The sequence below is a fragment of the uncultured Luteimonas sp. genome, from assembly GCF_947492465.1.
In the GTDB taxonomy this organism is placed as follows: Bacteria; Pseudomonadota; Gammaproteobacteria; order Xanthomonadales; family Xanthomonadaceae; genus Luteimonas.
Map to the genome: position 1 here is coordinate 112,252 of NZ_CANLNF010000007.1, position 50,707 is coordinate 162,958.

Below are 50,707 nucleotides of genomic sequence, written 5' to 3' on the forward strand. Positions count from 1 at the left end.
CCAAGCAGGCCGGCACCCACCAGGTTCCAGAACGCGACCGCGATGAAGAACATGATCGGCCACCGGTACCTGGCCATCCACGGCGTCGCCTTGCCCAGCTTGTAGCTGTGGTAGGCCTCGAAGCCCACGTAGGCCAGCGGCACCACTTCCAGCGCCGAGAAGCTCGCGCCGATCGCGATCACCGCGGTCGGAGTGCCGGTGAAGTACAGGTGGTGCAGCGTGCCCAGCACGCCGCCGGCCATGAACACGATGGTAGCGAACAGCACCGCGATCGTCGCCGTCTTCACCTGCAGCAGGCCCAGGCGGGTGAACAGGAAGGCGATCACCGCCACCGCGAACACCTCGAAGAAGCCCTCCACCCACAGGTGCACCACCCACCAGCGCCAGTACTCGACCATCGACAGGTGGGTGTGCTCGCCCCACATCAGGCCGGCCGCGTAGAAGATGCCGATGGCCACCACGGACAGGAACAGCAGGCTCACGATGGAACGCGACTCGCCGCCGTGACGGATCGCCGGCCACAGCGCGCGGCCGACCAGGGTCAGCCACAGCATCAGGCCCACGAACAGGAACCACTGCCAGAAGCGGCCGATGTCGACGTATTCCCAGCCCTGGTGGCCGAACCAGAAGTTCTTCGCCAGGCCCAGCTTCTGCATCACCGCGAACCACTGGCCGGCGAAGGAACCGACCACGATCACGATCAGGCAGATCCAGAGGAAATTGACGCCCAGGCGCTGGAACTTCGGCTCATGCCCGGAGATCGCCGGGCCGATGTACAGGCCCATGCCCAGCCATGCGGTCGCGATCCACAGCACCGCCAGCTGCGTGTGCCAGGTGCGGGTGAGCGAGTACGGCAGGATTTCCGACAGCGCGAAGCCGTAGGCCTCCTGCCCCTCGACCTGGTAGTGCGCGGTGGTTGCGCCCAGCAGGATCTGCACCAGGAACAGCGCCATCACCACCCAGAAGTACTTGGCGGTGGCGCGCATCGATGGCGTGATCCTGATGCTCGCCAGCGGATCGGACTTCGGCAGCACCGGCGCCATCTCGTCGCCGTGGTTGACCGCGTAGTGCCAGCCCAGCAGGGCCACGCCGGCGATCAGGAACAGTACGCTGAACACCGTCCACAGGAAGGCGCTGGGCGGCGGCGTGTTGCCGACCATCTGGTCGGCCGGCCAGTTGGCGGTGTAGCTGATCTCCTGGCCAGGGCGCTGGGTCACCTGCGACCAGGACACCCACCAGAAGAACGCCGTCATCGATTCGCGGTGCGCGGCCTCACCGACCGTATCGTTGCGCATCGCATAGGCTTCGCGCAGGCCGGCTGTCTCCGCTTCGTTGCCGAACAGGCTGATGTAGTGCGCGGCCACCTGCTCGATCGCCGCGACGCGGTCGGCATCCAGGGTGATGGTGGCAGACGATTCGTCCCAGGTGTTGGGCCGCAGCAGCGCCTGCAGGCGTGCCGTGTAGGACGCTTGCGTTGGCGCGTCGAGCGACTTGTAGCTGTCGACGCCATGTTCGCGCGCCGCCCAGATGTCGAGGATCGCCTCAGCCTCGCGGTGCATCCAGTCCGCGCCCCAGTCGGGGGCCACGTAGGCGCCATGGCCCCAGATGGAGCCCAGCTGCTGGCCGCCGATCGACTGCCAGACCTGGCGGCCCTGTTCGATGTCGGCGCGGGTGTAGACCACGCTGCCATCGGTGGACACCACCCGGTCCGGCATCGGTGGCGCCTGTCGGTGGACCTCGCTACCCACCCACAGCAATACGGCGAAGGAACTGATCAACAGGATCGCCAATCCTGTCCAGAGTTTGCGTGTCGAATCCATGGTGCGGGAGTCTCTCTTCGGAGTCCGCGGCATCGTCTTGCGACAGGCGCCGCGCCACCTTGACCTGCGTCAAGCCGCACTGAGGCGTGATCGCGCGGAAGCCGGGCAGGTGGTCGTTCGCTTCGCCCACCTGTAGGCGGGACTGGCGGGGAACGCGTATCGACAGGCCATTGCGCGACGGGTGGAGAGCGCTGATTCCACGCTCCTGCTCCTTCCCCGCGAGGCGGGGGAAGGTCGGGATGGGGGCGCGCACCGCAGGTGCGCGGTCAGGCATCGATGCGACCGTTGGCCCCCACCCCAGCCCTCCCCCGCCTTGCGGGGGAGGGAGCAGATGCGGCCGCCTGGCGGGGTCAGGTGGGGAGGTTGCGACACCGGTGGTTGATCCACGTCAGCGCGGCAGCGAAGGCGCGGGCGCAAGCTCCCACGATGGCCCCCTACTCCATCCTGCTGGTGCTGCACCTGCTGGCCGCCCTGCTGTTCGTGGGCACGGTCTTCTTCGAGGTGCTGATCCTGGAGCGGGTGCGCCGGCACGTGCCGAAGAACGCGATGCATCTGGTCGAAGCCGGCATCGGCCAGGTGGCGCGGCGGATCATGCCCTGGGTGCTGCTGGTGCTCTACGGCAGCGGTGCCGGCATGGCCTGGCACTACCGGGATGTCCTGGCGCAGCCGCTGTCGAGCGCGTTCGCGCTGATGCTCACGGTCAAGATCGCGCTGGCGCTGGGCGTGGCCGGGCATTTCGCCTACGCCATGCTGCAGCTCCGGCGCGGCCGCCTGCGCGGCAGCCTGTCGCGCCGCCTGCACCTGAGCCTGTTCTGGCACATGGTCGGCATCGTGGTGCTGGCCAAGGCGATGTTCCACTTCGGCTGGTGATGTCGGCTGGTGATGCAGGCGCGGCCACCAGGCCACTGCCCTTCGCCATCCCGGCCGCCGCCCAACCGTCGCGTGCTCCACGCGACGCGCAGTGCGCCCGACTTCAGTCGCGCAGCACGTGGTGCGCCAGATCGTCCAGCACCTGCGGCTCGAGGATCTCCATGTCGCGCCGGTCGACCTTGAGCACGCCCTCGTCCTGCAGGCGGCGCAGCACCCGGCTGACGGTTTCCGGCGCCAGCCGCAGGTAGTTGGCGATGTCGGTGCGGGCCATGGTCAGCCGCATCCGGTAGGGCGAGAAGCCGCGTTCGGCGAAGCGCCGCGACAGCATCACCAGGAACGCCGCCAGGCGCTCGTCGGCGGTGAAGTTGCCTGCCAGAACCGAGGCCTTGCCGATGTCCTGGCTGAGCAGGTTGAACAGGTGCCGCTGCAGCCCGGGCATGCGCCCGGCCAGGGTGGCCATCATCGGGAACGAGAACCGGCACAGCATCACCGTGTCCAGCGCCACCGCATTGCAGGGATAGCGCGCGGCATGGATCGCGTTGAGGCCGATCACCTCGCCGGGCAGGAAGAAGCCCAGCACCTGCTCGCGGCCGCTGGCGTCGTTGACGTAGGTCTTGACCGTGCCCGCACGCACCGCGGCGATGGCGTTGAAGGGATCGCCCTCGCGGAAGATGTGATCGCCTTCACGGAACGGGCCGACGTGCTCGACCAGCACGTGCAGGTCGCGCAGCACGCTCTTGTCGTAGCCCTCGGCCAGGCACGCGGCCGAGAAGGCGCAGGTACTGCAGAAGGTGTATTCGTCGCCATCGTCGGCGATCGGGGTTCCGGTCAGCACCTTCAGTGGTTGTTCTTGCACGCGCTCGCCCTGTCTGCCCGCTGGATGGTCTCAGATGGCCTTGGAATAGCGCACTCCCTCAGGCTGCGTACCCAGGTACCGGTCGAAACACATGGCAATGATACGCAACAGGGCGCGTCCGCGGGGCGTTGCCCGGATCCAGCCCGGCGGGCACTGCACCAGCCCGTCGTCCTGCAGCGGCCGCAGGGCGGCCAGGGAATCGCGGAAGTACTCGCCGAACGAGATCCCGTAGGTCTTCTCGAACCTGCGCACGTCGATCTCACCCTGGCACATCAGCTGCTGGATCAGGTCGGCGCGCAGCACGTCGTCGTTGCCCAGCATCAGGCCGCGCCAGATCGGGAGCCGGCCTTCGTCCACCGCCGCCTCCCAGCTGGGCAGGTCGCGGTGGTTCTGGGTGAAGCTGTCGCCGACGTGGCTGATCGCGCTGACCCCGAAGCCCACCAGGTCGGTCTCGGCATGGGTGGTGTAGCCCATGAAGTTGCGGTGCAGCCCGCCCTCGCGCTGGGCGCGGGCCAGTTCGTCGCCGGGCAGCGCGAAGTGGTCCATGCCGATGTATTCGTAGCCGGCATCGCCCAGCCGCTGCACCGCCAGTTCCAGCAGGGCCAGCTTGCCCTCGGGGCTGGGCAGGTCGGCGTCCTCGATCTGGCGCTGCGCCTTGAACAGTCGCGGCATGTGCGCGTAACCGTAGATCGCCAGCCGGTCCGGGCGTGCATCGATCACGGTATCGAGGGTGCGGCCGAAGCCTTCCAGCGTCTGCTTCGGCAAGCCGTAGATCAGGTCGACGTTGACCGAGCGCATGCCGAAGCGCCGGCAGGCGTCGATGATGGCCAGGGTCTCGTCGATCCCCTGCACGCGGTTGATCGCCTTCTGCACGTCCGGATCGAAGTCCTGGACGCCCAGGCTGGTACGGTTGAAGCCGATCGCCGACAGCACCTCGATGTCCTCGGGGGTGACGAAGCGCGGATCGAGCTCGATCGAGAAGTCGCGGTCGGCCGCGCGGCTGAAGCTGAAGTGGCGGCCGAGGCTGCCCACCAGCTCGCCCAGCAGTTCCGGGGCCAGGAAATTGGGGGTGCCGCCGCCCAGGTGCAGCTGCACCACCTCGCGGTCGCGGTCGAACAGCGGCGCGATCAGCGCGATTTCGCGCTCCAGGCGATCGAGGTAGATGCGGCCGCGGGCCACGTCGCGGGTGATGATCCGGTTGCAGCCGCAATAGAAGCACGGGCTCTGGCAGTACGGGATATGCACGTACAGCGAGATCTGCCGCGGGATCGGGTCCTGGTTGCTGCGTCGCGCGATGTCGCGGAAGTCGGTCTCGCCGAAGCCCTCGGCGAAGTGCGGCGCGGTCGGATAGGACGTGTAGCGCGGTCCGGGCCGGTCGTAGCGGCGCAGCAGTTCCGCGTCGAAACGCCAGGTTCGTGCCGGATTCACGGGGGAGATGGTCTGCATGGGGCCCAGTATCTGGACTTTTCGTCCCATCGCCTTGACCCGGATCAAGCCGGGCCCTCCAGTCCGGGTGCCGCTCGCCAGGTGGGCGAGGAGCACTTTGTCCAAGCCGCGGCCCCGGGCCGGCCGGGTGGGGGATAATGGATGGTGCGAAGCCATTCCCGCCGCCATGGGCCCCAGCCGGCCCGGGGCCGCGGCCGCCTCGTGTCCAGTACCGTTCCACAGCCGTCCGGGCAGCGCGTTGATTGTGATCAAGGACGCCGTTCCACGCCCGGGCTAACTTTCGCCACGTTCAATGTCAGGACGCGCCATGCAACAGGCCGCTACAGAAACTTACAACGACAAGGTGGTCCGCCAGTTCGCGGTGATGACCGTGGTCTGGGGCATCGTCGGCATGGCCGTGGGCGTGTTGATCGCCGCGCAGCTGTACTGGCCGGACCTCACCAAGGGCATCTCCTGGCTGAGCTACGGGCGCCTGCGCCCGCTGCACACCAACGCGGTGATCTTCGCCTTCGGCGGCAGCGCGCTGTTCGCCACCAGCCTGCACGTGGTGCAGCGCACCTGCCACGTGCGCCTGCTGTCGGACAAACTGGCCGCGTTCGTGTTCTGGGGCTGGCAGGCGGTGATCGTCGCCGCGGCCGTCACCCTGCCGCTGGGCATGACCCAGGGCAAGGAATACGCCGAGCTCGAATGGCCGGTCGACCTGCTGATCACGGTGGTGTGGGTGGCGTACGCGGTGCTGTTCTTCGGCACCATCGCCAAGCGCCGGGTCAAGCACATCTACGTGGCGAACTGGTTCTACGGCGCCTACATCATCGCCATCGCCCTGCTGCACATCGTCAACAACATCGCGATCCCGGTCGGCCTGGGCAAGTCGTACAGCATCTACACCGGCGCGGTCGACGCGATGGTGCAGTGGTGGTACGGCCACAACGCGGTGGGCTTCCTGCTGACGGCCGGCTTCCTGGGCATGATGTACTACTTCGTGCCCAAGCAGGCCGAGCGCCCGATCTACTCCTACCGCCTGTCGATCGTGCACTTCTGGGCGCTGATCGCGGTGTACATGTGGGCCGGCCCGCACCACCTGCACTACACCGCCCTGCCCGACTGGGCGCAGAACCTGGGCATGGTGTTCTCGCTGATCCTGCTCGCGCCCAGCTGGGGCGGCGCGATCAACGGCATCATGACCCTGTCGGGCGTGTGGCATAAGCTGCGCACCGACCCGATCCTGAAGTTCCTCATCGTCGCGCTCAGCTTCTACATGATCGCCACCTTCGAGGGGCCGATGATGTCGATCAAGACGGTCAACTCGCTGTCCCACTACACCGACTGGACCGTGGGCCATGTCCACGCCGGCGCGCTGGGCTGGGTGGCGATGATCTCGATCGGCTCGATCTACGCGCTGCTGCCGCGCCTGCTGGGCCTGCGCGAGATGTACTCGACCAAGTGGATCGACCTGCACTTCTGGCTGCACACCATCGGCGTGGTGCTGTACATCGCCTCGATGTGGATCGCCGGCGTGATGCAGGGCCTGATGTGGCGCGCCACCAACGACGACGGCACCCTGACCTACAGCTTCGTCGAGGCGCTCAACGCCACCTATCCCTACTTCCTGGTGCGCCTGCTCGGCGGCCTGGTGGTGCTGGCCGGCATGTTCCTGATGGCGCTGAACGTCTGGAAGACCTATCGCCAGGGCCAGGCCGTCGCCGCCGACCAGCCGGTGCTGGCGCCCGATCCCTCCCAATCCATTGCGGCGGTGGGCCACGCCCGCGCCGGAGGCCAGGCATGAGCGAGAACAACAACGCCCACGAGAAGGTCGAGAAGAACGTCGGCCTGCTGGCGGTGCTGATCGCGGTGGCCGTCTCCTTCGGGGGACTGGCCGAGATCGTCCCGCTGATGTACCAGGCAGAGGCGATCGAGCCGCTGCCCGGTGTCGAGCCCTACCCCGCCCTGGAGCTGGCCGGCCGCGACGTGTACGTGCGCGAGGGCTGCTACAACTGCCACTCGCAGATGGTGCGTACGCTGCGCTTCGAGACCGAACGCTACGGCCACTACTCGCTGGCCGGCGAATCGGTCTACGACCGCCCGTTCCAGTGGGGTTCCAAGCGCACCGGGCCGGACCTGGCACGCGTCGGCGGCCGCTACTCGGACGACTGGCACCGCGTGCACCTCAACAATCCGCGCGACGTGGTGCCCGAATCCAACATGCCCGCCTATCCCTGGCTGGCCGCGAGCAACGTCGACCGCGACCAGACCGTGCGCCGCATGCGCGCGCTGCAGCGCATCGGCGATCCCTACAGCGACGAGGACATCGCCCAGGCGCCCGACGCGCTGGCCGGCAAGACCGAACTCGACGCCGTGGTCGCCTACCTGCAGGGCCTGGGCCGGCACGCGCCGCGCGGCGGCGAAGCGCAGGGGGGCGCCCAATGATTTCCGGCATCGTCACTGCCGTCCTGCTGGTGTGCTTCGTCGGCGGATGGATCTGGGCCTGGAGCCCCAAGCGCAAGCGTGAATTCGACGAGGCGGCGATGCTGCCGCTGTCCGAGGACCAGGAGTCTTCCCGATGAGCAACGCGTGGTCGTGGTACGTCATCGTGCTGGTGGCGATCAACATCGGCGGCTGTGCCTGGCTGCTGTGGTGGACGGCGCGCCGCCGCCCGGGCGATCCCAAGCCCGAGGACACCAGCCATGTCTGGGACGGCAACATCACCGAGTACAACAAGCCGCTGCCGCGCTGGTGGATCAACGGCTTCTACCTGACCATCCTGTTCGGCATCGGCTACCTGGTCTGGTATCCGGGACTGGGCAACTTCGCCGGCACCTCGGGCTGGACCTCGGCCGCGGAACACGACGCGGACAAGGCGCGCCAGGACCAGGTGCTCGAGGAGACCTTCGGGGCCTATGCCGACCAGCCGTTCGCGACGCTGGCCGCCGACCCGACGGCGATGGAACTGGGCCGCTCGATCTTCGCCAACACCTGCGCGGCCTGCCACGGATCGTCCGCCCAGGGCGCCGCGGGCTACCCCAACCTCACCGACGCCACCTGGAACTGGGGCGGCGAACCGGAGCAGATCCTGCAGTCGGTGCTGGACGGACGGCAAGGCATCATGCCGTCGCTGGGCGGCGTGCTCGAGGGAATCGGCGGCGATGTCGCCATCACCCAGGCCGCCACCTACGTGCGCGCGCTGCGGTCGGACGACATCGAAGCCACCCTGCGCAACGACTACATGGCCGCGCGCGGCAAGAAGTACTACGACAGCCTGTGCGTGGCCTGCCACGGCCCCGAGGGCAAGGGCAATCCCGACCTGGGCGCCCCCAACCTGACCGTGCGCAACACGCTCTACCCCAACACGCTCGACAGCATCCGCACCACGATCACCGAAGGCCGCCACGGCATCATGCCGGCCCACCGCGACCTGCTGGGCGAGACGCGCGGACGCCTGGTGGCGGCCTACGTGTGGTCTTTGTCAAACTCCAGGGGAACCGAACCTCCTTCAGGACGGCAATGACCGACTTCACCCAGCCGCGCTTCGACCATCCGCCGCGCCCCATGGCGCAGCGGATCGGCGCGATCCTGTGGCCGAGCTTCTTCGCCGCGGGCGTGTGCACGATGGTGTTCTTCGCCTTCATCGACCCGATCGAGCTGCGCGACATGACGTTTCCCGGGCTGCCGCTGACCCGGGGGCTGGGTTACACGATCGGATTCTTCATGTTCTGGGTGGCCACGGCCGCCTCCAGCCTGTTCACCTGGATCCTGCTGCGGCCCGCGAGCCGCTTCAACCGGGCGCTTCCGCCCGACTGAGGCCGGCGCTGCCCGCCGCTTTCCCCGGTCCGTGCCGGCCCCTGGGACATTCTGTCGCTATGACCGGTCCGGACGATCCCCATACTGGCGATGGCCGGTTTCGCCCGGCGTCGCCACAGCCACGCCGTGACCGCGATCCGGTGGAGCACAGCCCATGATGTCCCGCACCCACAAGCCACCTTCCGCACCCCGCACGGCCCGCCGTTCCGGACAGTCGCGATGAGCCGCAACATCCCCATCGACGTTGTCGACGATGGCGCCTCGCTGTACGTCAAGGAGCGCAAGGTCTATCCGCGCGACGTGTCCGGCCCGCTCAACCGCCTGCGGGTGGCCGCGGTGGTGTGGCTGCTGGGCATGTTCTACGTGTTCCCCTGGCTGCGCTGGGACGGCCGCCAGGCGGTGCTGTTCGACCTGCCGGCGCGCAAGTTCCACGTCTTCGGCCTGACCTTCTGGCCGCAGGACTTCCTGTTCCTGGCGCTGCTGCTGATCATCGCGGCGCTGGCGCTGTTCTTCTTCACCGCGCTGGCCGGGCGCCTGTTCTGCGGCTACGCCTGCCCGCAGACGGTGTGGACCGAGGTGTTCCTGTGGATGGAACGCTGGACCGAGGGCGACCGCCCGAAGCGGATGAAGCTCGACGCCGGCCCATGGACCCGCGAGAAGATCCTGCGCAAGGGCGCCAAGCACGCGCTGTGGGCGGTATTCGCGCTGTGGACCGGCTTCACCTTCGTCGGCTTCTTCACCCCGATCACCGACCTGGGCGCGCGCCTGGCCACCCTGTCCTGGGGCGGCTGGGAAACGTTCTGGGTGCTGTTCTACGGCTTCGCCACGTGGGGCAACGCCGGCTTCCTGCGCGAGCAGGTGTGCAAGTACATGTGCCCCTACGCGCGCTTCCAGAGCGCGATGTTCGACCGCAATACCCTGATCATCGCCTACGACCCGATGCGCGGCGAACCGCGCGGTCCGCGCAAGCGCGGCCTGCCCAGCGTGTTCGAGCGGGCGCGCGGGCTGCTCGATCCGCGCACCGCCTACGACTACGTGTTCCGCGCCGGCAAGCATCCTTCCGCCGCCACCCAGGCCGCGCACGCCAAGGGCACGATCACCTGGGACGGCGACCTGGACGAGATCCAGCCGCTGCCGAAGTTCAAGTTCGAGGAGCTGGGCGACTGCATCGACTGCACCATCTGCGTGCAGGTCTGTCCGACCGGCATCGATATCCGCAACGGCCTGCAGTACGAGTGCATCGCCTGCGGCGCCTGCATCGACGCCTGCGACGACGTGATGGACAAGATGGGCTACCCCAAGGGCCTGATCCGCTACTCGACGCAGAACGCGATCGACGGCAAGGGCACGCGCGTGCTGCGCCCGCGCATCCTGGTGTACGGCGCGCTGCTGGCGGGCCTGATCGCGGCCTGGGCGGTCGGCGTGGGCACGCGCAGCGACCTCATCGTCGAGGCCCTGCGCGACCGCAACGCGCTCTACCGGGAAACCGCCGGCGGCGCGATCGAGAACGACTACACGCTCAAGCTGGTCAACAAGACCGACCGCGACCGCAGTTTCCGGATCACGCTCGAATCGGCCGTGCCGGGCATCGAACTGCGCGACAATGCGGCCAGCGTGCAGGCCCGCGCAGAGGCGGTGGTGTCGGTGCCGGTGGTGCTGGTGGCGCGCGACGGCGCCAGTGGACGCACTGACGTGCGCTTCATCGTCGAAAGCGATGATGGCGAAAGCCGCGAGACCGTCGACAGCAGCTTCTTCGGACCCATGTGATGGACAAGCACAAGCAGCCGTTCTGGAAGACGCCGATCATGTGGCTGGTGATCGGCCTGCCGCTGGCCTCGGTGGTCGCGGGCGTGGCCCTGGTGATCATCGCCTCGCGCAGCGGCGGCAGCGACGTGGTCAGTGAGGAGGTGCGCAGGGTCTCGCAGATCCAGACCGCCGATCTCGGTCCGGACGCGCAGGCGCGCCAGCTTGGCCTGAGCGCGGTGCTGCGCGCCGACGAGGGCGTGCTCGAGGTGATCCCGGCGACCGGCGAGTTCGAGCGCGACGCGCCGCTGCGCGTGGTGCTGCAGCATCCCAGCCGCGGCAGCGAGGACCTGGCCCTGGAACTCGCCCCGAGCGAGACCGGCTGGCGCCTGCAGCGCGAACTCGACGACGGCCACGACTGGATCGTCGAGCTGGCCCCGGCCGACGGCAGCTGGCGCCTGCACGGGCGCCTGCCCCGCCAGCAGCACGCGACGCGCCTGGCCCCGTCGCTGGCCCAGTAGCCACCGCCGTGGCGGGGCCTGCCTGCCACCACTGTGGCGAGCCGCTGCCGGCCGACGCCGCGCAGCGCGCCGGCGACGCGGACGGACACGCCTACTGCTGCGACGGATGCGCGGCCGCCGCGCGCTGGATCCGCGACGCAGACCTGGGCGACTACTACCGCCTGCGCACCGCCAGCGGCGGCCGCGTCGGCACCGACCACGTCGACCTTTCCGCCTGGGACCGCGAGGACCTGCTGCGCGAGCATGCCCACGCCGTGCCGGGCGGGCGCCGCATCACCCTGCTCACCGACGGCATGCGCTGCGCCGCCTGCGCCTGGCTGATCCAGAACGCGCTGCAGCGCGAACCCGGCGTGGCCGAGGTGACCGCCAACGCCGTGACCGGCCGCATCCGCATCGACTGGGACCCGGCGCGCACGCCGCTGTCGCGCGTGCTCGACCGGCTGCTGTCGCTGGGCTACCGCCCGTGGCTGGCCGGCGGCGATGCGCGCGAGCGCGCCCGCACCGCCGAGCGCAACCGCTGGCTGCTGCGCCTGGGCATCGCCGGCATCGGCATGCTGCAGGCGATGATGATGGCCGAGGCGCTGTACCTGGATTTCGACAGCACCATGGCGCCGGCCACGCGCGACTTCTTCCGCTGGCTGACCTTCCTGCTGGCAACGCCGGTGGTGTTCTACTCGGGCTGGCCGTTCCTGGCGGGCATGTGGCGCGAGCTGCGCGCGCGCCATGTCGGCATGGACACGCTGATCGCCACCTCCACCCTGCTGGCCTACTTCGCCAGCCTGCTCGAGACGATCCGCGGCGGTCCGCACGTGTGGTACGACGCGGCGGTGATGTTCGTGTTCCTGCTGCTGGCCGCGCGCATGCTCGAGCAGCGCGCGCGCAACGTCGCCAGCGCCCAGGTCGACGCCCTGGCGCGTGCGCGCCCGGCCTTCGCTACCCGCGAAGCTGCGGACGGCAGCCGCGAATCGGTGCCGCTGGGTGATCTGCGCAGCGGCGACGTGGCCTGCATCGCGGTGGGCGACTCGGTGCCGGCCGACGGGGTGCTGCTCGACGCCGAGGCCTGGTTCGAAGAGTCGCTGCTGACCGGCGAATCGGGCGCGGTGCGCAAGGCGCCCGGCGCGCTGGTGTACGCCGGCACGGTCAGCCGCGAGGCGCCGGCGCGCATCCGCATCACCTGCACCGGGCCGGAGACGCGCCTGTCCCAGCTCACCCGCCTGGTCGAGGAGGCGCAGTCGCACCGGCCGCGGCTGGCACGCCTGGCCGACGACGTCGGCAGCCGCTTCGTGGTCTCGCTGCTGTTCGTGGCCGTGCTGGTGTATGCCGGCTGGCGCCTGTACGACCCGTCCAGGGCCTTCGAGGTCACCCTGGCGCTGCTGGTGATCAGCTGCCCCTGCGCGCTGTCGCTCGCCGTGCCGACCGCGCTTGCCGCCGCGCACGGCAGCCTCGCGCGCGCCGGCGTGCTGGCCACGCGCCCGGACGCGATGGAGACGCTGGCCACCGCCACCGACATCGTCTTCGACAAGACCGGCACCCTCAGCGACGACCGGCCGGCGCTGGCGACCGTGGAGGCCTTCGACCGACTCGACCCGGCCGCCGCGCTGGCGATCGCCGCCGCGCTGGAGCGCGACGCCGGCCATCCGCTCGCCGCGGCTTTCGCCACGGCCGGAGACGGGCTGGACGCGACCGATGTGCGCGCGGTCCCCGGACACGGCATGCAAGGCAGGGTCCGGGGGCGCGACTGGAAACTCGGCCACGCCGGCTTCGCCGTCGGCGGCGAGGACGACGGCGCGATCTGGCTCGGCGACGGCACGCGCGCGGCAGCACGCTTCGAGCTGCGCGAACACATCCGCGCCGACGCGGCCGCCGCGCTGCAGGGGCTGCGCGACCTGGGCCTGCGCGTGCATCTGTCCAGCGGCGACGCGGCAACGCGCGTCGAGGCGCTGGCGCAGGCGCTGGACATCGATGCCGCCCACGCCCGCCAGCGGCCCGAGGACAAGCTGGCGCTGGTGCGCCGCCTGCAGGACGAGGGCAGGATCGTAACGATGGTCGGCGACGGGCTCAACGATGCGCCGGTGCTGGCCGGCGCCGACGTGTCGCTGGCGATGGACAAGGGCGCGGCGCTGGCCCAGCGCGCGGCCGACCTGGTGATGACCGGCCCCACCCTGCTGCGCATCCCCGTGGCGGTGCGGGTGGCGCGCGCCACGCGCCGCGTCATCCGCCAGAACCTGGGCTGGGCGCTGGGCTACAACCTGCTGGCGATCCCGCTGGCGGCCAGCGGCGTGGTGACGCCCTGGATCGCCGCGCTCGGCATGGCCGGCTCCTCGCTGGTGGTCACGCTGAACGCGCTGCGGCTGGCGAAGGCGGCATGATGGCCGGACGACTCAAGCGGCGTCCGCGCCGCCGCCATCGCCTGGCGGTCGCTGCCGGCCTGCGCGTGCATCGGTCGCGCGCGCGCCTTGCTCCACCCACGCCGGAGGTCCATCGATGAGGATCCTGCTGCTGCTCGTGCCGATCAGCCTGGTGCTGCTGGGCCTGGCGGTCTGGGCCTTCGTCTGGGCGGTGCGCCGCGGCCAGTTCGACGACCTGGACACCCCGGCACTCGACATCCTGCGCGAGGACGGGCCCGGCCCACGCGCGCCGGACCGCTCCAGCGCCGCTGCGCGCGCCCCGGAACCACCCGATGCCGATTGACTGGCTGGTGCTGCTGGCGGCGCTGACCAGCGGGCTGCTCGGCGGCCTGCACTGCGCGGCGATGTGCGGCGGGATCGCCACCGGGCTCTCGTCCACGGCCCCGGGCGGCGGCTGGCCGGCCGCGCTGCAGCTCAACCTGGGGCGGATCGGCGGCTACGTGCTGGCCGGGGCGATCGTCGGCGCGTTCGGCCACGGACTGCTGGCGGTGCTGCGTGAACCGTGGATCGGGATCGCCCTGCGCGCACTGGTGGGCGCGGGCCTGGTAGTGGTGGCGCTGCGCCTGCTGGGCGTGCGCGCCCTGCCCGGCTTCCTGACGCGTCCCGGCACCCGCGCCTGGAGCTGGCTGCAGCCGCTGCAGCGGCGCCTGCTGCCGGCCGACACTGCCGCGCGCCGCCTGGGCATCGGCGCGCTGTGGGGCTGGATGCCCTGCGGATTGAGTTTCAGCCTGCTCAGCGTGGCCTGGCTGCAGGCGCATCCGCGCAACAGCGCGCTGACCATGCTCGCGTTCGGCCTGGGCACCCTGCCGGTGATGCTGCCGCTGACCTGGTCGGGGCAACGCGTGGGCCGATGGCTGCAGCGGCCGGCGCTGCGCCGCACGGCCGCGGCCCTGGTGCTGGGCATGGGCGTGCTGACCATCGCCGCTCCGTGGCTGATGCGCATCCCCGCCCTGCACGGCGTGCTGGCCGCGCTGGGCTGCGCGCCAGCGCACTGATCCGGCCAACCGGCGGCCGGCGCGCGACGCGCCCAGCCCGCCTTGGGAACACCGGTTCGCAAGGGCCTGCCGGAGCGCCGGAGATGTCGGCCGTGGCGACAGCTTTCCGGCCCCCGGCGCTGCACGTCCGGCTGATCCAGATCAAGGCGAGGGGGCATGTGCGCGCGCACCATGGCCGCAAGTCGAAAAGCACACGATCCCCACGGAGAAACACGCAATGAACGTCCGCAAGACCCTCCTCGCCCTCGCCCTCCTCGGCGTCGCCGGCATGGTCCAGGCCGCACCCAACTGCACCGTCAAGCTCAAGGGCGGCGACAACATGCAGTTCGACCAGAAGAGCGTCACGGTCTCGGCCGCCTGCAAGAGCATCAATTTCGAGCTCGAGCACACCGGCAAGCTCCCGGTCGCCGCGATGGGCCACAACATCGTGGTCGCCACCACCGCCGACACGGCAGCCCTCGCCAAGGATGCGATCAAGGCCGGCGCCGCCGCCAACTACGTCCCGGCCGGCGATGCGCGCGTGCTGGCCGCCACCAAGCTCATCGGCGGCGGGCAGACCACCAGCGTCGCGATCCCGGGCAGCAAGCTCAAGGCCGGTGGCGACTACACCTTCTTCTGCTCGTTCCCCGGCCACTCGGCGCTGATGCGCGGCAAGGTCGTCGTCACCCCGTAAGCCAGCGTCCTCCCCGCGTCACGGAGAAAGGCCCGCGCATCGTCGCGGGCCTTGTCGTTTTGGCATGTGCGGGCGCGACATGCGAAAATCCGCGCACCTGCTGCCCCCGTAGCTCAGCTGGATAGAGCGTCCCCCTCCTAAGGGGAAGGTCGTGCGTTCGAATCGCGCCGGGGGCGCCATCCCTATCCGCATTACGCGTCCGACCTGCCGCCCCGCGGCCACGCGGCGCACAGGAGTCCCGCAGCATGACCCACCCCGTCCTTTCCGCGCTCGGCCTCGGCGCCAGCGAATCCGGCACCTGGCTCGGCAACGGCGAATGGTCCAGGACCAGTGACGCCGGCGTGCTGGAGCCGGTCAATCCGACCACGGGCGAGGTGCTCGGCCGCGTGCAGTCGTCGTCGCAGGCCGACTACGAACTGATCGTCGAGCGCGCCCAGGCCGCCTTCAAGGTCTGGCGCACCACGCCGGCGCCGCGCCGCGGCGAGGCGATCCGCCTGTGCGCCGAAGCGCTGCGCACGCACAAGGACGCGCTGGGTTCGCTGGTGGCGCTTGAGATGGGCAAGTCCAAGCCGGAGGGTGACGGCGAGGTGCAGGAGATGATCGACATCGGCGAGTTCGCCGTCGGCCTCTCGCGCCAGCTCTACGGCCTGACCATGCACTCCGAGCGCCCCGGCCACCGCATGTACGAGCAGTGGCACCCGATCGGCCTGGTCGGCATCATCAGCGCGTTCAACTTCCCGGTCGCGGTGTGGGCCTGGAACGCGTTCGTGGCCGCGGTATGCGGCGACATCTCGATCTGGAAGCCGTCGGGCAAGACCCCGCTGTCGGCGATCGCCTCGATGAAGATCTGCAACGAGGCGCTGCGCAAGGGCGGCTTCCCCGACATCTTCTTCCTGTTCAACGACACCGACAACGCGCTCGCGCAGCGCATGGTCGACGACAGGCGCGTCGCGCTGGTCAGCTTCACCGGTTCGACCCGGGTCGGCCGCACGGTCGGCGAGCGCGTCGCGCGCCGCATGGGCCGCTCGCTGCTCGAACTGGGCGGCAACAACGCGATCATCGTCGACCCGACCGCCGACCTGAAGCTGGCGATCCCGGCCATCGTGTTCGGCGCCGTCGGCACCGCCGGCCAGCGCTGCACCAGCACCCGCCGCCTGTTCGTGCACGAGTCGATCTACGACGACGTGCTCGCCAAGCTCGTCACCGCCTATGGCCAGGTGGAGAAGAAGATCGGCGATCCCACCGATCCCGCCAACCTGATGGGCCCGCTCAACAGCCAGGCTGCGGTGGACGCCTACCTCGACGCCATCGAGCGCGCGAAGGCCGCCGGCGGCACGGTCGAAAGCGGCGGTGCCGCGCTGACCGACCGCAAGGGTTTCTTCGTGCTGCCGACCCTGGTGACCGGCCTGTCCAACGATGCCGAGGTGGTCCAGACCGAGACCTTCGCCCCGATCCTGTACGTGATGAAGTACTCGAGCCTGGACGAGGCGATCGACATGCAGAACGCGGTCCCGCAGGGCCTGTCGTCGGCGATCTTCACCACCAACCTCAAGGCCGCCGAGCAGTTCCTGTCGGCCTGGGGTTCGGACTGTGGCATCGCCAACGTCAACATCGGCACCTCCGGCGCGGAGATCGGCGGCGCGTTCGGCGGCGAGAAGGAGACCGGCGGCGGCCGCGAGTCCGGATCGGACGCATGGAAGGCCTACATGCGCCGTCAGACCAACACCATCAACTACTCCGACGCGCTGCCGCTGGCGCAGGGCATCAAGTTCGACCTCTGACCCGGCACGGCAGTGCGCGTGGCGGTGATCTCCGATGTCCACGGCAACCTGCCTGCGCTGCAGGCGGTGCTGGGGGACATCGCCGCGCGCGGCTGCGATGCGATGGTCAATCTCGGCGACCTGGTCTCCGGCCCGCTGTGGCCGGCCGAGACCCTGTCGCTGTTGATGGAGACCCCGGCGCTGACGATCCGCGGCAACCATGAGCGGCAGTTGCTGGACCCGGTCGAGCGGATGGGCGAGTCGGACCGCGTGGCGCACGCCGCGCTGGGGCCGGACCAGCTCGCCTGGATCGCCGCCCTGCCCGCGCAGGCGCGGCTCGACGGCGAGGTCCTGCTGCTGCATGGCACCCCCGGCAGCGACGTCGGCTATCTCGTCGAACGCGTGGATCCCGCGGGTGCCCGTGCCGCACGACCCGACGAGGTGGCGGCCGACCTCGACGGCATAAACGCCAGCGTGGTGTTGTGCGGCCATACCCATGTGCCGCGCGCGCTGCGCCTGGACGACGGACGCCTGTGCGTGAATCCCGGCAGCGTGGGCCTGCCCGCGTTCCGCGGCCGCCATCCCCATCCGCACGTGATGCAGAGCGGGACTCCCGCCGCGCGATATGCCATGCTGCGCCGCGACAGGGGCGTCTGGCAGGCGCAGCTGCTCGAGGTCGACTACGATCCGGCGCCGGCGGTGGACCGGGCCCGCCGCCGCGGTTTCGACCCCTGGGCGGACGCGCTGCGCGACGGCATGCTGCCGGCCTGACTGTCCGCCCCCCATCCCTGGAGCCAGCACATGAGTACGCCCGCCCGCCAGACCAGCTCGCTCGCCGTCGTCAGCCTCGTGTCGGGGATCCTCGGCTGGACCCTGCTGCCGCTGATCGGCAGCATCGTCGCGATCATCACCGGCCACATGGCGCGGGGCGAGATCCGGCGTGCGCCCGAGCGCATGGACGGCGACGGCCTGGCCGTGGGCGGCCTGATCCTCGGCTATACGATGCTGGTCCTCGGCACCATCGGCATCGTCGTGGCACTGGTGTTTTTCGGCGGCCTGATCTGGCTGGGGCTGTCCAGCTGACATGTACGGACTGCTGCGCCCGCTGCTGTTCGGCCTCGATGCCGAGCGCGCGCACCGGCTCGGCCTGCGCGGGTTGGACACGCTGCAGCAGCTGCACATGGGCGCGCTGCTGGGCGCGCGGCCGCGGCCGTTTCCCACCCGCCTGCTGGGACTGACCTTCCCCAATCCGGTCGGCCTGGCTGCCGGGCTGGACAAGAACGGCGCGCACATCGACGGGCTGTTCGGCCTGGGCTTCGGCTTCGTCGAGATCGGCACGGTCACCCCGCGCCCGCAGCCGGGCAATCCGCTCCCGCGCATGTTCCGGCTGCCCCGCCACCGCGCGCTGATCAACCGCCTGGGGTTCAACAACGATGGCGTCGACGCGCTGGTGCGCAACGTCGAACGCGCGCGCCGGCGCAGCGGGCCGCTGGGCATCAACATCGGCAAGAACAAGGACACGCCCAACGAGGAGGCCGAGCGCGACTACCTGCACTGCATGGAGCGGGTGTATCCGCTGGCCGACTACATCACCGTCAACATCTCCTCGCCCAATACCGCCGGCCTGCGCGAGCTGCAGGAGGAACAGGCGCTGCGGCGCCTGGTGGCCACCCTGCGCGAAGCGCAGGAACGCCTGGGCGCGCAGCACGGCAGGCGCGTGCCGATGCTGGTCAAGATCGCGCCCGACCTGTCCGACGAGGACGTGCACGCCTGCGCGCGGGTGCTGGGCGACCTGCAGGTGGACGGCGTGATCGCCACCAACACCACCGTCTCGCGCATCAGCGTGCAGGACGACCCGCGCTCGCGCGAGACCGGCGGGCTGTCCGGCGAGCCGTTGATGAACAAGTCCACGGCGGTGCTGCGGATGCTGCGCACGCGCCTGCCCGAGGCGATCCCGCTGGTGGGCGTGGGCGGGATCCTGTCCGGTGCCGACGCGGTGAAGAAGATGGCCGCCGGCGCTTCGCTGGTGCAGGTCTATACCGGCCTGATCTATCGCGGGCCTGGCCTGATCGGCGAGTGCGTGGAAGCGATCCGCCGGCGCAAGGAAGCCCCCAGCCGCGGCAACCTGCCCAACCTGTGAGCCGGCGATGAGTGTCGGCTACCGCATTGTCGAAGGCGCCGACCTGCGCGCGCGCAACAGCTTCGGCGTCGCCGCGCGCGCGCCGCTGCTGGTCGAGATCGACGATGCGGCCGCCCTGCCCGAGGTGTTCGCTCGGCTTCCGCCCGGCAGCGCGCCGCTGGTGCTGGGCGGTGGCAGCAACCTGCTGTTCGCCGGCGATGCGGAGGTCCCGGTGCTGGCCCTGCGCGACGACGCCGTCACCGTGCTCGACGACGATGGCGCCGAGGCCACCGTGCGCGCCGGGGCCGGCGCGTCCTGGCACGGCTTCGTGCGCTGGACGCTCGACCATGGCCTGTGCGGGCTGGAAAACCTAGCGCTGATCCCCGGCACCGTCGGCGCCGCGCCGATCCAGAACATCGGCGCCTACGGCGTGGAAGTCGGCGAGCGCGTGCAGGCGGTCGAAGCCTGGGAACCGGCACGCGGGCGCTTCGTGCGCCTGTCGCCCCGCGAGTGCGCCTTCGGCTATCGCGACAGCCTGTTCAAGCGCGAAGGCGGCCGCTACGTGGTGACGGCGGTGGAGTTCCGGCTGCCGCGCGATGCGTCCGTGCGCATCGGCTACGCGGGCATCGGCGAGGAACTGGCCGCCTCCGGCATCGACGTGCCGACCCCGCGCCAGGTGTTCGAGGCGGTCTGCGCGATCCGCGCCCGCAAGCTGCCCGACCCGGCCGTGATCGGCAACGCCGGCAGCTTCTTCAAGAATCCGATCGTCCCGCAGGCCCAGGCCGAGGCGCTGGCGGCGGCGCATCCCGGGCTGCCGGTGTTCCCCGGCGCCGATGCCGGCAGCCGCAAGCTGCCCGCGGCCTGGTTGATCGAGGCCAGCGGATGGAAGGGGCGGCGCGAGGGCGATGCCGGGGTGTCGCCGGGCCACGCCCTGGTGCTGGTCAACCACGGCGCGGCGACCGGCGCGCAGCTGCTGGCGCTGGCCCGGCGCATCGCCGGTTCGGTGCAGGCGGACTTCGGCGTGGCGCTGGAGCCGGAGCCGCGCATCGTCGGGGCACGCTGGTGAGCCGGCCGCGCCCGCGCTGGTGGCCCGAATCGGTGTACGCGCGCGCCGCGGTGCTGATGCTGGGCAGCACCCTGTCGTTCGCGATGATGGCGCTGACCATCCGCTACGCCACGCGCACCATCCCGACCACCGAAATCGCGTTCTTCCGCAACCTCTTCGGCCTGGCCACCCTGCTGCCGCTGATCCTGCGCCCCGGCGCCGGACTGCCGCGCACGCGCCACCCGGGGCGCTATCTGGCGCGCACCACGGTCGGCCTGGCCGCGATGCTGTGCGGGTTCTGGGCGGTGGGCCACCTGCCGCTGGCGCAGGCGATCTCGCTGTCCTACGCCACGCCGCTGTTCGTCACCATCGGCGCGGCGCTGTGGCTGGGCGAGCGGGTGCGCGTCCGCCGCTGGGCGGCGGTGGCGGCCGGCTTCGTCGGCGTGCTGGTGATCCTGCGGCCGGGCACCGGCTTCACGCCCGGCATGATCGTGGCGCTGCTGGGCGCACTGTTCGCCGGCATCGTCGCGATCCAGATCAAGCAGCTCTCGCGCTTCGATTCGCCCGACACGGTGGTGTTCTACACCTATGCGTTCTGGGTGCCGATGTCGCTGGTGCCGGCGCTGCTGCAGTGGGTCTGGCCGACGCCGATGGCCTGGGTCTGGCTGGTGGCGACCGGCGTGATGGGCACCTTCGGGCAGCTGCTGTGGACCCGCGCGATCGCGCTGGGCGAAGTTTCGGCGGTGCAGCCGATCAGCTTCCTGCAGCTGCCGGTGCTGGTGGTGTTCGGCTGGTGGCTGTTCGGCGAGACCATCGACGGCTGGACCCTGGCCGGCGCGGCGATCGTGCTGGGCGCCAACGGCTATATCGCCCATCGCGAGGCGATGCTGCTGCGGCGCGCGGCGACCCAGGCCCCGGTGGAGGCGGCGAAGCCCGGCGAGTGACGGTCACAGCCTCAGCCGCGCCGCGCGAGCAGGCCGGCATCCGCGGCGAGCGCCTCCTCGATCGCTTCGCGCAGCCTGCGCTGGCGCGGATCCAGCGTGTCGGCATCGGCCGCGAGCAACGGCGCCACCAGGCGCGCGTGCAGCGCGTCCGCCTCCGCATTGCCGGACCCGCCCATCTCGCGCAGCACGCCGATCAGCGACCACGCCGTGTCCACGACCTGGTGCGAGCCGGCGGGCTGGAACTGTTCGCGCAGCGCGAGCGCCGCGCGCAGCTGGACGGCGGCGCCGGGCAGGTCGCCGGCATCGTGCAGGGCATGGCCCCAGGCCACCATGGCCAGCTGGTACTGCGGATGCTTGGTGCCCAGCACGTCCAGCGCGCGCGGCATCGTTTCGGCGAACTGCGCCTGCGCGCGCGGCAGCTGGTCGGCCCGGGTCAGGGTCATGGCGTGGTTGAGGGCCACGAACAGGGTGTCGGGATGGTCGGGACCGAGCAGCCGGGTGCGCGCCTCGAGCACCTGTCGCTCCAGCGGCAGCGCGCCGGCGAAATCGTCGAGCCGCGCGCGCAGGCTGGCCAGGTTGAGCAGCCCGCGCAGTGTCATCGGGTGCTCCTCGCCAAGTACGCGACGGCGCGCATCGGCCACCGCCGCCGCCTCGCCGACGGCCTCCCCGGTATCGCCGCGGTCGCTGAGCATGTTGGCCAGATTGCCGCGCGCACCCAGCGTGTCCGGGTGCTCGCTGCCGAGCCGCCGCCCCTGCACCGCCACCACCGTGCGCTGCAGCGCCACCGCCGGCACCAGGTCTCCCTGCATCGCCATGGCGGTCGCCAGCGCGCTCATGCTCGCCACGGTGTCGGCATGCTCGTCGCCCAGCACGCGGCGCCGGACCGCCAGCACGTCCTCGAGCAGCGCCCGGGCCTCCGGCAGGTCGCCCATGCGCGCCATCTGCATCGCCAGCCCGGACTTGACCTGCAGCACCAGCCGCTCCTCCGCCCCGAGCGAGGACTGCAGTCGCTCCAGCAGCGCCCGCCTTGCGGTCGCCGCGCCGGGCAGGTCGCCCTGCAGGCCCTGCACTTCCGCCAGGTCGTACTCGATCAGCGCCCTCGTCCCGTCGTCGGCGGGCAGGCCGGCCGCGTCGGCGAGCGCGGATTCCAGCATCGCCCGCGATTCGTCGTAGCGCGAGAGCTGGCGCAGCGCCTCGGCGTGGGCGCGACGCGCACGCAGCGTGGCCGGATCGCGCGGGCCCAGCGCCGACACCCGCCACGCCGCCACGGCGGCCTGGGCACGTTCGGCGCCGGCGTACAGCCCGAGCGCCTCGTGCACGCGTCCCGAGGCCTCGCGCAGATCCGCGGCCAGCCCCGGCTGGTCGGCGAAGTCGCGATCGATCGCCTGCTCGGCGCGCGCCAGCACGCTGGTTTCCATCAGCGAACGCGCCAGGTCCGCCGTGCTCACCCTGGCCAGCACCTGTTCCGCCGCGCCGGCCATCTGCGGCGCGCTGCGCGCCACCTGCTGGCGCAGGTCCTGGCCCAGGCGCAGCCCCATGCCTTCGACGTCGATCTCCTCGAGCAGCGACTGCTGGAACGCGGCCACGCGTTCGAGCTGCCCGCTGCGCTGCTCGGCCAGCGCCCGCTGCGCGCGCGCCTGCATCAGCCCGTGCAGCGACAGCGCCAGCCCGCCCAGCAGCGCGCACAGCGCTACCGCAGCGGCCGCCATGCCGGCCCTGTGGCGCCGCGCGAACTTGCGCCAGACGTAGCCGCGCGCCGCCGGCACCGCCAGCAGCGGCCGCCCTTCGAGGTAGCGGCGCAGGTCCTCGGCCAGCGCGGCGGCGGAGGGATAGCGCCGGTTGCGGTCGTGCTGCATCGCCCGCGCCACCACCCAGTCCAGCTCGCTGCGCAGCGCCCGGCGCAATGCCGGCAGGCGCTGGCCACGGGCCTGGGCGATCCGTTCGGCCTCGCCCGGCGCCAGCGTCTGCAGCTGCGCCGACGGCAGGCGCAGGGTCTGGCCATCGGCGGTATGCGTCTCGCCCCGGTTCAGCGGGCGCTGCCCGGTCAGCAGTTCGCTCAGCACCACGCCCAGCGAGTAGACGTCGCTGCGGGTGTCGAGCAGCGCCTGGTCGCCGCCGGCCTGTTCCGGACTCATGTAGTCGGGCGTGCCGGCAATCTCGCGCGTGCCGGCGCGTTCGGCGGCGGTCGCGATGCCGAAGTCGATGATCTTCGGGTGGGGACGGCCGTCGCCGTCGTCGACCAGCAGGTTGCCCGGCTTGAGGTCGCGATGGATCACGCCCTTCTGGTGCGCGTGCTGCACGCCTTCGCAGGTCTCGATGAACAGCGCCAGCCGCTGCGCCAGCGGCAGCGCGCGCGCCTCGCAGAACGTGGTGATCGGCTGCCCGTCGACGAATTCCATCGCGAAGAACGGATGGCCCTCGGGTGTGGTGTCGGCGTCGTAGATCTGGGCGATCGCGGCATGCCGCATCTGCGCCAGCACCTGGCGCTCGATCTCGAAATGCGCCTTGCGGCGGGGGTCGAGCGCGTGCCCGCGCAGCAGTTTCAGCGCCACGGTCCGCCGCACCGGCTCGAGCTGCTCGGCGCGGTAGACCTCGCCCATGCCGCCGCGCCCCAGCAGCGCCTCGATGCGGTAGCGTCCCAGGCGCGTACCGCGCGGCAGGTCGCCGTCGCGCGCGGGCGTCTGGCCAGGCGCGCGCTTGGCCAGCAGCTCGGTGCGATCGGGATCGTGGTCGGCCGGATTCGTCATGGCGCCCCCTGTGGCCCATCGCGACGGCCATGGTAGCGGAACGCCGCGCGCGGCGCGGGCGGGTACACTGGACGGCCACCTGCCCGCGCCGCCATGTCCAGCTCCGACGACCCGGCCCACACCACCCAGCGCACCCTGCTCAGCGCGGGACCCGACCGCCCGTTGCCGCGACCGGCCTGCCTGGTGGTGATCCTCGGCGAGGGACTCGGCGCGCGGGTCGATGTCGGCACCACGCCGGTGCTGGTCGGCCGCTCCCATGAAGCCGACCTGGTCATCGCCCACAAGAGCGTGTCGCGCGAGCACTGCCGCATCTGGCTCGAGCACGACGCGTTCCATATACGCGATCTCGGCGCGACCAACCCGACCCAGCTCAACGACGTCCCCATCGACGAGGCGACGCTGGCCGATGGCGACCACATCCTGGTCGGCGAAAGCCTGCTCAAGTTCATCGGCCAGACCAGCGTCGAGGCGCGCTACCACGAAGAGATCTACCAGCTCGCCACGCACGACGCGCTGACCGGGCTGTACAACCGGCGCCACTTCATGGAGGTGCTGGACAAGGAGATCTCGCGCGCCCTGCGCCACGAGCGCGACCTGGCGCTGTGCATCATCGACGTCGACCTGTTCAAGCCGGTCAACGACACCTTCGGCCATATCGCCGGCGACGAGGTCCTGCGCCGGATCGCGGCGGTGCTGCGCCAGTACGTGCGCGGCGACGACATCGCCGCGCGCATCGGCGGCGAGGAGTTCGCCGTGCTGCTGCCCGAGGGCGGGAGCCCGGGCGCGGTCGCCTTCGCCGAGCGGCTGCGCGAGGCCATCGCCGCCACGATCTTCTCGCCCGGCGGCCAGCCGCGGCAGATCACGGTCAGCGTCGGCGTGGCGGCGCTGCGGCCGCCCGACACCAGCCGCTCCGCGCTGCTGGCCGCGGCCGACGCCGCGCTCTATCGCGCCAAGCACGAGGGCCGCAACCGGGTACACGCCCGGGCCTGAACCGCGCGGACCGCCTCGGCGCCGCCCGTCCGCAACCCGCGGCGCGCCGGCCCGGACAGGCGAAGGGCCGGTCGCCCGGCCCCCGCCCTTCTCCTTTCGCGCCGGTTACGGCGTGACCGTCAGCCGGATCGCGCCCGCCCGTTTGGGCGCGACCGGATCGTTGCTGCCCACGCAGTAGAACGCATCGCGCGCGCCGGCCGGCAGGCCCGCGGCATCGAGCTGGATGGTCGAGGCCTGCGACGCGCCCGCCGCCAGCGTTCCCATCGGCGGACTGACCGCGCCCATCCACGGCGCCCCGCAGGCGACCTCGCCGACGATCCGCATCGACAGGCCCGCGAACGCGGTGTTCGCCGTCCACGTGCCCGCGCCCGAGGTCGACACGTTGAGGCCGGCGAAACCACCGGTGCCGAGCGCCGATGCGTACCAGGCCCAGCGGTTGGCGAAGGTGGCGTGGGTGTGCACCAGCAGCCAGTAGCGGCCCGAGGCCAGCTCGGCCGTCGCACCGGCCGCCACCAGGTCCAGCGTGACCGCCGCGCCGGCGGTGTCCACGCCCGGCGCGTCGACCGCGGCGCTGTAGGTCCACACCGCCGCTTCGGGCGAGCGCAGCGGATCGCCCGCCGGCACCCCGCCGGCATCCGGGTAGATCGCCCAGGTCAGGGTCGGCGAGACCGCCGCGAGCGCCGAGCCGCTCACCACGAAGCCTTCAGCGCGCAGCGACACGATCCGGGTCGGCGCCGCCAGGCTGAAATCGTCGGCGCTGAACTGCGCGGCGAAACCGGCCACCGCCGGATCGGCGTAGCGCGTCGCGCGATACCCCGAGCTGGCGTTCTGGCCCAACGTGGCGGCCAGCGTCGCCAGCCCCGAGCCGCTGTTGTCGAAGCCGTAGACCAGCGGCGAGCCGCCGATATTGGCGACCGTGGTCGATGCGCGACCGCTGCGTCCGGACTGCAGCGTGGCCGCGACCAGGTCGGGCAGCTGGATCACCGGCGGCGGCACCACCACCGCGATCGGCAGGTGCAGCGTCGGCGGTGCCGCGCGCCCGGCCACCGGCGTCAGCACCAGCTGGCCGAAGTTCCAGCTGCCGTCGGCGGGCAGCGCGCGGCCGTCGACCACCACCCGCACCGCGACCGTACCGCCCGCCGGCACCTTGACGTTGGCCGGGGTGACCCGCGCCGGCAGGCCCTCCACCTGCGCGCGGTAGCCCTGCGCGACTGCGCGCGTGTTGCGGAAGGTGCGCACGAACACGCACTGCGGCACGCAGTTGCGACGGATCATGTTGGGCTGGTTGAGCGTGGCGGGATCGCCGCCGGTCGCGGGATTGGCGGCCAGGTAGTTGGCGGACGTCTCATGCAGCACCAGGCCGGCCGCGACCGCGCGGTCCACCCGGATCCGGCCCGAGCCGGCGGCGTGCGGATCGGCCGGGGTCGCGCCGTCCTCCAGCAGGACCGTGCGGTCGGCGGTCATCGCCAGCGCGGACTTGATCTCCGGCGGCGTCCAGCCAGGCCGCACCTGGCGCACCAGGCCGGCCGAACCGGCCTGGTGCGGCGAGGCCATCGAGGTGCCGTTGTACAGCGCCACGGCCTCTTCGAAGCCGGTGATGGTGGTGCCCGCCACCGCCGCCAGCACGCGCACGCCCGGCGCGGTCACGTCGGGCTTGAGCAGGTCGAAGCTGCCGGCGGGTCCGCGCGAACTGGACGCGGCCAGCACGTCGGGCTGGTTGGTCAACATGATCGCCGGATACGGAATCCCGGCGCTGACGGCCTCGTTGGCCGCGGCGAAATCGCGCAGGGCGTCGCCGTCGGCCTGGAGGATGCCGAAGGCCGGCACGGTGGTGCCCGGCACCGAGGGGATGACCCCGCCGGCAGCGTTGTTGGCGATCACCACCGCCACCGCTCCGGCGGCGGCGGCGTTGTCGACCTTGATCGTGAACGAGCAGCCGCCGCGGCGCACGACCGCGATCGCGCCGGCGAAGCTGTCCGGCGGATAGGCCGCGCAGGCATCGTCGGCCGCGTCGATGCCGGGGCTGACGCGCAGCGGCGTGCCGGCGGGAATCGCCGCCTCCTGGCTCACCCCGTTGCTGCCGGGATTCATCTCGATCGCGGCCAGCGTCTCGGGCACCGGCTGCGGGCCGGTCACCTGCAGCACCACCACGAAATCGCCACGGCCGTGCTGGGCCGAGGCGGTCGAGGACACCCACGGTTCGACGTGGCCGAGCGTGTTCGCCGCCGGCCCGCTGTTGCCGGCGGAAGCGGCGATGTAGATGCCCGCCTCCACGGCATTGAGGAAAGCCTGCGAGACCGCTTCGCTCCACGGCGAGGCGCCGCCGCCGATCGAATAGTTGATGACGTCGACCACGCCGTCGGCGATCGCCTGGTCCACCGCGGCGACCGCGGACACATTCGGGCACAGCCCCTGGCCGGTGGCGGTGTTGGTGTAGCAGATGTCGAAGGCGACGATGTTCGCGCGCGGCGCCACGCCCGAGATGCGCCGCGTGTTGCCCAGCACCTCGACGTCGCGGCGGTTGCCGGCGGCGGTCGATGCGACGTGGCTGCCGTGGCCGTTGCTGTCGCCGAAACCCGGTTCTTCGCGGATGTTGGCCGCGCCGCAGGTGTTGGCCGGCGCCGCGCAGACGAAGTCGTAGCCGCCGATCAGCTTGTCGTTGCAGCGGCCCTCGTCGATGCCGCCGGCCGCGCAGCTGCCGAGGTAGCTGCCGGCGCCCAGCGGATTGGCGTGCACGTGGCCGTCGACCGGATCGACCGCGTCAAACGAGGGGCTGCCGAAATTCACCCCCGAATCGAGGATGCCAAAGACCATGCCCTCGCCCTGCTGGCCGCTTCCACCGCCCGTGGCGGTGCCGTCCCAGACCGCCGGGGCGCCGATCAGGGCCGGCCCGGTGTCGGTATCGAGTGGATATTCGCGGTACTCGTCGACCAGCAGCACGTCGGGCAGCGCGCGCACGCGCTCGACCTCGGCCGCGCCCAGTTCGGCGACCACGCCGTTGATCGCGTGCTGGAAGCGCTGCGAGACGCGCGGCTGTCGCCCGATGGCCTGGGCGATGCCGCGTTCGGCCTGTGCCTGGCGTGCCTGCAGGTAGCGCGCATAGCCGCGCGCCTGCGCGCTGCGCATGTCCGGGCGCTTCGCGCCGCCCGACCCGGCGCGCATGGGCGCCGCCGCCAGTCCGGCGACGCCGCCGCGATAGGCCGCCACCGCCGGTTCGCGGAACATCACGATGTAGATGCCGCGGCCGTCGCGGTCCTCGACGCCGCTCGCCGCGTTCGCGCCGCTGCCCGTGGCTGCCGTTGCGCCTGTCGCCGATGCCGCGAGCTGCGGCTGCATGGCCGACAGCCATGCCCGCGCCGCGCCGCGTCCATCCTCCGTCGCGACCGCCGCCAGCGCCGCAGCGCCTGCCGCGCACAGCGCAACGACCAGCCCAACGCGCCCTGCTGTCCATGCCCACCTCCGGAATCGTCGATACCCCGCAAAAAGTCGACGATCGGTCCGCTCGACTGACCGGACCATCGCCGAAGCCGTTGCGAAGACCCAGGGGCGCGTGCGCGCCGGGAGACCGGGAAACCCCGGCGACCCCGCCACAACCGCCCCTGTCCGATTGCGCATCCCTGTGCCCAGGGCCTGCACTCTACGCCAGCCGGGGCGGCGCGCAAGCCGCGGTGGCCGGCCGCGTCAGCGGCTCAGCGCGGATCCTGGTCCCGCGCAGCGCCGCCGCGATGCAGCAGCAGCCAGGCGCCCACCGTCCACAGCGCTGCCGCAGCCCAGCCGGCGAGGATGTCGGACGGGTAATGCACGCCCAGGTACACGCGCGAGAGGCCGACCATCGGCACGAACGCCGCCATCGCCGCGACCACCCACCAGCGCAGCCGGGTGTGCCATGCCAGCAGCACCAGCACCAGCGCCAGGGTCATCGAACCCATCGCATGGCCGCTGGGGAAACTGTAGGTCGTCTCCGGCGCGATCGACTCCCACAGCGAGGGCCGGTCGCGCGAGAACAGCTGCTTGGTCGCCATGTTCAGCAGCGCCGAGCCGCCCGTCGCCACGACCGCGAACAGGCCCGAGCGCCAGCGCCGCAGCGCCAGCAGCACCAGTACCAGGCCGATGTCGACCGGGACCACGCCCCACTGGTAGCCGATCCGGGAAAAGAACAGGAAGACCCGGTCCAGGCCGTGGCTGGCGACCGACTGCGCGAACACCAGCAGCGGCTCGTCGAACGGGATCGCCTCGGCCTCGTGGACCTCGTCGGCCAGTTCCATGAACGCCCACATGGGCAGCAGCACGCCCGCGAACAGCAGGGCCCACTGCCAGCCGCGGCGACGGATCAGCCAGCCGCAGGCCTCGACCGCCTGGCGGCGCCAGGCCCGGTCAGGCATCCGTGCCCCGGCCCCAGGTGCGATCGACGTAGTCGTCGACCAGGGCCACGAACTCCTGCGCGATGTGCTCGCCGCGCAGGGTCACCGCCTTCTCGCCGTCGATGAACACCGGCGCGGTGGGCGCCTCGCCGGTGCCGGGCAGCGAGATGCCGATGTTGGCGTGGCGCGATTCGCCCGGGCCGTTGACCACGCAGCCCATCACCGCCAGCGTCATGTTCTCCGCGCCGGGACGGGTGATCTTCCACTCGGGCATCTTCGCTCGCACGTGTTCCTGCACCACCTGGGCCAGTTCCTGGAAGAACTCGGAGGTGGTGCGGCCGCAGCCCGGGCAGGCGGTGACCATCGGCGTGAACGCGCGCAGGCCCATGGTCTGCAGCAGTTCCTGCGCCACCACCACCTCGTTGGTACGCGGCGCGCCGGGTTCGGGCGTGAGCGAGATGCGGATGGTGTCGCCGATGCCCTCCTGCAGCAGCACGCCCAGCGCGGCGCTGGAGGCGACGATGCCCTTGGAGCCGATGCCGGCCTCGGTCAGGCCCAGGTGCAGGGCGAAGTCGCTGCGGCGCGCGAGGTCGCGGTACACGGCGATCAGTTCCTGCACGCCGCTGACCTTGGCGCTCAGTACGATCCGCTCGCGCGCCAGGCCCAGTTCGACTGCGCGCTGCGCCGAGTCGAGCGCCGAACGGATCAGCGCCTCACGCAGCACGCGGCCGGCGTCCCAGGGCTCGGCGCGTCGCGCGTTCTCGTCCATCAGCGTGGCCGCGAGCGACTGGTCCAGCGAACCCCAGTTGGCGCCGATGCGCACCGGCTTGTCGTAGCGGATCGCGAACTCGACCAGCTGCGCGAACTGGGTGTCGCGCTTCCTGCCGAAGCCGACGTTGCCGGGGTTGATCCGGTACTTGGCCAGCGCCTGCGCGCAGGCCGGCTCGCGCTCGAGCAACTGGTGTCCGTTGTAGTGGAAGTCGCCGATGATCGGCACCTCCATTCCCTGCATCGCCAGACGTTCGACGATGCGCGGCACCGCGGCGGCCGATTCGGGGTTGTTGACCGTGATGCGCACCAGTTCCGACCCGGCGCGCCACAGCTCGGCGATCTGTTTCGCGGTCGAGGCGACGTCGGCGGTATCGGTATTGGTCATCGACTGCACCACCACCGGCGCATCGCCGCCGACGGCCACGCCACCGATCCGTACCTGGCGGGTGGGCCGCCGCGACAGCGGACCGAACGCGGGCGGCGCCGGATCGGCGTGGCAGGGCGGGAACGGCTGGGGCTGGGCGGACATGCGCGCATTTTACCCGCGAACCCGCGGCGCCCGTGCGCGATGGGCTGAACGACCTGCCTTCCGCCGTCCTGGCGCCCCCGACGCCGGCCGGGCCGGGACCAGGCGCGCGCGCGTGATGGGCTGGCCGCGCCGCCGCGGCTATCCTGCCCGCATGACCGACACGATCACCGGCGAGATCCTCAGCCCCAGCCAGCTCAACACGCTCGCGCGCAGCCTGCTCGAGGACGCGTTCCCGCTGGTGCTGGTGGAAGGCGAGCTGGGCAACGTCTCGCGCCCCGCCTCCGGCCACCTGTACTTCACCCTCAAGGACGCGCGCGCGCAGGTGCGCTGCGCCCTGTTCAAGCCCAAGAGCCAGTGGCTGTCGTTCCAGCCGCGCGAGGGCATGAAGGTGCTCGCGCGCGGCCGACTGACGCTGTACGAGGCGCGCGGCGACTACCAGCTGATCCTCGATTCGCTGGAGGACGCCGGCGAGGGCGCGCTGCGCCGCGCCTTCGACCAGCTCAAGGCGCGGCTGCAGGCCGAAGGCCTGTTCGACGCGGCGCGCAAGCGCCCCCTGCCCGCCTACGTGCGCCGGCTGGCCGTGATCACCTCGCCGTCGGGCGCGGCGGTGCGCGACGTGCTGAGCGTGCTGGCGCGCCGCTTTCCGCTGATCGAGGTCGAGATACTCCCGGTGCCCGTGCAGGGCGAGGTGGCCGCCGCGCAGATCGCCGCGATGCTGCGCCGCGCCGGCGCGACCGGGCGCCACGACGTGATCCTGCTGGCGCGCGGCGGCGGCTCGCTGGAAGACCTGTGGGCCTTCAACGACGAGGCGCTGGCGCGTGCGATCGCGGATTCGCCGGTGCCGGTGGTCTCCGCGGTCGGCCACGAAACCGACTTCAGCCTGTCGGACTTCGCCGCCGACTTGCGCGCGCCCACGCCCTCGGCCGCGGCCGAACTGCTGGTACCCAGCCGGGTCGACCTCGGCCAGCGCGTGGCCGGGCTGCAGCGGCGTGCGGCGGCGCTGCAGGCCAACCACCTGCGCCAGCTTGCCCAGCGTGCCGACCGCGCCGCGCTGCGGCTCAACGCGCAACGGCCGCAGGCGCGCCTGCTGGCGCATGCGCGACGTAGCGACGAAGCGCTGCGCCGGCTGCATTCGGCCTGGCAGCAGCGGCTGCAGGCGCACGCGGCCGACCTGCGCCACGCCCGCGCGGTGCTGCAGGCGATGCGGCCGCAGCGCCGGCTGCAGCTGCTGCGCCAGCAACTGGCCGATACGCATCCGCGCCTGCAGGCCGCGATCGCGCGACGCGTGCAGCGCGATGCCCTGCAGCTGCGTGGCCTGGCGCGCTCGCTGGAGGCGGTGAGTCCGCTGGCCACCATCGCGCGCGGCTACAGCATCGTCCAGCGCGGCGACGGACGCGTCGTGCGCAACACGCGCGACGTGGTGGCCGGCGACGCGGTGCATGCACGCCTGGCCGACGGGCGCCTGCAGCTGCGCGTGGAAGCTGTGGAACCGCTGCCTGACACCGCCTCGGGCAAGTAGGCGCCTTCGTTTCCGCCACGCGGAACTCGCCCGCCTATCCGCGACGCGCATCTGCCGCACCCGCGCGAGCGCATCGCTGCATCCCGCCTGCAGCCCCATCGGGGGACATCGCGCTAACGCCGCCCGTGGGAGACTGTGGCCATGACCAAGGCCTCCGATCTGTTCGTCCAGGCGCTGCAAGCCGAGGGCGTCGACCATGTCTTCGGCATTCCCGGCGAAGAAACCCTGGCGCTGCTGGAATCCCTGCGCAGCTCCGGCATCCGCCTGGTGCTGACCCGCCACGAGCAGGCCGCCGGCTTCATGGCCGCCACCTGGGGCCGCCTCACCGGCCAGGCGGGCGTGTGCCTGGCCACGCTGGGCCCCGGCGCCACCAACCTCGTCACCGCCGCGGCCTATGCCCAGCTCGGCGCCATGCCGATGCTGATGCTCACCGGCCAGAAGCCAATCCGCAGCAGCAAGCAGGGCCACTTCCAGATCGTGGACGTGGTCGACATGATGCGTCCGCTGACCAAGTACACGCGCCAGCTGGTGAGCGCCGACGCCATCCCGGCCAAGGTCCGCGAGGCGGTGCGCCTGGCGCGCGAGGAGCGGCCCGGCGCCACCCATCTCGAGCTGCCCCAGGACATCGCCAGCGACGACACCGACGCGATCGTGCTGCCGCCGGTGTACAGCCGCCGGCCGCTGGCGGAGGACAAGGCGCTGGCCGCGGCCGCCGACGCGATCCGCAAGGCGCGCGATCCGCTGCTGATGATCGGCGCAGGCGCCAACCGCAAGACCACCTCGAAGATGCTGCACGCCTTCGTCGAGCGGCTCGGCATTCCGTTCTTCTCCACCCAGATGGGCAAGGGCGTGCTCGACGAGTCCGGCCCGCTGTGGCTGGGCACCGCCGCGCTGTCGGACGGCGATTTCGTGCATCGCGCGATCGATGCGGCCGACTGCATCATCAACATCGGCCACGACGTGATCGAGAAGCCGCCGTTCTCGATGCATCGCGGCCGGCGCACCGTGATCCACGTGAACTATTCGCCGGCGGTGGTGGACCAGGTGTACTTCCCGCAGATCGAGGTGGTGGGCGATATCGCCCATTCGGTCTGGGCCCTGGCCGAGCGGCTGGAGCCGCAACCGCACTGGGACTTCACCTTCTTCGACCGGGTGCGCGAGGCGCTGTGCGGGCACGTGGCCGAGCTCGCCGCCGATGCACGCTTCCCGATGGCGGTACCGCGATTGGTGGCTTCACTGGCCGACGCGCTGGCGCCGGAAGACATCACCTGCCTGGACAACGGCCTGTACAAGCTCTGGTTCGCGCGCCACGCGCGCTGCCGCCTGCCCAACACCCTGCTGCTCGACAACGCGCTGGCGACGATGGGCGCAGGCCTGCCTTCGGCGATCGCGGCCGCGCTGGCGCGGCCCGGCCGCCGGGTCGTCGCCGTCTGCGGCGACGGCGGTTTCATGATGAACTCGCAGGAGCTGGAGACCGCGGTGCGCCTGGGCATCGACCTGGTGGTGCTGGTGCTGCGCGACGATGCCTACGGCATGATCAAGTGGAAGCAGGCGCACGACGGCTACCCGCCCTACGGCATGGACTACGGCAATCCCGATTTCGTGCGCTACGCCGAAAGCTACGGCGCGCGCGGCCACCGCGCCGGATCGATCGAAGGCTTCGAAGCGCAGCTGCGGCAGGCGCTGGACACGCCCGGGGTCGACCTGATCGAGGTGCCCATCGACTACGGCCGCGACGACGCGCTGCTCAACCGGGACATCCCCGCGCTGGCCGCCGCCGTCGCCTGACCGTCCAACCGTTTCCGAACCCGCCTTCCGGAGTCCACGCATGGCCCGAAAGAACACCCGCGCAAAGCCCGGCGCCCTCGCCCGCCGCTATCCCTGCTACCTGGCCAACGCCCCGATCCAGCCCAACGCCGACCTGGACGTGCTGGACAAGTACAGCGGCGAGGTGGCCACCCGCACCGCCTTCGTCGACGCGGCCACGGTCGACCAGGCCATCGCCGCCGCCTTCGAGGCGCGCGAGGCGATGGCGGCATTCGCGCCCGACCAGCGCCGCGACGTGCTCGAACACTGCGTGCGCCGGTTCGAAGAGCGTGCCGACGAACTGGCGCTGGCGCTGTGCATCGAGGCCGGCAAGCCGATCCGCGATGCGCGCGGCGAGGTCACGCGCCTGATCGACACCTTCCGCATCGCGGCCGCGGAGGCCACCCGCATCGACGGCGAGACGATCGAACTGCAGATCTCCGAACGCACGCGCGGCTACCGCGGCATGGTCAAGCGCGTGCCGATCGGCGTGTGCAGCTTCATCACCCCGTTCAACTTCCCGCTCAACCTGGTCGCGCACAAGGTGGCGCCCGCGATCGCGGCCGGCTGTACGTTCGTGCTCAAGCCCGCGGCCAAGACGCCCGTGGGCGCGCTGATCATCGGCGAGGTCCTGGCCGAGACCGACCTGCCCCGGGGCGCGTTCTCGATCCTGGCCTGCAGCAACGACGACGCCGCCGCGCTCACCGAGGACGAGCGCATCGCCCTGCTCAGCTTCACCGGCGGCCTGGTCGGCTGGGACCTCAAGGCCCGTGCCGGACGCAAGAAGGTCACGCTCGAGCTCGGCGGCAACGCCGCCTGCATCGTCGATGCCGATCCGGGCGTGCCGCTGGACCACGTCGTCGACCGGCTGGTGTTCGGCGCGTTCTACCAGTCCGGCCAGAGCTGCATCAGCGTGCAGCACATCCTCGCCCATCGCGACGTGTACGACACGCTGCGCAGGAAATTGAAGGCGCGCGTGGGCAAGCTCGTCATGGGCGATCCACGCGACGAGGAGACCTTCATCGGGCCGGTCATCGACGAGGCGGCCGCCCGGCGTATCGAAGACTGGATCGCCGCCGCGCGCAAGGGCGGCGCGAAGCGCCTCGCCGGCGGCGAGCGCAACGGCAACATGCTGCCGGCCACGCTGATGGAACAGGTGCCGCCCGACAGCGACCTGTATCGCCAGGAGGTGTTCGGGCCGGTGACCTGCCTGCAGCCGTTCGATGATTTCGATGCGGCGCTGGACACGGTCAACGCCAGCGAGTTCGGACTGCAGGCCGGCGTGTTCACTGCCAGCCTCTCGCACGCGATGCGCGCCTGGGACCGGCTGGAAGTCGGCGGCGTGGTGGTCGGCGACGTCCCCAGCTTCCGCGTCGACAACATGCCCTACGGCGGCGTGAAGCAGTCGGGCCTGGGCCGCGAGGGCGTGAAGTACGCGATCGAGGACATGACCGAGCCGCGCCTGCTGGTGATCCGCGATGCGGACCGGTGACGGTGTCAGCCGCATGCCGCCGGGCGGGATCGTCCATGCCCGCCGCAGCGCAGGCGCGCGCGCGGATGACGATGCGGCGAACGGCGCGGCCATGAGCGCACCTGCTGTTCCATGTGCCTGATCGCCATCGCCTGGCGCAGGCATCCGCGCTGGCCGCTGGCGCTGGTCGCCAACCGCGACGAAGCGCACGCCCGGCCTTCGGCGCCGGCCGGCTTCGATCCCGACGCGCCGGCCGTGTATGGCGGACGCGACCTGGTGCAGGGCGGCGGCTGGCTGCAGGCCCGCGGCGACGGGCGCCTGGCCGCGGTGACCAACGTGCGCGCCGGACTGGCTGCCGAGGCCGCGCCACGCTCGCGCGGCTGGCTGGTGCGCGATTTCGCGCGCGGCGACGCGAAGGCCGATCGCTTTTCCGCGGCGCTGGCCGGACAGGCCGGCGATTACGGACGTTTCAACCTGCTCGTGCACGACGGCGAGCGGCTGCTGTGCGCCAGCAACCATCCCGCCTTTTCCGCGCGCGCGGTACCGCCGGGCATGCACGCCATGTCCAACGGCCCCTTCGACGCGCCGTGGCCCAAGGGCGTGTTCGCCACGCGGGCGCTGCAGGCCTGGCTGGAATCGCCGCTGGCCGATGCCGCGCAGCCCGATGCGGAATCCATCGAGCCGCTGTTCACCGCACTGCGCGACACCACCCGCGCACCCGACGACGCCCTGCCCGACACTGGCGTGGGCCTCGCGCTGGAGCGCGCGCTCTCACCGCCGTTCGTGCTCGACCCCGGGTATGGCACCCGCTGCAGCAGCGTGGTGCTGGTCGGCGCCGATGGCCTGCTCTTTGCCGAGCGCCGCTACGACGCTTCCGGCGTGGCAACCGCCACCTCGATCGCGATGCTGGATCGCCCGGCCTGAGCGACGCATTCAGTGCGTCGCGGCGGCCGCCTCCACGCAGGCCACGGGCGCATCGTTCTCCAGGCGCTGCTGCCAGCCGTTCTCGTTGCGCAATGCGATCGTGCCGTTGATGCAGGCCTCGGGCGCGCCATCGCGCCTGGCGAGCATGGCGCCGGGCAAGGTCGGCACGGAAGCGACGTGCGCAGCAGCCGATCCGGCCGCCTGGTCTGCGCCCATCGCCGCTGGCGGGCTCGCGGCGGGCACGGCTTGCCGTGGGGCCGGTTGCGGCCGCCGAACCTGCGCCGTTTCGGCCACCACCGGTTCGGGGGACGGCTGCGCTGCGTCTGGCGCGTCGGCTTTCGCGGCTGGCTGCACTTGCATTGCGTCCGTCGTCCGGCCTTCGTCACCGTCGGAGGCGCTGTCGATGGCGCGCAGGATCAGACCAGCCACCAGCGCGCCGAGAAGGACGGCCAAGGTGATCGGCAGGAAGAACGACCAGGGCGTGGGGTCGAGGGAACGGCCATCGCGCATGTTCCTGGTCTCCTGATGGATGCCGCCGGCGCGCCGCGATGTCGCAGAGCGCAAACAGGCTCGCCCAAGCGTACGCCGGCTTTGTGGCCGGGAACAGTTCCGCCGCGCCGGGCGATCCCGGCCGCAAGCGGCTTTCCGCATTCCCCTTCCGTCTGCCACGCGCCGCGTCGGCAGCGCAAAAGCAGAAGGCCCAGTCTTCCGGTTTGATCCGGTCGGCTGAGCCTTCCTTGTCGAAGTCGGTTGCTTCCAGGCTTTCGCCGTTTCCGCTTCCTTTCTTCGACGCATGCAGCTTACTGCGAGCCTTGTTATCGCCTCGTCAATTCCGCCGACCGTTCGTCGGCACGGCCGGCGCCGGCCAGGGCCACCAGCCACGGCCGGTATGCGCATAGCGGTCCGCGGCGCGTTCGAATCGGTTGCGCACGCTCACCCCACCGCACAGCAGGTACATGGGCAGGAACAGCGGGCCAAGCACCATGTACTGGAACACATGCGCGCGCTCATGGTCGCCGAGCAGCATGTCCGGGTCCACGCACAGCCCGGCACGATGCGCGTAGCTCCGGCACCGTGCGTCCAGCGACTCGCCGGTATGCACGATCACGTTGCCCAGGGTCAGTGCACCACCCGGCCCCCAGGGCCAGCGGTGGAAGACCAGCGCATATTCGCGCCGGTTGATGCGGACGCGCGCGCCGAAGGGCAGTCCGGCGGCGCCGGCAAGCAGGCCGAGCGCGCTGTTGGGCAGGGTCCATGCGATGCCGAGCAGCAGCGCCAGTACACGCCAGGTTCCGCGCGCGCGCGGCGGCGCCATGGCTTCGCTCAATCGTTGCCTTCCGGCACCAGCAGCCACAGCAGCAGGTAGACCAGGATGCCGGGGAACGCCGCCGACAGCACCGACACCACCACGAACAGGATCCGCAACAGCGTGGGGCTCCAGCCGTAGCGGTGGGCGATGCCACCGACCACGCCGGCAAGCACGCGATCGTGGATCGAACGGGTCAGGCCCGGGCGCTTTGCGGCGGTCTGTTGCATGGACGCGATCCCCTGTGGATGCGACCGGAGTCTAGCGCGGCGAACGTGAAGAATCCGCTTCACGCAGGCGCTGCAGCTGCAAGTCGAACCAGTCGGAAGCGGGCTGCTCCGGACCATCCCCGCAGCGCACCCGGTAGGCGCGCCCGGTGAGGCTGCTGCGGCTCGCGATCCGCGCGATGAAATCCTCGGCGCCGCCGTGCAGGCCACGCCGCCGCGCAGTCTCGAGCTTGCGCTGCAGGTGCGCCTGCGCGGCAGCCGGCGGATGCCAGCGTCCGTTGCGCTGGAAGCGGCATCCGGACTCACCGACGGCCTCGATCAGCGCCGCGATCTCGCGTCCTGCCGTCGCTTCCGTGTCCGGATCCGACGCATGCGCGGGCACGGCCTGGAGGATTGCTACCAGCAGCACGCCGGCGACGCAGGCCATGGCGCGCACCGCGGCCTCAGCGCGCCCGCTTCGCCAGCCAGTCGTGGATCGTGGCGGGCACTTCCCTGGCCCGGCTGGAGACGTAGATGCCGATATGACCGCCGCGGAACGACAGCTCGGTGTAATCGTCGGTGCCGACCACGTCGCGCAGCGCGCGCGAGGCATCCGGCGGCACCAGGTGGTCCTGCTCGGCGAAGATGTTGAGCACCGGCATGTCGACGAAGCCCAGGTCGATCTCGCGTCCGCCGATCTCGATGCCGCCGTTGAGGAAGCCGTTGCCCTGGTAGAACTGCTTGATGAACTGGCGGAAGGCCTCGCCGGCCTGGTCGGGCGAATCGAAGATCCACTTCTCCATTCGCAGGAAATCCTCCAGCGCGCGGGGATCGTCGAGGATGTCGACCAGGCCCACGTACTTCTGCACGAACAGCCGCCACGGTTTCAGCGTGAGGTAGCAGAAGTTCATCATGTCCGCCGGCACGTTGCCCAGCGTGTCCACGAACAGGTCCACGTCCATGTCGCGGGTCCAGTTCGAGAGCATGTTGTCCCCTGTGTGGAAGTCCACCGGGGTGACCATGGTGATCAGGTTCTTCACCTTGTCCGGGTGCAGCGACGCGTAGCACAGCGAGAACGAGCCGCCCTGGCAGATGCCGAGCAGGTTGATCGCCTCCAGCCCGCTGCGCCGCCGCAGCACGTCGACCGCACCCCCGAGGAATCGCTCGATGTAGTCCTCGAGGGTCAGGTAGCGGTCGGAACGGTCGGGGTAGCCCCAGTCGATGATGTACACGTCCTCGCCGCGCTCGAGCAGGCCGCGCACCAGCGAGCGGTCCGACTGCAGGTCGACCATGTACGGGCGGTTGACCAGGGCGTAACACACCAGCAGCGGCACCTTCGCCGTGGGCGCCTTGGCCCCGACGTAGCGGTACAGCACCACCTTGCCGTCGCGCCAGACCTCTTCCTTGGCAGTCGCGCCGTAATCGTAGTCGCCCACCTCGCGCAGGCTCTGCAGGCCGGCGGCGAGCTTGTTCTGGAAATGCATCGCCTCGCTGGCGAGGCGGTCGGGGGTGATGCCGAGGGGTCCGTGCATGTCAGCGTGCTCCACGCCTGGTCGCTGGCGCCGCATCCGGCGGCAGCGGTGCGTCAGGGATCGGGATGTGGCTGGAGAATCCGTTGGTCGGCGGGCGTCGCGCGCTCACGCTGGGACGCGGTGCAAGCTTGCGCGCGGCGCGTTTCGCGGGCGCCCTCCTGCCGGCCGGCTTGCCCGGCGCCACCCGGCTGCGCGAGGCGGCCTTGCCCGAGGACGCCTTGGCCGGTGCCGCCTTGGCAGGCGTCTTGGCGGTCGTCTTCGACTTGCCGACTGCGCGCGACGCCGTCTTGCCGGCCCGGCCTCCCGGGCGCGAGGTCCCGGTTTGCGCCTTCTTCGCCGCGCCGGAACCGCCGGACGGCGCCGCCGGCTGTGGTCCGCCGTCGGCCGCATCCCGCAGCCGGCGCACGGCACGCTCAAGTTCGACGATCTTGCGGTGCGCGGCATCGACCTCGGTGCGGGTGGGCATGCCCAGCGTGGCGCAGGCCTGCTCCACCTGGCGCTGCACGCCGCCGCGCAGGCGCATCTGCGCATCGACCAGCCGGCCGTAGGCCTCGCGGAACTCCAGCGACAGCGCGATGTCGGCGTAGGCTTCCTCGGCCGCGTCGATCCACAGGTCGAACAGCGCGCGCGGGCTTTCGATCTGGCGTCCCGGCTCCGCGTGCCCGGCCAGCTTGTCCTCGAACAGGATGAAGGCCTGCTGCGAGGCCTTGAGCATCAGCGCGTTGTAGACGCTGTTGGCTTCGTCGTACTCGGCCAGCGCCTGCGCCAGCTGCTGCAGGCGCTCCTGGTGTTCTCGGCCCACGCCAAAGGCCGGCATCCGCAGCCACGACATGCCCTCGCCGCGCACCGTCTCCAGCCACGGCCGCGCGTCCTCGACCCACTGGTCCAACCCGGCGAGCCCATGCCCGCGCATCGAGCGCAGCATTTCGGGAAATGGATTGATGCCGGTCGCGCCCAGCGCCTGTTTCCAGGCCTGGGCGATGTCGCCGGGGCTGTGGTCGCGGCCGGCGAACTGCGCCGCCACCTGCTGCATGTGCCCGTACCAGTCGCGCGCCTGGGTGTTGAAGCGCTCCAGCGCATCGTTGACGCCGCTCCTGCCGCCATGGGCGTATCGGGTCCACCAGTCGATGGCGTCCTGCCAGGCGTGCGCGCCGGCCTGGCCGCTCCCCGGCACCGTGCCGCGCAGCGCGTCGCCCCACGCCGCCCAGTACTGGCGGGCGAGCCGCTCGAATTCCTGCGCCTGCCCGCCGCCTGCGCCCATGCCGAAGCCCTGGTTCAACATGCCGTCCTCCTGTATTGCCCGATCATAGCAACGGCAGGCGACGCTCCGGCGTCGGCGCGCTCAGAACTTCGGGATGCGGATGGTCTTGCTGATCATCAGCGAGCCCGACAGCGCATACACCAGCACCAGCGGATGCAGCTGCCAGGGACCGAGCTGCCACTGCCCGAACCAGATGTCCGCGCCGATCGACCCCTGCCAGGCGGCCACCGCCAGCGCGATCACGATCGCCAGGCTGGTGGGGATCGGCGTGCCTTCGAAGAACCTCACCTTGTCGCCGCCGTCGGCCAGGGTCTCTGCGGTGACGTTGTAGCGCGCCAGGCGGCTGACCCCGCAGCCGACGAAATAGCTCAGCACCAGCCAGTCCCAGCCGCCCTGCAGCCCGCAGGCATAGCCCAGCGCCGCGGGCGCGAGGCCGAAGGAGATCACGTCGGCCAGCGAATCGAGCTCGCGCCCGAGGGTGGAGGCGACCTTGCGCCAGCGCGCGATGCGCCCGTCGAGCGCGTCGAAGATGAAGGCCAGCGGGATCAGCGCCATGCCGATCATCAGGTCGCGCACCACGCCGTCCTGCAGGAAGCGCATGGCCGCGAACACCGCGCCGGTCCCGCAGACCGCATTGGCCAGGGTGAACCAGTCGGCCAGGTGGAAGTCGCGCAGCATCGAGAAATGGCGGGGTCGGGACATGGACGGGCCTGCCTGGCAGCGGGGGTCCAGAGTGCCAAAAGCGGTGTGAGGATGACAGCGGGAGAGCGGCGCGTGAGCCACGGCCGGTGGCGCGTCGGGTGCGTGGGTCGGCTGGCCGGCGCTGGGCAGAGCTGCGCGTGGCGGTGAGAAATGACGCAGGTGCGTCATGGATCGAGCGGTGATGCGCAGTGGCTCCGCGAGGCGGGACGAGCTTCGGATATGGCGGATGTCCGCAAGGTGCGGGGGCTACGGTTGCCCCCACCCCAGCCCTCCCCCGCGCGCGGGGGAGGGAGCAACGCGACTGGCCGCGATGTGGTCCGACGCGCCGCGCACGACCATCCTCCGCACGGAGCCCTGCGCAGCGAGGAGGAGGCAGATCAGCGTTCGCGAAGCAGTGCGCCGCCCATGACCCGCTCCCTCCCCCGTCTCGCGGGGGAGGGCTGGGGTGGGGCCAGCCGCAGCGACGCCCCAGCGCCATCCACGCAATGGCCAGCGTCATCAGAGCAGCCGGATCCCCGCTCCATGCGCCTCACGGCATCGCCAGGTGCGCCGCCTCCAGCGCCCTGCCCGGCCCGCGCGGCGTCGTCTTGATGACCGCATCCGCCGGCAGCGCACCCTCGCCATCGAGGTGCGCCGACACCCGGTCCAGCGCCCGGTACACGTAGGGCAGCAGCGGCACGTAGCGCGCGGCGTAGTCGGGCAAGCCGAGGAACCCGTCGAAATGCTGGGCGTTGTGCACCTGCCAGAAGCGCACCTCGCGACCGGCCGCCTGCGCCGCGGCCACGTAGGGCGCGCTGCTGAAGGCGATCGGCACCAGGCCGTCGTCGATGCCGTGCAGCACCACCACCGGCAGGCCCTCGCGCGGCAGCGCGGCCCGCGTCGCGGCGATGCCCGCCTGCACGCGTCGGGCGTCGGCACCGTCGCCGTCGTGCAGCGCCCGCAGGCAGCGCAGGCCGGCGAATCCGAAATCCGGCGGCGCCAGCGTCGGATCGACCAGGCCGACACCACCGCCCGGGGGGATGCCGCTCGCATCGCTCCACCAGGCAGCCTGCTCGGCCGCGGTGGCGACGCGTGCGCGACCGTCGGACGACTGCGCCGCGAACGCGAAACCGCAGGGATGCTCGCCCACCCCGTAGCGCCCGTAGGCCGACGCATACGTCGCCGCCACCGCACGCCACAGGTCGAACCCCGTCGACAGCACGCCGGCACGCAGCGCGCCATCGGTCCAGCCGGCCGCCAGCATCCGCTCATGGGCCGATGCCGCCTGCGCAGCGGTATCGGCGCCATCCACCAGGCCCGCCGCCGCCAGCGCGGCGCAACGGGCGGCCCACAGCGGCGCGACCTGGGCGGTGAGCGGCGGCTGCGGCAGATCCTGCAGGTGCAGCTGGGCGCAGGGCATCAGCAGCGCTGCCTGCGTGGTGTAGTCGTAGAGGCTGCGCGCACCGGACGCGTCGCCGGCGTACACGTTGGGCTCGCCGGCCACCACGGCGTCCAGCCAGTCGCCCTCGAGCTCGGCGGCGCGCAGCACCGCGCCGCCCCCGTTGGAAATCCCCACCGCGATGATGCGCGTGTTGTCGAAGGTGAACGGCGCCGCCGACGGCAGGGCCTGGTCCAGCGCCTGCAGCGCGAACTCGGCGGCTTGGCGCACGTGCCGGCCCCAGTCGGCTTCCGGATTGTCCTTCGAATACGCGTGCCGGAAGGCGACGCCCGTGGCATCGGCCGGCGCATCGGGGACGAAGGCCAGCGGCGCCCCGCCCTCTGCGGCGCGCGTGCCATCGGGCGCGGCGCCGGTCTGCGCGTCGAGGTCGAAGTAGTCGGTGCCCGCGCCCTTGTCGGTGTAGGCCACCGCGCAGCCTTTCGGCAGTCCCCAGGCGCCAGCGACCGCGATCGAGCCGTAGATCCCGCGCGAGCCAGACGAGGCCGTGACCACCACGCAGCGCCTGCCGGTGTCGAAGGCATCGGGCAACTGCAGCATCACGCGGTGCGGATGCGTGGCGCCCGGCACGGTCGCGTAGGCATGGAATTCGCGCCCGGGCACCGCCGCAAGGCTGCCATAGAGTTCGCCATAGCCGCCGCCGGGGGCGAGGTCGGCGATGCCGCGCCAGTTGTTCCAGACCGCGCGGCGGCGCAGTTCCGCGGCCGTTGGACGGGCCGGATCGGCGAACGCCGGCGGCACCATCGCACGCAGGCCACCCAGGCCCAGGCCCGCGGTGAGCAGGTCGTCCTGGCCGCGATGCTCGCTGCTGCGCTCGGCGCTGAACACGGTCGACTCCACTGTCCCGGCGCGCGGTCCGCCCGCGCAGGCCACCAGGCCTGCCGCAAGGGCCGCCGCGCACATCTTTCTGATCGTCATTGGATGGCTCATGCCCGAACGGTAGCAGCCGGCCCGGACGGCTTCATCGTACTTTGGTACCACGCTGCCCGCGCCCGCGCCTGCTACCGTGGCCGCTGGCCCCCACTCCCCCGCAGCCATGAACGACCGTTTCCTCGAAGGCCGCACCGCACTGGTGACCGGCAGCACCTCCGGCATCGGCCTGGCGATCGCCAGGGCGCTGGCCGCGCATGGCGCCCGCGTCGCCGTCAACGGCCTGGGCGACGATGGGCAGATCGCCTCGGCCGTGCAGGCCGTGCGCGATGCCGGCGCGCCAGACGCACGCCATTTCGATGCCGACCTGCGCGATCCGGACCAGATCGACGCCATGATGTCGGCCATCGCCGCCTGGTCGCCCATCGACGTGCTGGTCAACAACGCCGGCATCCAGCACGCGGTGCCGCTGGCGCAGATGCCGGTGGGCAAGTGGAACGACATCATCGCCATCAACCTCAGCTCGGCCTTCCACACCATGCGCCTGGCCATGCCGGGCATGGCAGAACGCGGCTATGGCCGCGTGGTCAACGTGGCGTCGGTGCACGGCCTGGTCGCTTCGAAGGACAAGGCGCCGTATGTCGCCAGCAAGTTCGGCATCGTCGGCCTGAGCAAGGTCGCCGCGCTCGAATACGCCGCGGCCGGCAGCCGCGACAGCGGCGGCGTCACCGTCAACTGCATCTGCCCCGGCTGGGTGGAAACCCCGCTGATCGAACCGCAGATCGAAGCGCGTCGCAACGGCGGCAGCCGCGAGGACGGCGTGCGCTCGCTGCTCTCGGAAAAACAGCCCAGCCAGCGGCTGTCGCTGCCCGAGGACATCGGCGCCATGGCGGTATGGCTGTGCCGGCGCGAAGCCCACAACGTCACCGGGACCGCCATGCCCATCGATGGCGGCTGGACGGCACAATAGCCGCGTCCGCGGTCGCCACCGGTGCCTTTGACGGAAGGCCGGCCGGCTTCCGGCCCTGCCTACCCTTCGCCCACTACGCCAAAGATCCCGACAGCACCTGCCCCAGCCACGCGCTGCAGTCCGCATGCCCACCCTGCTCATCGCCGACGACCACCCGCTGTTCCGCGCCGCCCTGCGTGGCGCCGCTGCGGACGCCGCGCCGGACGTCGACACCTGCGAAGCCGAATCGCTCGATGGCGTCCTGGCCCTGCTCGAATCGCGCGACGAGATCGACTTGGTGCTGCTCGACCTGCACATGCCGGGCAACCATGGCCTCGCCGGGCTGGCCGCCATCCGCGCCCAGCATCCCGCCGTGGCGGTGGTGCTGGTCTCGGCCAACGAAGACCCCGCCATCATCCGCCGCGCCCTCGATCACGGCGCCGCCGGCTACATTCCAAAGAGCGCCAGCCTGGACGAACTGCGCGAGGCCATCCGTACCGTACTCGCCTGCGAACACTGGCTGCCCCCCGCCCTGCGCGGCGCCGTCACCCGCACGCAGTCGTCCCCCGCCGACGCCGACCTCGCCGCGCGCCTGGCCAGCCTCACCGCGCAGCAGTTCCGCGTGCTGACCCTCGTGGCCCAGGGCCTGCTCAACAAGCAGATCGCCGACCGGCTCGATATCCAGGAACGCACCGTCAAGGCCCACCTGTCGGTGATCTTCGAAAAGCTGGGCGCACGCAACCGCACCCAGGCCGGGGTGATCCTGCGGGAACTGGAGATCGGCGATCCGAGCCGGCAGGTGTCGGGTTAGCGCGGCCTCGACGCGCGCGCCAAGGCCGCCACCTTCGGGATGCCCGGACTGCCGAAACCCGGCAGCCCCAGCGCCGGGGGAGCCTGCTTATGCGGTCGCACGCAGGATAACGCAGACGATGCGCAAGCATCGTCGGGCAACAGGGTGACATCTGCTGCCGAACACCCCGGAACTGCCCACCAAACAGGCGACCGACCACATCGTCGTTATCACTGCGCCGACGCCGCGATAAGTCTTATGGCCGTCGCGTCGCCGTATAACCCCATGGCCCAAGGCCACGGCGACCGAAGGGAACGTTCGCCAACGTATTGGTGCGCGGGACCTTTCGCGTTGACCCGGCCGGACGTGCGCCCCCAGAATCGGTGCTATACGGACCGGATCGGTCGAACAGTAGTTAGCCCCCTTTGAGACATTGCGAATGCTCCGACTCTTGTTGCTCATAGTTCTCCTCGCAGCATCATCAAGCGCTAGTGCCATCGTCATTCGAGATGACGTGGATGACTCAAGGTATCGAATTCCAGAATCTGATTTTCCGGCCCTCGTCGACATGCTCGGCGAAGGCCACGGCGTTCTGATTGCTCCGCAGTGGGTCATTACCGCTGCCCACGTACTTCCACAGCACGCTGAAACCTGGCAGGTGGTTATTGACGGAACACCCAGGAACGTCGAGCGGGTCGTAGTACATCCCGGGTACAAGACAATGCCACGGGAGCTGATAGATCAAGCAATGGCCAGTGGAGAGGCAATGTTGGTAGCGGTGTTTCTTGCCTCAACTGACGACATCGCACTGGTCAAGTTGGCCCAATCCGTGACGGATGTTGCTCCTTTCGCAATCTACAAGGACAACGACGAGCCGAGCCAGATCGTCAAGATCGTAGGCAAAGGCGCTACGGGCACGGGAGCCATTGGGCATGACCCCAGAGGCCCCAATCGGACGGAGCTTCGCCGCGCTTTCAACAAGATCACCAGCGCTTATGACCGCTGGTTTTGCTACGTGTTCGACGAGCCACCGTCGGCCTTACCTCTCGAGGGCATATTGGGGAACGGGGATAGCGGCGGACCTGTGCTCATCCAGATTGAAGATCAATGGCTATTGGCCGGACTAGCTTCATGGAAAGTCGTCCAAGGCCACGTCATGACTGCCCGCCCCGGGCGCTACGGTCAGATCACTTGCAATGTCCGCTTGAGTCATTACGTCAAATGGATTGAAAGCGTGATATCTGGGCAGCCGCAGGCGGGGGCTAACAATTCATTCAAGCCGAACCCGCTTCGCGGGTCGGCTTAATTCAGGCGTTAGGCTGCCATGGAAGCTCCCGCATCTGACACTGCAGTTGAGTGGATAGCCGACGCTATCTTCAAAGTGCAGCCTGCTGCTGTCACAGAGGCATACTCGGCATTTGATCGCGAACTCATCGAGTTTCACTCTGCACAAGACGTCTGCGCTTACGCGCGCTCCAAGCGCGGATCGGATGGCTACGTACATCTAGCGGTCCAGTACTCAGATATGGCTGGAGCACTCACAAAGTCGCTGATTGAGCTGTACCCATCAAAGTGCGGTGGACACACCTATCGGTATCAGTCAAAGGGCTGGGGACTGATATGGGTTTATCTGAAACTCTCCCCCAACGGTGGGCGAGAGTCATTCATATCGGCAAACTCGGAAAAGCGCGCCCACGCGTGGGCGCTAACTTATCCAGACATGGAGCCGCCGACCGCTTGGCATTGGCCCGCTGTAGCTTGTCACTTGCGCAGACTACGTCGTGCGCTCAGGCTGGCAGCCTAACAATTCATTCAAGCCGATGCCGCTTCGCGGCACGGCTTAATTCTGGTGTTAGGCATCAGATCATGCGTATGGAAGCATTGACCATCTCGACTCTCCTTCTTTCGGCATTGGTTCCATCCCTGCTTCCATCATGGCGTAGCGTCCTAATAGCGTCTGGTTGCTTCCTCGCGCTACTGTTTGTCGGGTTTGCTTCTGTGCTTTGGCATTTTGGCGCAACCTCCGCGGAGGGGCCTGCATTCGTAGGGCTGGTCATTCTCGTTGGGCTGACAACCTTTATCTTAGTTTTTTCAAGTGTCGTCAGGCTCGTCGTCAACTTGGTCCTGAGCAACCTCGCGCAGACCAATGCAGTTCGCCTCCGTCGTTTTCTTATAGTTCTCGGGCTTGCGTTCGCGGGGTTGGCTGTAGTTGGCGTTCTAGAGTTCAGCGTCCATCGTGGGTTTGCCATCATGGTTGGCTCAGCTTCGGTGTGGCTCGTTGTGGTCACGTGGCTGATGCCTAACAATTCATTCAAGCCGAACCCGCTTCGCGGGTCGGCTTAATTCAGGCGTTAGCCCGCTGAGGCAGGTATGGACATCATCTCAACCATCAGCACTTCTATTGGACTGGCCCAGCGCCTTCGGGAAATCTCGAAGAACATTGCTGACGCAGAGTTCAAGAACCTTCTCGCCGATCTATCCAGTGAGTTGGCTGATGCCAAGCTGGAAGCGGCGTCTCTGAAGGAGAAGCTCGCTGCCTTGCAGGAAGAGAACACGCTGCTCAAGCAAACGGCATTGCCTGCGACCGAAAAGCCGAGTGGCAGAAAGTGGGGTTGCTATCAATTTGAGGGCGAGTCTGGTCTGTTCTGCCCAGGTTGCTGGGACTCAAAGCGTAAGAAATCCTCTACCACCCGCATAGACACGCAATTTCGCAAGTGCTCGGTTTGCCAAGCCATGCTCGGCGCGGGCTAACAATTCATTCAAGCCGAACCGGCTCCGCCGGTCGGCTTAATTCAAGCGTTAGACCGGGGAGGTCACATGCGTCGCGCCTTGTTGCTGTTGGTTGCTCTGGTGCCAGCCATCGCCATGGCCGGTTTCCCCTTCGAGGCCACGTTGGAAGAAATGGCGCAACAGGCGGACCACATTCTGGTGGGTCGCGTCGCGGGCGTGGACATGGTTGATGGACAGGGTCGCCCGGTTAAAGACCCGGAGGCTCGTACCGGACCCAGCCTCGACAACACCATCAGGCTGCTCATCCAAGTGGATCAAGTTCTTGTGTCAAACGCCGCAAAGGTTCCGGACGTCATCCCGGTTCCTCTGGCTTCGCACCTTCATTACAAGCTTGGCCAGATTCAAGAAGCACATGAAGGAGACGAGGAGGTGCGCCTCGTGCTACTCAAAGGATCCGACTTTGTCGGCATCAAGCCTGGCGTCTTCCTCAGGCCACTGACAGACAAAGACACGGCGCTACGGTTACACGCGGCTTCGCACCCGTAGCCCCGGTCTAACAATGCGTTCAAGCCGAAATTGCATCGCTACGCCAGCCACATGGCAGAAAGAGCTTGCCATGTGGCCGGCTACGCGCTGCAATTCGGCTTAACTTAGGTGTTAGGCCGCTTACCATGCATCGACGCAAGCAATCAGCCTTTCAAGCCATCTGCGTCCTGGTTGCGCTCCTACTGTCCGCGTGCGCCTCGAGCTCAACGCAACCGGATTACATCGCCGAGTGCGACATCTCGTCGCTCCAGCCGAAGGACTATCCACATGACACGTGGTGCCTTATCAAGCATGCTGCTGTGCGGTGCAGTACAAAGTCAGACAAGTGCCTCACCCAGTGTGAGCGGCGCGGCGGCGCAAGTAATATTGGTGGTGGCTGTGCGCACATCTGCTTCAATGGTCTTTACACAGAAGACCTGATCGCTGAGAACGGCGGTGAGGCATGGCCTCCGGAAGCAGTCTCTTGCGCAAATGAAGACGCGCCCTAACAGTTCATTCAAGCCGAACCCGCTTCGCGGGTCGGCTTAACTCAGGTGTTAGACCGCGGAGAAAGGAATGCTCGCAACTGCAGTAGCGGCTATCGCTGCCACATACCTTTTAGCCAGTCTCATTGCGCTCGCGCCACGCAAGGCAGGATACAGCCACATCAAGCACTCTATTAGCGAGATGGGTGAGATTGGAGCACCCCATCAGCGCTTTGTTGCCTTTGGCCTCTTCCTGCCAATCGGCTTGGCCATGCTGCTCGTTGCCTACCTTGTTCGTCCTGACTCGTCTGCGGCCTCAAATCTCGCGCTATGTATCGCCATTGGTTACATCGGTGCGGCCGCGTTTCCCTGCGACCCGGCTTCTCCTTTATTCAGTACAACCCGACAAGCTCTCCACAACATTGCCGGAGCTGTTCAGTACATCGGCGGCGGCATCGCTCTCACGACGCTTGCTGAGCGCTTCGGCGAGCCATTTGAGACCGCCGGGTTCATCGTGCTTGTAACCGCCATCGCGCTGTGCTTTTCAAGTCCTGTCCGTGGCATCATCCAACGCATCGCAGAGACCTGCCTGTTCGGCGGTCTTGCATTGGCCGTTTGGCAGATCGGCGCCGCGGTCTAACAATTCATTCAAGCCGACGCCGCTTCGCGGCGCGGCTTAATTCAGGCGTTAGCCGTTACAAGAGAGATCTCAGGTGATCAAACTTCTCTTTCTCGCAGTCCTCATGCTCTCAGCGCCGGCCGCCAGCTCAAGCATTGTTCAAATCCCTTCGACAAACATTTCGTTCACGCCACCCGATGGATTCACCTTGCTGACTGAGGCAGAGATTCATGCAAAGTTCCCCTCAAGGACTGGCCCGGCGTCTGCGGTAGGAAATGAGCGCAGGACTACTACGGTGGCCTATGACGTCAGAGATGTTGCAGTAACAGATGCCATCCTTGAGTCGCAACTACAAGAGATAAGTGCAACTACCGCGCGTGCGGTTCCGGGCTTTGCTCTGGTAGAGCAAGACATGAGGACAATCAACGGACGGCGATGGGCATACATTGAGTTCAAATCAACAGCGATCGATGCGGACATTCGCAACATCCTCATGATGTCGGCATACGAGGGCCGGATGGTTGTTCTAAACTTCAATTCAACAGCCTCAGACTTCAATGACCTTGAACTCCAGCTTCGAAAGAGCATTCTGTCGCTGAGTCAAGGAGAGTAACGGGTGAATTAACACCCCAAGTGCAACACCCCTGAGATTTCGTGTAAGCGTTCGATCGGGGTCTTGTAGCTATGTCGCTTTCTCGGTCGTGTGTTGAGTTTATGCGTGATGCGGTCGCCCGATAGCCGTGGAACTCGGTCCCGTTATCCCAGGTGATGGTCTTGAACGGCAGGCCGCAGCGCTCGATCGCTTCTACGGCAGTGCGGTTGAACGCTTTGACGGTCCGGCGCGGCAACTTGGTGACCACCGCCAGCCCTGTGCTGCGCTCGACCAGTGTCAGCAGGCAGTCTCGCTCGCCAACGGTGCCAATCACTGTGTCGCCTTCCCAGTGGCCGACTTCAACTCGATTCTCGACCTCCACAGGCCGAGTGTCGATCATGGGCTTGCCCTGGAGCTTTCCACGGCGTTCGGGGCCAGACGTGCGCTTGCGTCTGTCAAACGACACCCAGTTTCACGCATTAGCGCGACACCCGGATTCACGCACCCCGGGTCGGGTTGAGGATCAGTTGCGGGTCGTGCCGAGGGTGGCTTCCAGATCTCTGAGTCGGTAGCTTCTCCCCTTGATGTT

At 69.8% G+C, this 50,707-nt stretch carries 45 protein-coding genes and 1 tRNA gene (1 of these 46 cut by a window edge); 31 read left to right on the plus strand and 15 right to left on the minus strand.

All coding sequences use genetic code 11. From position 1 onward, the window contains the following. Nucleotides 1-1,820: the 5' portion of a nitric-oxide reductase large subunit gene (locus Q0863_RS14900; RefSeq protein ID WP_298580075.1), read on the minus strand. Its footprint begins 463 nt before the window's first position; the window shows 1,820 of its 2,283 coding nt (coding positions 1-1,820); it begins with the start codon at nt 1,818-1,820; its stop codon lies beyond the left edge, outside the window. Nucleotides 1,821-2,246: 426 nt separating this feature from the next. On the opposite strand from Q0863_RS14900, the gene Q0863_RS14905 reads away from it, so the two are divergent. Then, nucleotides 2,247-2,690: a hypothetical protein gene (locus tag Q0863_RS14905; protein ID WP_298580078.1), complete on the plus strand. Its 444-nt coding sequence runs from the start codon at nt 2,247-2,249 to the stop codon at nt 2,688-2,690. A 103-nt stretch (nt 2,691-2,793) separates the two neighbouring features. On the opposite strand, the gene Q0863_RS14910 is transcribed toward Q0863_RS14905, so the two are convergent. Both Q0863_RS14910 and hemN read right to left on the minus strand, forming a co-directional pair. After that, complete coding sequence (locus Q0863_RS14910) at nt 2,794-3,546, minus strand: helix-turn-helix domain-containing protein (protein WP_298580080.1); 753 nt, start codon at nt 3,544-3,546, stop codon at nt 2,794-2,796. A gap of 30 nt (nt 3,547-3,576) precedes the next feature. Next, on the minus strand, nt 3,577-4,992 hold the full coding sequence (gene hemN / locus Q0863_RS14915; protein ID WP_298580083.1) for an oxygen-independent coproporphyrinogen III oxidase: 1,416 nt from the start codon (nt 4,990-4,992) through the stop codon (nt 3,577-3,579). A 307-nt stretch (nt 4,993-5,299) separates the two neighbouring features. On the opposite strand from hemN, the gene ccoN reads away from it, so the two are divergent. From ccoN to Q0863_RS15005, 18 genes are all read left to right on the plus strand, one after another. Next, a complete protein-coding gene (gene ccoN, locus Q0863_RS14920; RefSeq protein WP_298580086.1) occupies nt 5,300-6,778 on the plus strand; it encodes a cytochrome-c oxidase, cbb3-type subunit I in 1,479 nt (492 codons plus the stop codon). Next, nucleotides 6,775-7,419 carry a cytochrome-c oxidase, cbb3-type subunit II gene (gene ccoO / locus Q0863_RS14925; RefSeq protein WP_298580089.1) on the plus strand — a complete coding sequence of 215 codons (645 nt, stop codon included), beginning with the start codon at nt 6,775-6,777 and terminating at the stop codon, nt 7,417-7,419. The genes ccoN and ccoO overlap by 4 nt, the downstream gene beginning before the upstream one ends. Then, nucleotides 7,416-7,556 (plus strand): CcoQ/FixQ family Cbb3-type cytochrome c oxidase assembly chaperone, encoded by a 141-nt coding sequence (locus Q0863_RS14930; RefSeq protein WP_298580092.1) that lies wholly within the window; start codon nt 7,416-7,418, stop codon nt 7,554-7,556. Before ccoO ends, Q0863_RS14930 begins: the two co-directional genes overlap by 4 nt. Continuing rightward, nucleotides 7,553-8,497 (plus strand): cytochrome-c oxidase, cbb3-type subunit III, encoded by a 945-nt coding sequence (gene ccoP / locus Q0863_RS14935; RefSeq protein WP_298580094.1) that lies wholly within the window; start codon nt 7,553-7,555, stop codon nt 8,495-8,497. The genes Q0863_RS14930 and ccoP overlap by 4 nt, the downstream gene beginning before the upstream one ends. Continuing rightward, nucleotides 8,494-8,790 (plus strand): hypothetical protein, encoded by a 297-nt coding sequence (locus Q0863_RS14940; RefSeq protein ID WP_298580096.1) that lies wholly within the window; start codon nt 8,494-8,496, stop codon nt 8,788-8,790. The genes ccoP and Q0863_RS14940 overlap by 4 nt, the downstream gene beginning before the upstream one ends. Nucleotides 8,791-9,009: 219 nt before the next feature. Continuing rightward, a complete protein-coding gene (locus Q0863_RS14945) occupies nt 9,010-10,557 on the plus strand; it encodes a 4Fe-4S dicluster domain-containing protein (RefSeq protein ID WP_298580099.1) in 1,548 nt (515 codons plus the stop codon). Next, nucleotides 10,557-11,054 (plus strand): FixH family protein, encoded by a 498-nt coding sequence (locus tag Q0863_RS14950; RefSeq protein WP_298580102.1) that lies wholly within the window; start codon nt 10,557-10,559, stop codon nt 11,052-11,054. Before Q0863_RS14945 ends, Q0863_RS14950 begins: the two co-directional genes overlap by 1 nt. An 8-nt stretch (nt 11,055-11,062) precedes the next feature. After that, nucleotides 11,063-13,423, plus strand: coding sequence for a heavy metal translocating P-type ATPase (locus tag Q0863_RS14955; protein WP_298580105.1), 2,361 nt, complete (start codon nt 11,063-11,065; stop codon nt 13,421-13,423). Nucleotides 13,424-13,538: 115 nt separating this feature from the next. Further along, nucleotides 13,539-13,745, plus strand: a complete 207-nt coding sequence (ccoS, locus tag Q0863_RS14960) for a cbb3-type cytochrome oxidase assembly protein CcoS (RefSeq protein WP_298580108.1) — start codon at nt 13,539-13,541, stop codon at nt 13,743-13,745. Next, a complete protein-coding gene (locus tag Q0863_RS14965) occupies nt 13,735-14,457 on the plus strand; it encodes a sulfite exporter TauE/SafE family protein (RefSeq protein ID WP_298580110.1) in 723 nt (240 codons plus the stop codon). Before ccoS ends, Q0863_RS14965 begins: the two co-directional genes overlap by 11 nt. 217 nt (nt 14,458-14,674) lie before the next feature. After that, on the plus strand, nt 14,675-15,130 hold the full coding sequence (gene azu / locus Q0863_RS14970) for an azurin (RefSeq protein WP_298580113.1): 456 nt from the start codon (nt 14,675-14,677) through the stop codon (nt 15,128-15,130). Nucleotides 15,131-15,232: 102 nt separating this feature from the next. Continuing rightward, nucleotides 15,233-15,309 (plus strand) — tRNA-Arg (locus Q0863_RS14975). Between the two features lie 66 nt (nt 15,310-15,375). Continuing rightward, a complete protein-coding gene (locus Q0863_RS14980; protein WP_298580116.1) occupies nt 15,376-16,911 on the plus strand; it encodes an aldehyde dehydrogenase family protein in 1,536 nt (511 codons plus the stop codon). A gap of 18 nt (nt 16,912-16,929) precedes the next feature. Continuing rightward, on the plus strand, nt 16,930-17,661 hold the full coding sequence (locus tag Q0863_RS14985) for a metallophosphoesterase family protein (RefSeq protein ID WP_298580119.1): 732 nt from the start codon (nt 16,930-16,932) through the stop codon (nt 17,659-17,661). Between the two features lie 30 nt (nt 17,662-17,691). Beyond that, nucleotides 17,692-17,973, plus strand: a complete 282-nt coding sequence (locus Q0863_RS14990) for a DUF4190 domain-containing protein (RefSeq protein WP_298580122.1) — start codon at nt 17,692-17,694, stop codon at nt 17,971-17,973. Nucleotide 17,974: 1 nt separating this feature from the next. Continuing rightward, nucleotides 17,975-19,030, plus strand: coding sequence for a quinone-dependent dihydroorotate dehydrogenase (locus tag Q0863_RS14995; RefSeq protein ID WP_298580125.1), 1,056 nt, complete (start codon nt 17,975-17,977; stop codon nt 19,028-19,030). Between the two features lie 7 nt (nt 19,031-19,037). After that, entirely contained in the window at nt 19,038-20,075 is a 1,038-nt protein-coding gene (gene murB, locus Q0863_RS15000) for a UDP-N-acetylmuramate dehydrogenase (RefSeq protein WP_298580127.1), read from the plus strand. 56 nt (nt 20,076-20,131) lie between these two features. Next, entirely contained in the window at nt 20,132-20,998 is an 867-nt protein-coding gene (locus tag Q0863_RS15005) for a DMT family transporter (protein ID WP_298580275.1), read from the plus strand. A gap of 11 nt (nt 20,999-21,009) precedes the next feature. Here the strand turns inward: Q0863_RS15005 and Q0863_RS15010 are convergent, their stop codons facing one another. After that, a complete protein-coding gene (locus Q0863_RS15010; RefSeq protein ID WP_298580129.1) occupies nt 21,010-23,745 on the minus strand; it encodes a serine/threonine-protein kinase in 2,736 nt (911 codons plus the stop codon). 93 nt (nt 23,746-23,838) lie between these two features. Between Q0863_RS15010 and Q0863_RS15015 the strand changes: the two genes are divergently transcribed. Further along, nucleotides 23,839-24,735, plus strand: a complete 897-nt coding sequence (locus Q0863_RS15015; protein WP_298580133.1) for a GGDEF domain-containing protein — start codon at nt 23,839-23,841, stop codon at nt 24,733-24,735. A 105-nt stretch (nt 24,736-24,840) separates the two neighbouring features. Here Q0863_RS15015 and Q0863_RS15020 read toward each other — a convergent pair whose 3' ends face one another. From Q0863_RS15020 to ispG, 3 genes are all read right to left on the minus strand, one after another. Continuing rightward, the gene (locus Q0863_RS15020) at nt 24,841-28,071 is read right to left on the minus strand and encodes a S8 family serine peptidase (RefSeq protein WP_298580137.1); all 3,231 of its coding nucleotides are present in this window, start codon (nt 28,069-28,071) and stop codon (nt 24,841-24,843) included. A 353-nt stretch (nt 28,072-28,424) separates the two neighbouring features. Then, a complete protein-coding gene (locus Q0863_RS15025) occupies nt 28,425-29,117 on the minus strand; it encodes a phosphatase PAP2 family protein (RefSeq protein ID WP_298580140.1) in 693 nt (230 codons plus the stop codon). Further along, nucleotides 29,110-30,396 (minus strand): flavodoxin-dependent (E)-4-hydroxy-3-methylbut-2-enyl-diphosphate synthase, encoded by a 1,287-nt coding sequence (gene ispG, locus Q0863_RS15030; RefSeq protein WP_298580142.1) that lies wholly within the window; start codon nt 30,394-30,396, stop codon nt 29,110-29,112. Before ispG ends, Q0863_RS15025 begins: the two co-directional genes overlap by 8 nt. 151 nt (nt 30,397-30,547) lie before the next feature. On the opposite strand from ispG, the gene xseA reads away from it, so the two are divergent. The 4 genes from xseA (at nt 30,548) to Q0863_RS15050 (ending at nt 36,116) form a co-directional block, all read left to right on the plus strand. After that, nucleotides 30,548-31,915, plus strand: a complete 1,368-nt coding sequence (xseA, locus tag Q0863_RS15035; RefSeq protein WP_298580145.1) for an exodeoxyribonuclease VII large subunit — start codon at nt 30,548-30,550, stop codon at nt 31,913-31,915. Between the two features lie 141 nt (nt 31,916-32,056). Continuing rightward, nucleotides 32,057-33,703 carry an acetolactate synthase large subunit gene (locus Q0863_RS15040; protein WP_298580148.1) on the plus strand — a complete coding sequence of 549 codons (1,647 nt, stop codon included), beginning with the start codon at nt 32,057-32,059 and terminating at the stop codon, nt 33,701-33,703. Between the two features lie 40 nt (nt 33,704-33,743). Beyond that, on the plus strand, nt 33,744-35,213 hold the full coding sequence (locus Q0863_RS15045; protein WP_298580151.1) for an aldehyde dehydrogenase family protein: 1,470 nt from the start codon (nt 33,744-33,746) through the stop codon (nt 35,211-35,213). 111 nt (nt 35,214-35,324) lie between these two features. Next, the gene (locus tag Q0863_RS15050; RefSeq protein ID WP_298580154.1) at nt 35,325-36,116 is read left to right on the plus strand and encodes an NRDE family protein; all 792 of its coding nucleotides are present in this window, start codon (nt 35,325-35,327) and stop codon (nt 36,114-36,116) included. A gap of 9 nt (nt 36,117-36,125) precedes the next feature. Here Q0863_RS15050 and Q0863_RS15055 read toward each other — a convergent pair whose 3' ends face one another. The 8 genes from Q0863_RS15055 to Q0863_RS15090 form a co-directional block, all read right to left on the minus strand. Further along, nucleotides 36,126-36,626, minus strand: a complete 501-nt coding sequence (locus Q0863_RS15055; protein WP_298580156.1) for a hypothetical protein — start codon at nt 36,624-36,626, stop codon at nt 36,126-36,128. Nucleotides 36,627-36,942: 316 nt separating this feature from the next. Beyond that, nucleotides 36,943-37,431, minus strand: coding sequence for a hypothetical protein (locus Q0863_RS15060; RefSeq protein ID WP_298580278.1), 489 nt, complete (start codon nt 37,429-37,431; stop codon nt 36,943-36,945). A gap of 8 nt (nt 37,432-37,439) precedes the next feature. Beyond that, nucleotides 37,440-37,652 (minus strand): PspC domain-containing protein, encoded by a 213-nt coding sequence (locus Q0863_RS15065; RefSeq protein WP_298580158.1) that lies wholly within the window; start codon nt 37,650-37,652, stop codon nt 37,440-37,442. A 31-nt stretch (nt 37,653-37,683) separates the two neighbouring features. Then, the gene (locus Q0863_RS15070; RefSeq protein ID WP_298580161.1) at nt 37,684-38,076 is read right to left on the minus strand and encodes a DUF5329 domain-containing protein; all 393 of its coding nucleotides are present in this window, start codon (nt 38,074-38,076) and stop codon (nt 37,684-37,686) included. A 16-nt stretch (nt 38,077-38,092) separates the two neighbouring features. Then, on the minus strand, nt 38,093-39,160 hold the full coding sequence (locus tag Q0863_RS15075) for a class III poly(R)-hydroxyalkanoic acid synthase subunit PhaC (protein WP_298580214.1): 1,068 nt from the start codon (nt 39,158-39,160) through the stop codon (nt 38,093-38,095). A gap of 1 nt (nt 39,161) precedes the next feature. Further along, nucleotides 39,162-40,442 (minus strand): class III poly(R)-hydroxyalkanoic acid synthase subunit PhaE, encoded by a 1,281-nt coding sequence (gene phaE, locus Q0863_RS15080; RefSeq protein WP_298580217.1) that lies wholly within the window; start codon nt 40,440-40,442, stop codon nt 39,162-39,164. Nucleotides 40,443-40,502: 60 nt separating this feature from the next. Further along, nucleotides 40,503-41,123 carry a CDP-alcohol phosphatidyltransferase family protein gene (locus Q0863_RS15085; protein WP_298580220.1) on the minus strand — a complete coding sequence of 207 codons (621 nt, stop codon included), beginning with the start codon at nt 41,121-41,123 and terminating at the stop codon, nt 40,503-40,505. A gap of 529 nt (nt 41,124-41,652) precedes the next feature. Then, a complete protein-coding gene (locus tag Q0863_RS15090) occupies nt 41,653-43,476 on the minus strand; it encodes a 3-hydroxybutyrate oligomer hydrolase family protein (protein ID WP_298580223.1) in 1,824 nt (607 codons plus the stop codon). Between the two features lie 118 nt (nt 43,477-43,594). On the opposite strand from Q0863_RS15090, the gene Q0863_RS15095 reads away from it, so the two are divergent. The 7 genes from Q0863_RS15095 (at nt 43,595) to Q0863_RS15125 (ending at nt 50,139) form a co-directional block, all read left to right on the plus strand. Next, the gene (locus Q0863_RS15095) at nt 43,595-44,398 is read left to right on the plus strand and encodes a 3-hydroxybutyrate dehydrogenase (RefSeq protein ID WP_298580226.1); all 804 of its coding nucleotides are present in this window, start codon (nt 43,595-43,597) and stop codon (nt 44,396-44,398) included. Nucleotides 44,399-44,522: 124 nt separating this feature from the next. Next, a complete protein-coding gene (locus Q0863_RS15100) occupies nt 44,523-45,188 on the plus strand; it encodes a response regulator transcription factor (protein ID WP_298580230.1) in 666 nt (221 codons plus the stop codon). Between the two features lie 418 nt (nt 45,189-45,606). Beyond that, nucleotides 45,607-46,473, plus strand: a complete 867-nt coding sequence (locus Q0863_RS15105; protein WP_298580233.1) for a trypsin-like serine protease — start codon at nt 45,607-45,609, stop codon at nt 46,471-46,473. 1,064 nt (nt 46,474-47,537) lie between these two features. Continuing rightward, a complete protein-coding gene (locus tag Q0863_RS15110) occupies nt 47,538-47,918 on the plus strand; it encodes a hypothetical protein (protein ID WP_298580237.1) in 381 nt (126 codons plus the stop codon). A 66-nt stretch (nt 47,919-47,984) separates the two neighbouring features. Further along, a complete protein-coding gene (locus Q0863_RS15115) occupies nt 47,985-48,443 on the plus strand; it encodes a hypothetical protein (RefSeq protein WP_298580240.1) in 459 nt (152 codons plus the stop codon). A gap of 555 nt (nt 48,444-48,998) precedes the next feature. Next, complete coding sequence (locus tag Q0863_RS15120) at nt 48,999-49,547, plus strand: DUF998 domain-containing protein (protein ID WP_298580243.1); 549 nt, start codon at nt 48,999-49,001, stop codon at nt 49,545-49,547. Between the two features lie 73 nt (nt 49,548-49,620). Beyond that, a complete protein-coding gene (locus tag Q0863_RS15125; RefSeq protein ID WP_298580246.1) occupies nt 49,621-50,139 on the plus strand; it encodes a hypothetical protein in 519 nt (172 codons plus the stop codon). Nucleotides 50,140-50,707 lie beyond the last annotated feature (568 nt).

Bases quoted from the DNA above. Each gene is read 5' to 3' on its own strand.
- Q0863_RS14995 (WP_298580125.1), top strand. From the start codon at position 17,975: ATGTACGGACTGCTGCGCCCGCTGCTGTTCGGCCTCGATGCCGAGCGC.
- Q0863_RS14950 (WP_298580102.1), top strand. From the start codon at position 10,557: ATGGACAAGCACAAGCAGCCGTTCTGGAAGACGCCGATCATGTGGCTG.
- Q0863_RS15010 (WP_298580129.1), bottom strand. From the start codon at position 23,745: ATGACGAATCCGGCCGACCACGATCCCGATCGCACCGAGCTGCTGGCC.
- Q0863_RS15005 (WP_298580275.1), top strand. From the start codon at position 20,132: ATGCTGGGCAGCACCCTGTCGTTCGCGATGATGGCGCTGACCATCCGC.
- hemN (WP_298580083.1), bottom strand. From the start codon at position 4,992: ATGCAGACCATCTCCCCCGTGAATCCGGCACGAACCTGGCGTTTCGAC.
- Q0863_RS15100 (WP_298580230.1), top strand. From the start codon at position 44,523: ATGCCCACCCTGCTCATCGCCGACGACCACCCGCTGTTCCGCGCCGCC.
- Q0863_RS15070 (WP_298580161.1), bottom strand. From the start codon at position 38,076: ATGGCCTGCGTCGCCGGCGTGCTGCTGGTAGCAATCCTCCAGGCCGTG.
- Q0863_RS15045 (WP_298580151.1), top strand. From the start codon at position 33,744: ATGGCCCGAAAGAACACCCGCGCAAAGCCCGGCGCCCTCGCCCGCCGC.
- Q0863_RS15025 (WP_298580140.1), bottom strand. From the start codon at position 29,117: ATGCCTGACCGGGCCTGGCGCCGCCAGGCGGTCGAGGCCTGCGGCTGG.
- ispG (WP_298580142.1), bottom strand. From the start codon at position 30,396: ATGTCCGCCCAGCCCCAGCCGTTCCCGCCCTGCCACGCCGATCCGGCG.
- Q0863_RS14965 (WP_298580110.1), top strand. From the start codon at position 13,735: ATGCCGATTGACTGGCTGGTGCTGCTGGCGGCGCTGACCAGCGGGCTG.
- Q0863_RS15120 (WP_298580243.1), top strand. From the start codon at position 48,999: ATGCTCGCAACTGCAGTAGCGGCTATCGCTGCCACATACCTTTTAGCC.
- Q0863_RS15105 (WP_298580233.1), top strand. From the start codon at position 45,607: ATGCTCCGACTCTTGTTGCTCATAGTTCTCCTCGCAGCATCATCAAGC.
- Q0863_RS15085 (WP_298580220.1), bottom strand. From the start codon at position 41,123: ATGTCCCGACCCCGCCATTTCTCGATGCTGCGCGACTTCCACCTGGCC.
- Q0863_RS14990 (WP_298580122.1), top strand. From the start codon at position 17,692: ATGAGTACGCCCGCCCGCCAGACCAGCTCGCTCGCCGTCGTCAGCCTC.
- murB (WP_298580127.1), top strand. From the start codon at position 19,038: ATGAGTGTCGGCTACCGCATTGTCGAAGGCGCCGACCTGCGCGCGCGC.
- Q0863_RS15050 (WP_298580154.1), top strand. From the start codon at position 35,325: ATGTGCCTGATCGCCATCGCCTGGCGCAGGCATCCGCGCTGGCCGCTG.
- Q0863_RS15115 (WP_298580240.1), top strand. From the start codon at position 47,985: ATGCGTCGCGCCTTGTTGCTGTTGGTTGCTCTGGTGCCAGCCATCGCC.
- Q0863_RS14945 (WP_298580099.1), top strand. From the start codon at position 9,010: ATGAGCCGCAACATCCCCATCGACGTTGTCGACGATGGCGCCTCGCTG.
- Q0863_RS15075 (WP_298580214.1), bottom strand. From the start codon at position 39,160: ATGCACGGACCCCTCGGCATCACCCCCGACCGCCTCGCCAGCGAGGCG.
- Q0863_RS14930 (WP_298580092.1), top strand. From the start codon at position 7,416: ATGATTTCCGGCATCGTCACTGCCGTCCTGCTGGTGTGCTTCGTCGGC.
- xseA (WP_298580145.1), top strand. From the start codon at position 30,548: ATGACCGACACGATCACCGGCGAGATCCTCAGCCCCAGCCAGCTCAAC.
- Q0863_RS15040 (WP_298580148.1), top strand. From the start codon at position 32,057: ATGACCAAGGCCTCCGATCTGTTCGTCCAGGCGCTGCAAGCCGAGGGC.
- Q0863_RS15065 (WP_298580158.1), bottom strand. From the start codon at position 37,652: ATGCAACAGACCGCCGCAAAGCGCCCGGGCCTGACCCGTTCGATCCAC.
- Q0863_RS15095 (WP_298580226.1), top strand. From the start codon at position 43,595: ATGAACGACCGTTTCCTCGAAGGCCGCACCGCACTGGTGACCGGCAGC.
- ccoO (WP_298580089.1), top strand. From the start codon at position 6,775: ATGAGCGAGAACAACAACGCCCACGAGAAGGTCGAGAAGAACGTCGGC.
- Q0863_RS14980 (WP_298580116.1), top strand. From the start codon at position 15,376: ATGACCCACCCCGTCCTTTCCGCGCTCGGCCTCGGCGCCAGCGAATCC.
- Q0863_RS15015 (WP_298580133.1), top strand. From the start codon at position 23,839: ATGTCCAGCTCCGACGACCCGGCCCACACCACCCAGCGCACCCTGCTC.
- azu (WP_298580113.1), top strand. From the start codon at position 14,675: ATGAACGTCCGCAAGACCCTCCTCGCCCTCGCCCTCCTCGGCGTCGCC.
- ccoS (WP_298580108.1), top strand. From the start codon at position 13,539: ATGAGGATCCTGCTGCTGCTCGTGCCGATCAGCCTGGTGCTGCTGGGC.
- Q0863_RS14905 (WP_298580078.1), top strand. From the start codon at position 2,247: ATGGCCCCCTACTCCATCCTGCTGGTGCTGCACCTGCTGGCCGCCCTG.
- phaE (WP_298580217.1), bottom strand. From the start codon at position 40,442: ATGTTGAACCAGGGCTTCGGCATGGGCGCAGGCGGCGGGCAGGCGCAG.
- Q0863_RS15110 (WP_298580237.1), top strand. From the start codon at position 47,538: ATGGACATCATCTCAACCATCAGCACTTCTATTGGACTGGCCCAGCGC.
- Q0863_RS15090 (WP_298580223.1), bottom strand. From the start codon at position 43,476: ATGACGATCAGAAAGATGTGCGCGGCGGCCCTTGCGGCAGGCCTGGTG.
- Q0863_RS15055 (WP_298580156.1), bottom strand. From the start codon at position 36,626: ATGCGCGATGGCCGTTCCCTCGACCCCACGCCCTGGTCGTTCTTCCTG.
- Q0863_RS15060 (WP_298580278.1), bottom strand. From the start codon at position 37,431: ATGGCGCCGCCGCGCGCGCGCGGAACCTGGCGTGTACTGGCGCTGCTG.
- ccoP (WP_298580094.1), top strand. From the start codon at position 7,553: ATGAGCAACGCGTGGTCGTGGTACGTCATCGTGCTGGTGGCGATCAAC.
- ccoN (WP_298580086.1), top strand. From the start codon at position 5,300: ATGCAACAGGCCGCTACAGAAACTTACAACGACAAGGTGGTCCGCCAG.
- Q0863_RS14940 (WP_298580096.1), top strand. From the start codon at position 8,494: ATGACCGACTTCACCCAGCCGCGCTTCGACCATCCGCCGCGCCCCATG.
- Q0863_RS15020 (WP_298580137.1), bottom strand. From the start codon at position 28,071: ATGCAGCCGCAGCTCGCGGCATCGGCGACAGGCGCAACGGCAGCCACG.